56 protein-coding genes (2 of these 56 only partly in view) are annotated in these 54983 nt (G+C 68.3%); 25 read left to right on the top strand and 31 right to left on the bottom strand.

Annotation, left to right across the window (positions count from 1 at the left end; genetic code table 11):
* From pstC to AC07PR_RS09635, 6 genes are all read right to left on the bottom strand, one after another.
* A protein-coding gene (pstC, locus tag AC07PR_RS09660) for a phosphate ABC transporter permease subunit PstC (RefSeq protein ID WP_431104190.1) crosses the window boundary here: on the bottom strand, positions 1-76 show its 5' end (the start). The gene continues 944 nt to the left of window position 1, outside the view; 76 of the gene's 1020 nt are visible here — the first part of the coding sequence; the start codon lies at positions 74-76; its stop codon lies beyond the left edge, outside the window.
* A gap of 187 nt (positions 77-263) precedes the next feature.
* Positions 264-1298, bottom strand: a complete 1035-nt coding sequence (pstS, locus tag AC07PR_RS09655) for a phosphate ABC transporter substrate-binding protein PstS (protein WP_377154053.1) — start codon at positions 1296-1298, stop codon at positions 264-266.
* 380 nt (positions 1299-1678) lie between these two features.
* A complete protein-coding gene (gene glmM / locus AC07PR_RS09650) occupies positions 1679-3016 on the bottom strand; it encodes a phosphoglucosamine mutase (RefSeq protein WP_483106918.1) in 1338 nt (445 codons plus the stop codon).
* A 135-nt stretch (positions 3017-3151) separates the two neighbouring features.
* Complete coding sequence (gene folP / locus AC07PR_RS09645; protein ID WP_377161870.1) at positions 3152-4000, bottom strand: dihydropteroate synthase; 849 nt, start codon at positions 3998-4000, stop codon at positions 3152-3154.
* Between the two features lie 204 nt (positions 4001-4204).
* Positions 4205-6109 (bottom strand): ATP-dependent zinc metalloprotease FtsH, encoded by a 1905-nt coding sequence (gene ftsH, locus AC07PR_RS09640; protein WP_377154051.1) that lies wholly within the window; start codon positions 6107-6109, stop codon positions 4205-4207.
* A gap of 286 nt (positions 6110-6395) precedes the next feature.
* Positions 6396-7070, bottom strand: coding sequence for an RlmE family RNA methyltransferase (locus AC07PR_RS09635; RefSeq protein WP_377161868.1), 675 nt, complete (start codon positions 7068-7070; stop codon positions 6396-6398).
* 18 nt (positions 7071-7088) lie between these two features.
* Here AC07PR_RS09635 and yhbY point away from each other — a divergent pair, with 18 nt between their 5' ends.
* Positions 7089-7568 carry a ribosome assembly RNA-binding protein YhbY gene (yhbY, locus tag AC07PR_RS09630; protein ID WP_377154049.1) on the top strand — a complete coding sequence of 160 codons (480 nt, stop codon included), beginning with the start codon at positions 7089-7091 and terminating at the stop codon, positions 7566-7568.
* 84 nt (positions 7569-7652) lie between these two features.
* Here yhbY and AC07PR_RS09625 read toward each other — a convergent pair whose 3' ends face one another.
* The 5 genes from AC07PR_RS09625 to AC07PR_RS09605 form a co-directional block, all read right to left on the bottom strand.
* The gene (locus AC07PR_RS09625) at positions 7653-8090 is read right to left on the bottom strand and encodes a DUF4149 domain-containing protein (protein ID WP_495135133.1); all 438 of its coding nucleotides are present in this window, start codon (positions 8088-8090) and stop codon (positions 7653-7655) included.
* An 11-nt stretch (positions 8091-8101) separates the two neighbouring features.
* Positions 8102-8581: a transcription elongation factor GreA gene (gene greA / locus AC07PR_RS09620; RefSeq protein WP_088406621.1), complete on the bottom strand. Its 480-nt coding sequence runs from the start codon at positions 8579-8581 to the stop codon at positions 8102-8104.
* Between the two features lie 84 nt (positions 8582-8665).
* The gene (carB, locus tag AC07PR_RS09615; protein WP_495135132.1) at positions 8666-11932 is read right to left on the bottom strand and encodes a carbamoyl-phosphate synthase large subunit; all 3267 of its coding nucleotides are present in this window, start codon (positions 11930-11932) and stop codon (positions 8666-8668) included.
* Positions 11933-11950: 18 nt separating this feature from the next.
* Positions 11951-13111 carry a glutamine-hydrolyzing carbamoyl-phosphate synthase small subunit gene (gene carA / locus AC07PR_RS09610; protein WP_431104197.1) on the bottom strand — a complete coding sequence of 387 codons (1161 nt, stop codon included), beginning with the start codon at positions 13109-13111 and terminating at the stop codon, positions 11951-11953.
* Positions 13112-13522: 411 nt separating this feature from the next.
* Complete coding sequence (locus AC07PR_RS09605) at positions 13523-13924, bottom strand: GlcG/HbpS family heme-binding protein (RefSeq protein WP_377154045.1); 402 nt, start codon at positions 13922-13924, stop codon at positions 13523-13525.
* Positions 13925-14029: 105 nt separating this feature from the next.
* On the opposite strand from AC07PR_RS09605, the gene AC07PR_RS09600 reads away from it, so the two are divergent.
* Complete coding sequence (locus AC07PR_RS09600) at positions 14030-14725, top strand: Bax inhibitor-1/YccA family protein (RefSeq protein ID WP_495135307.1); 696 nt, start codon at positions 14030-14032, stop codon at positions 14723-14725.
* A gap of 89 nt (positions 14726-14814) precedes the next feature.
* On the opposite strand, the gene AC07PR_RS09595 is transcribed toward AC07PR_RS09600, so the two are convergent.
* Both AC07PR_RS09595 and AC07PR_RS09590 read right to left on the bottom strand, forming a co-directional pair.
* A complete protein-coding gene (locus AC07PR_RS09595) occupies positions 14815-15228 on the bottom strand; it encodes a hypothetical protein (RefSeq protein WP_377154043.1) in 414 nt (137 codons plus the stop codon).
* Positions 15225-15347, bottom strand: coding sequence for a hypothetical protein (locus AC07PR_RS09590; RefSeq protein WP_377154041.1), 123 nt, complete (start codon positions 15345-15347; stop codon positions 15225-15227). The genes AC07PR_RS09595 and AC07PR_RS09590 overlap by 4 nt, the downstream gene beginning before the upstream one ends.
* A 335-nt stretch (positions 15348-15682) precedes the next feature.
* Here AC07PR_RS09590 and AC07PR_RS09585 point away from each other — a divergent pair, with 335 nt between their 5' ends.
* The gene (locus tag AC07PR_RS09585) at positions 15683-15904 is read left to right on the top strand and encodes a hypothetical protein (protein WP_377154039.1); all 222 of its coding nucleotides are present in this window, start codon (positions 15683-15685) and stop codon (positions 15902-15904) included.
* Between the two features lie 135 nt (positions 15905-16039).
* Here AC07PR_RS09585 and AC07PR_RS09580 read toward each other — a convergent pair whose 3' ends face one another.
* Positions 16040-17329: an MFS transporter gene (locus tag AC07PR_RS09580; RefSeq protein ID WP_483106923.1), complete on the bottom strand. Its 1290-nt coding sequence runs from the start codon at positions 17327-17329 to the stop codon at positions 16040-16042.
* A gap of 148 nt (positions 17330-17477) precedes the next feature.
* Here AC07PR_RS09580 and AC07PR_RS09575 point away from each other — a divergent pair, with 148 nt between their 5' ends.
* A complete protein-coding gene (locus AC07PR_RS09575; protein ID WP_377154037.1) occupies positions 17478-17957 on the top strand; it encodes a carboxymuconolactone decarboxylase family protein in 480 nt (159 codons plus the stop codon).
* Positions 17958-18138: 181 nt separating this feature from the next.
* On the opposite strand, the gene AC07PR_RS09570 is transcribed toward AC07PR_RS09575, so the two are convergent.
* From AC07PR_RS09570 to mltG, 11 genes are all read right to left on the bottom strand, one after another.
* Entirely contained in the window at positions 18139-18687 is a 549-nt protein-coding gene (locus AC07PR_RS09570; protein WP_431104203.1) for a hypothetical protein, read from the bottom strand.
* Between the two features lie 61 nt (positions 18688-18748).
* Positions 18749-18910 (bottom strand): DUF1328 domain-containing protein, encoded by a 162-nt coding sequence (locus tag AC07PR_RS09565; protein ID WP_067270282.1) that lies wholly within the window; start codon positions 18908-18910, stop codon positions 18749-18751.
* 304 nt (positions 18911-19214) lie between these two features.
* On the bottom strand, positions 19215-19925 hold the full coding sequence (locus tag AC07PR_RS09560; RefSeq protein WP_495135131.1) for a hypothetical protein: 711 nt from the start codon (positions 19923-19925) through the stop codon (positions 19215-19217).
* A gap of 27 nt (positions 19926-19952) precedes the next feature.
* Positions 19953-20615 carry an OmpA family protein gene (locus AC07PR_RS09555; protein ID WP_495135130.1) on the bottom strand — a complete coding sequence of 221 codons (663 nt, stop codon included), beginning with the start codon at positions 20613-20615 and terminating at the stop codon, positions 19953-19955.
* 163 nt (positions 20616-20778) lie between these two features.
* A complete protein-coding gene (locus tag AC07PR_RS09550) occupies positions 20779-21045 on the bottom strand; it encodes a hypothetical protein (protein ID WP_377154027.1) in 267 nt (88 codons plus the stop codon).
* A gap of 175 nt (positions 21046-21220) precedes the next feature.
* A complete protein-coding gene (locus AC07PR_RS09545) occupies positions 21221-21952 on the bottom strand; it encodes an ankyrin repeat domain-containing protein (protein ID WP_495135129.1) in 732 nt (243 codons plus the stop codon).
* 34 nt (positions 21953-21986) lie between these two features.
* Positions 21987-22772 carry a TatD family hydrolase gene (locus AC07PR_RS09540; protein WP_377154023.1) on the bottom strand — a complete coding sequence of 262 codons (786 nt, stop codon included), beginning with the start codon at positions 22770-22772 and terminating at the stop codon, positions 21987-21989.
* A gap of 88 nt (positions 22773-22860) precedes the next feature.
* The gene (locus AC07PR_RS09535) at positions 22861-23250 is read right to left on the bottom strand and encodes a PilZ domain-containing protein (RefSeq protein ID WP_088407064.1); all 390 of its coding nucleotides are present in this window, start codon (positions 23248-23250) and stop codon (positions 22861-22863) included.
* 76 nt (positions 23251-23326) lie between these two features.
* A complete protein-coding gene (gene holB / locus AC07PR_RS09530; protein ID WP_431104211.1) occupies positions 23327-24391 on the bottom strand; it encodes a DNA polymerase III subunit delta' in 1065 nt (354 codons plus the stop codon).
* Complete coding sequence (gene tmk, locus AC07PR_RS09525) at positions 24385-24996, bottom strand: dTMP kinase (RefSeq protein WP_377154019.1); 612 nt, start codon at positions 24994-24996, stop codon at positions 24385-24387. Before tmk ends, holB begins: the two co-directional genes overlap by 7 nt.
* A 61-nt stretch (positions 24997-25057) precedes the next feature.
* Positions 25058-26053, bottom strand: a complete 996-nt coding sequence (gene mltG, locus AC07PR_RS09520) for an endolytic transglycosylase MltG (RefSeq protein ID WP_495135306.1) — start codon at positions 26051-26053, stop codon at positions 25058-25060.
* 109 nt (positions 26054-26162) lie between these two features.
* Between mltG and ygfZ the strand changes: the two genes are divergently transcribed.
* The 4 genes from ygfZ (at position 26163) to AC07PR_RS09500 (ending at position 30558) form a co-directional block, all read left to right on the top strand.
* A complete protein-coding gene (ygfZ, locus tag AC07PR_RS09515; RefSeq protein WP_377154017.1) occupies positions 26163-27152 on the top strand; it encodes a CAF17-like 4Fe-4S cluster assembly/insertion protein YgfZ in 990 nt (329 codons plus the stop codon).
* Positions 27149-27490 (top strand): DUF4936 family protein, encoded by a 342-nt coding sequence (locus AC07PR_RS09510; protein WP_377154015.1) that lies wholly within the window; start codon positions 27149-27151, stop codon positions 27488-27490. Before ygfZ ends, AC07PR_RS09510 begins: the two co-directional genes overlap by 4 nt.
* Complete coding sequence (locus AC07PR_RS09505) at positions 27490-29226, top strand: cation:proton antiporter domain-containing protein (RefSeq protein ID WP_495135128.1); 1737 nt, start codon at positions 27490-27492, stop codon at positions 29224-29226. The genes AC07PR_RS09510 and AC07PR_RS09505 overlap by 1 nt, the downstream gene beginning before the upstream one ends.
* A gap of 63 nt (positions 29227-29289) precedes the next feature.
* Entirely contained in the window at positions 29290-30558 is a 1269-nt protein-coding gene (locus tag AC07PR_RS09500) for an alpha/beta hydrolase family protein (protein ID WP_495135127.1), read from the top strand.
* Here the strand turns inward: AC07PR_RS09500 and AC07PR_RS09495 are convergent.
* Positions 30526-33264 (bottom strand): hypothetical protein, encoded by a 2739-nt coding sequence (locus AC07PR_RS09495; RefSeq protein WP_495135126.1) that lies wholly within the window; start codon positions 33262-33264, stop codon positions 30526-30528. The two genes, AC07PR_RS09500 and AC07PR_RS09495, sit on opposite strands and share 33 nt — an antisense overlap.
* A 188-nt stretch (positions 33265-33452) precedes the next feature.
* Here AC07PR_RS09495 and AC07PR_RS09490 point away from each other — a divergent pair, with 188 nt between their 5' ends.
* The 5 genes from AC07PR_RS09490 to AC07PR_RS09470 all read left to right on the top strand — a co-directional run bounded on the left by AC07PR_RS09490 (position 33453) and on the right by AC07PR_RS09470 (position 36363).
* On the top strand, positions 33453-33983 hold the full coding sequence (locus AC07PR_RS09490) for a GbsR/MarR family transcriptional regulator (RefSeq protein WP_431104217.1): 531 nt from the start codon (positions 33453-33455) through the stop codon (positions 33981-33983).
* 73 nt (positions 33984-34056) lie between these two features.
* Positions 34057-34593, top strand: coding sequence for a thiol-disulfide oxidoreductase DCC family protein (locus tag AC07PR_RS09485; protein ID WP_495135125.1), 537 nt, complete (start codon positions 34057-34059; stop codon positions 34591-34593).
* A complete protein-coding gene (locus AC07PR_RS09480; RefSeq protein ID WP_495135124.1) occupies positions 34590-35471 on the top strand; it encodes an NAD-dependent epimerase/dehydratase family protein in 882 nt (293 codons plus the stop codon). The genes AC07PR_RS09485 and AC07PR_RS09480 overlap by 4 nt, the downstream gene beginning before the upstream one ends.
* Positions 35453-35842, top strand: a complete 390-nt coding sequence (locus AC07PR_RS09475) for a DoxX-like family protein (protein WP_483106932.1) — start codon at positions 35453-35455, stop codon at positions 35840-35842. The genes AC07PR_RS09480 and AC07PR_RS09475 overlap by 19 nt, the downstream gene beginning before the upstream one ends.
* A 44-nt stretch (positions 35843-35886) precedes the next feature.
* Positions 35887-36363, top strand: a complete 477-nt coding sequence (locus tag AC07PR_RS09470; protein WP_495135123.1) for a DUF2269 family protein — start codon at positions 35887-35889, stop codon at positions 36361-36363.
* A 44-nt stretch (positions 36364-36407) separates the two neighbouring features.
* On the opposite strand, the gene AC07PR_RS09465 is transcribed toward AC07PR_RS09470, so the two are convergent.
* Positions 36408-37103 carry a hypothetical protein gene (locus AC07PR_RS09465; protein WP_495135122.1) on the bottom strand — a complete coding sequence of 232 codons (696 nt, stop codon included), beginning with the start codon at positions 37101-37103 and terminating at the stop codon, positions 36408-36410.
* 82 nt (positions 37104-37185) lie between these two features.
* Here AC07PR_RS09465 and AC07PR_RS09460 point away from each other — a divergent pair, with 82 nt between their 5' ends.
* Both AC07PR_RS09460 and AC07PR_RS09455 read left to right on the top strand, forming a co-directional pair.
* A complete protein-coding gene (locus tag AC07PR_RS09460; protein ID WP_377153995.1) occupies positions 37186-37701 on the top strand; it encodes a GAF domain-containing protein in 516 nt (171 codons plus the stop codon).
* Between the two features lie 5 nt (positions 37702-37706).
* Positions 37707-39683, top strand: a complete 1977-nt coding sequence (locus tag AC07PR_RS09455) for a bifunctional 2',3'-cyclic-nucleotide 2'-phosphodiesterase/3'-nucleotidase (protein WP_495135121.1) — start codon at positions 37707-37709, stop codon at positions 39681-39683.
* A 111-nt stretch (positions 39684-39794) separates the two neighbouring features.
* Here AC07PR_RS09455 and AC07PR_RS09450 read toward each other — a convergent pair whose 3' ends face one another.
* The gene (locus AC07PR_RS09450) at positions 39795-40100 is read right to left on the bottom strand and encodes a flagellar basal body protein (RefSeq protein WP_495135120.1); all 306 of its coding nucleotides are present in this window, start codon (positions 40098-40100) and stop codon (positions 39795-39797) included.
* 297 nt (positions 40101-40397) lie between these two features.
* Between AC07PR_RS09450 and AC07PR_RS09445 the strand changes: the two genes are divergently transcribed.
* The gene (locus tag AC07PR_RS09445; protein WP_495135119.1) at positions 40398-42653 is read left to right on the top strand and encodes a TonB-dependent receptor; all 2256 of its coding nucleotides are present in this window, start codon (positions 40398-40400) and stop codon (positions 42651-42653) included.
* A gap of 158 nt (positions 42654-42811) precedes the next feature.
* Here the strand turns inward: AC07PR_RS09445 and AC07PR_RS09440 are convergent, their stop codons facing one another.
* Positions 42812-43741, bottom strand: a complete 930-nt coding sequence (locus AC07PR_RS09440; RefSeq protein WP_377153989.1) for a GGDEF domain-containing protein — start codon at positions 43739-43741, stop codon at positions 42812-42814.
* 224 nt (positions 43742-43965) lie between these two features.
* Entirely contained in the window at positions 43966-45423 is a 1458-nt protein-coding gene (gene sbcB, locus AC07PR_RS09435) for an exodeoxyribonuclease I (protein WP_495135118.1), read from the bottom strand.
* A gap of 156 nt (positions 45424-45579) precedes the next feature.
* On the opposite strand from sbcB, the gene AC07PR_RS09430 reads away from it, so the two are divergent.
* From AC07PR_RS09430 to AC07PR_RS09390, 9 genes are all read left to right on the top strand, one after another.
* The gene (locus AC07PR_RS09430; RefSeq protein WP_377153984.1) at positions 45580-46473 is read left to right on the top strand and encodes a CPBP family intramembrane glutamic endopeptidase; all 894 of its coding nucleotides are present in this window, start codon (positions 45580-45582) and stop codon (positions 46471-46473) included.
* Between the two features lie 135 nt (positions 46474-46608).
* Entirely contained in the window at positions 46609-49065 is a 2457-nt protein-coding gene (locus tag AC07PR_RS09425) for a penicillin-binding protein 1A (protein ID WP_495135117.1), read from the top strand.
* Positions 49066-49078: 13 nt separating this feature from the next.
* On the top strand, positions 49079-49870 hold the full coding sequence (locus tag AC07PR_RS09420; RefSeq protein WP_495135116.1) for a transporter: 792 nt from the start codon (positions 49079-49081) through the stop codon (positions 49868-49870).
* Positions 49871-49954: 84 nt separating this feature from the next.
* A complete protein-coding gene (locus AC07PR_RS09415) occupies positions 49955-50977 on the top strand; it encodes a ribonuclease T2 family protein (RefSeq protein ID WP_495135115.1) in 1023 nt (340 codons plus the stop codon).
* 79 nt (positions 50978-51056) lie between these two features.
* Positions 51057-51998, top strand: coding sequence for an energy transducer TonB (locus tag AC07PR_RS09410; protein WP_495135114.1), 942 nt, complete (start codon positions 51057-51059; stop codon positions 51996-51998).
* A 15-nt stretch (positions 51999-52013) separates the two neighbouring features.
* The gene (locus tag AC07PR_RS09405; protein WP_495135113.1) at positions 52014-52553 is read left to right on the top strand and encodes a metal-dependent hydrolase; all 540 of its coding nucleotides are present in this window, start codon (positions 52014-52016) and stop codon (positions 52551-52553) included.
* 228 nt (positions 52554-52781) lie between these two features.
* Positions 52782-53534 (top strand): helix-turn-helix transcriptional regulator, encoded by a 753-nt coding sequence (locus AC07PR_RS09400; protein WP_495135112.1) that lies wholly within the window; start codon positions 52782-52784, stop codon positions 53532-53534.
* 70 nt (positions 53535-53604) lie between these two features.
* Entirely contained in the window at positions 53605-54243 is a 639-nt protein-coding gene (locus AC07PR_RS09395) for a glutathione S-transferase family protein (protein ID WP_495135111.1), read from the top strand.
* 125 nt (positions 54244-54368) lie between these two features.
* Positions 54369-54815 (top strand): hypothetical protein, encoded by a 447-nt coding sequence (locus AC07PR_RS09390; RefSeq protein WP_495135110.1) that lies wholly within the window; start codon positions 54369-54371, stop codon positions 54813-54815.
* Between the two features lie 12 nt (positions 54816-54827).
* On the opposite strand, the gene AC07PR_RS09385 is transcribed toward AC07PR_RS09390, so the two are convergent.
* Positions 54828-54983 carry the final stretch of a beta-ketoacyl-ACP synthase III gene (locus tag AC07PR_RS09385; RefSeq protein ID WP_495135109.1) on the bottom strand. 966 nt of this gene lie beyond the right edge of the window, so only the last 156 of its 1122 coding nucleotides appear in the window; its start codon lies off the right edge, out of view; it ends in the stop codon at positions 54828-54830.

Genomic DNA, 54983 nt, shown 5'->3' with positions numbered 1-54983 from the left:
GCTGCGGCGGACGTCCGTCCGGCTTGGCGCGCTCCTGGCCTCGATCGAGGGAATTGGCTGGAAGTATTGCGGCCACGGGGCCTCCGCTGAAATGTTTGGAATCTGGCGCGCCGCCCGCCTCCTCCGGCCGGTCCGACGCGTCCGTCACGATGTCTCTGTCGAGATCTTCTTCTGGCGCCCTTGCACCTTCGCGCCTCAATTCGTCTTGAACGAAAGCCCGGTGTCCCGCAACAGGAGCACCGGGCCGATTCGTCAGACGACGATCACTTGAAGCTGACCGCCTTGCCGGCGGTGTCCTTCACCTGGCCGGTCCATTGCTTGCGGACCAGGTCCTTCACGGCCGCCGGCAGGGGGACGTAGTCCAGTTCGTCGGCGATCTTGTCGCCCTGGGTGTAGGCCCAGTCGAAGAACTTCAGCGACGCGGCGGCCTGGGCCGGCTTGTCCTGGGCGGCGTGCATCAGGATGAAGGTGGCGCCGGTGATGGGCCAGCTGTCCTTGCCGGCCTGCTCGGTCAGCACCTGGTAGAACGACTGCTCCCACTTGGCACCGGCCGCGGCTGCCTTGAAGGCGTCGTCGCTCGGGCTGACGAAGGCGCCGCTGGCGTTCTTCAGCAGCACGTAGGTCATCTTGTTCTGCTTGGCGTAGGCGTATTCGACGTAGCCGATCGAGTTCGGCAGGCGCGTCACGAAGGCCGACACGCCTTCGTTGCCCTTGCCGCCCGCGCCGGTGGGCCAGTTCACGGCCGTGCCTTCACCGACCTTGTCCTTCCAATCGGCGTTGACCTTGGACAGGTAGTTCGTGAACAGGAAGCTGGTGCCCGAACCGTCGGCGCGGCGGACCACGGCGATGGCGGCGTCCGGCAGCGCGACGCCCGAGTTCAGGGCGGCGATGGCCGGGTCATTCCACTTCGTGACCTTGCCCAGGTAGATGTCGCCCAGGACCTTGCCGTCCAGCTTGAGCTGGCCCGCGGCAATGCCCTTGACGTTGATCACCGGCACCACGCCGCCGATCACGGTGGGGAACTGGACCAGGCCGTCCTTGGCCAGTTGGTCGTCCTTCAGGGGGGCGTCGGACGCGCCGAAGTCGACGGTCTTGGCCTGGATCTGCTTGATGCCGGCGCCGGAACCGACCGATTGATAGTTGATGCGGACGCCGGTGGCCTTGTTGTAGGCATCAGCCCACTTCGCGTACACGGGGGCCGGGAACGAAGCACCCGCACCGGTCACCTCTTGAGCATGGGCCGCGGAGAACATCGCGGCGCACGCGGCGAACAGCAGGCCAGCACGCAGTTGATTCATGATCATTCAGTCCTATCGCTTGGGTTGGTTGGCGAACGGAGCGGATGCTATGACCTCAATGTGACACATCCGTGACGCCACCCAGGATCCGGAAAAATGTCGTTACGTACAGCGCCCAGAGGAGAAACGGCACTTCGGCGGTCGTCGATCGATCATTGTCATATTCGATTCACCCCGCTGTCATCTTCGATCTCTAGCCTTCGGGACGTGCGGGAAAACCCTCCGGACCTCATGACGGCGCCACGGCGACGGGGATGAGGCGAAAGGATCTGCCCGCCCCGCTCCTCAAGAGTCGCGCTCGACGCGACCCGACCAATGCAAATTGGGCCGCCGACGCTCCCGCGCCGGCGGCCCTTCTTTTTTGCTGGAGGTGGAGGGGCTCAGCCGCCGCGGATGGCGTCCGCCAGGCGTTCGGCGCAGCGCTGCGCCAGGTCGGCGTCGCTGGCCTCGACCATGACCCGCAGCAGCGGTTCGGTGCCCGACTTGCGGATCAAGACCCGCCCCCGGTCGCCCAACTCGGCCGTGACTTCGGCTTCGACGCGGGCCAGCGCAGGGTTGCTCTTCCAGTCCTGGTGGTCCGCCTGCAGGCGGACATTGATCAGCGTCTGCGGGAACAGCGTGACACCGTCCAGCAGGTCCGCCAGGCGGCGGCCACTGCGGCAGACCGCTTCGAGGACCAGCAGGCTGCTCACGATGCCGTCGCCGGTCGTGTGCCGATCCAGCGACAGCAGATGACCCGAGCCCTCCCCGCCCAGTTGCCAGCCGCGGGCGGCCAGTTCCTCCAGCACGTAGCGATCGCCGACCTTGGCGCGGACGAATTCGACGTCCCGCTGGCGCAAAGCCAGTTCGACCGCCATGTTCGTCATCAGCGTGCCGACCGCGCCGGGAACGCGCTCACCGCGAGCCAGCCGGTCCGCGACCATCACATAGAGCAGCTCGTCACCGTTGTAGAGCCGCCCTTCGCCGTCGACCATCTGCAGGCGGTCGGCATCGCCGTCGAGCGCGATGCCGTAATCGGCCTGGTGCTCCTTGACCGCGGCGACCAGCGCCTGCGGTGCCGTGGCGCCCACCTTGTCGTTGATGTTGTAGCCGTCGGGCTTGTTGCCGATCGTGATGATCTCGGCCCCCAGCTCATGGAACACCGACGGCGCCACCTGGTAGGCCGCGCCGTGCGCCGCGTCGATCACCAGCTTCATGCCGCGCAGGCTGAGGTCGCTGCTGAAGCTGGCCTTGCAGAACTCGATGTAGCGGCCTTGTGCGTCGTCCAGGCGGCGGGCACGCCCCAGGCTGGCGGAATCGACCCAGACCGGCGGCTCGTCCAGCACGGCCTCGACGTCCAGCTCCCAGGCGTCAGGCAGCTTCTCGCCCTTGGACGAGAAGAACTTGATGCCGTTGTCCGCGAACGGGTTGTGCGATGCCGAGATCACCACGCCCAGGTGCTGGCGCAATGCACGGGTGAGGTAGGCGACGCCGGGCGTCGGCAGCGGGCCGGTCAGCAGCACGTTGACGCCAGCGGACGCGAAGCCGGCTTCCAGCGCGGACTCGAGCATGTAGCCGGAGATGCGGGTGTCCTTGCCGATCAGCACGCTGGGCTTGGCATAACTGCGCTTGAGCACGCGACCCACCGCATGGCCCAGCCTCAACATGAAGTCAGGGGTGATGGGGGTGCGGCCCACGGTTCCGCGAATACCGTCGGTTCCGAAATACTTCCGGCTCATTGAGGCGATCTCCTGCGACTTCTCGATCTTGAATCCGCGGATTGTCGCCGATGCCGAGGTGGTCGCTGCTCGCCCACCTTGGGGCACCCGATCGGGGGAGTGCTGGAGCGCTCGACGGTCCTGCCTGGACGGAGGTCAGCCCTGCGATGCGCCGAAGGCTTGCCAGACCTTGAGCGCGTCGACGGTCGGCCCGACGTCGTGCACGCGTACCACGCGCGCGCCCAGGGCCACCGATGCCAGCGCCGCACCGACGCTGGCCGGCATGCGTTCATCGACGGCCTTGCCGGTCACGGCCCCGAGCGTCGACTTGCGCGACCAGCCGATCAGCAGAGGTCGTCCCAGCGCGAGCAATTCGCGCTGACGCCGCTGCAGTTCAAGGTTCTGATCCACGGTCTTGGCGAAGCCGTAACCCGGATCCAGCGTGATCCGCTCGGCCGCGACGCCGATATCGACCAGATGCCGCATCCGCTCGCGCAGGAAATCGGCCACCTCGAGGACAACGTCGTCGTATTCGGTCAGCTGCTGCATGCCTGCGGGCTGGCCCCGCATGTGCATCAGACAGATGCCGGCGCTGCCGTGCTCGGCCAGCAGCCTGTCGGCGCCTTCGTCGCGCAGGGCCTGCACGTCGTTGATGATGTCGACGCCCAGGTCCAGCGCACGGCGCATCACCTCGGTCTTGCAGGTGTCGACCGACACCGGGACGCCGAAGTTCAGCGCGGCCCGCAGCACTGGCTCCAGTCGTTTCCACTCCTCGTCGGCATCGAGTCGCGGCGCCCCGGGGCGCGTCGATTCGCCGCCCAGATCGAGGATGTCGACGCCCTCGCCGAGCAGCCGCTCGCAGAAATTGATCGCGCTCAGCGCGTCGGCATGTTGCCCGCCGTCCGAGAAGGAATCGGGCGTCACGTTGACGATGCCCATCACCAACGGCCGCTCTGCCAAATCGAGGTCGAAGCGCGTGGTCTGCCAGATCGAGGGAGAAGTCATGGACGGGTGAGTGTCGAGGGCGCGGCCGCGCGCTCGATTGCGCCAGGGACTGCCTCGCCAGACGGCAAGTATGACGCAAGCCCGGAAGCGCCTGTGCTTCAGCTCGGGCTAGATCGCAAAAGCAGAAGGGCCGGTCGCGAGACCGGCCCTTCGGGGATCCATCAGGAATCAGAGACCCTTGCGGGTCATCTGACGCCCTGTCGATCAGGCGGCTGCCGGAGCGCTGCCCGTGGTGACCGCCGGGGTACCACCGCTGTCCGGCTTGTTGGCCGGCGGCGTCCAGTCTTTCGGCGGACGCGGCGGACGGCCTTCCATGATGTCGTTGATCTGGTCGGCGTCGATGGTTTCCCATTCGAGCAGCGCCGTCGCCATCGCGTGCATCTTGTCCTTGTTGCCTTCAATCAGGTCGCGGGCAATCGTGTACTGCTCGTCGATGATCTTGCGGATCTCCTGATCGACCTTGCGCATCGTCTCTTCCGACATGTTGGTCGTCTTCGTGACCGAACGGCCCAGGAAGACTTCCCCTTCGTTGTCGGCGTAGACCATCGGGCCCAGCTCGTCGGTCATGCCGTAGCGGGTGACCATGTCGCGGGCGATGGCCGTGGCGCGTTCGAAGTCGTTGCTGGCGCCGGTCGTCATCTGGTTCATGAAGACTTCTTCAGCAATCCGGCCGCCGAACAGCACGGAGATCGTCGACAGCATGCGGTCCTTGTCCATGCTGTAGCGGTCGCCTTCGGGCAGCTGCATCGTCACGCCCAGCGCGCGACCACGCGGGATCACCGTCACCTTGTGCACCGGATCCGTCTTGGGCAGCAGGCGCGCCACCAGTGCATGGCCGGCTTCGTGGTACGCGGTGTTCTTGCGCTCTTCCTCGGGCATGACCATGGACTTCCGCTCGGGGCCCATCATGATCTTGTCCTTGGCCTTCTCGAAGTCCTGCATGTCGACCACGCGGCCGTTGCGGCGGGCAGCGAACAATGCAGCCTCGTTGACGAGGTTGGCCAGATCGGCACCGGAGAAGCCCGGGGTGCCACGCGCCAGGATGTCGGCGCGCACGTCCTGGCCGACCGGGACCTTGCGCATGTGCACGTTCAGGATCTGCTCGCGGCCGCGCACATCGGGCAGCGTCACGTAGACCTGACGGTCGAAACGTCCCGGACGCAGCAGTGCCGGATCCAGGATGTCCGGACGGTTGGTCGCGGCCATCACGATGACGCCGAGGTTGGTGTCGAAGCCGTCCATCTCCACCAGCATCTGGTTGAGGGTCTGCTCGCGCTCGTCGTTGCCGCCGCCCAGGCCGGCACCGCGATGGCGACCGACCGCATCGATTTCATCGACGAAGATGATGCAAGGCGCACTCTTCTTGGCCTGCTCGAACATGTCGCGCACACGGGCCGCGCCCACGCCGACGAACATCTCGACGAAGTCGGAACCGGAGATCGTGAAGAACGGGACCTTCGCCTCGCCGGCGATGGCCTTGGCCAGCAGCGTCTTGCCGGTCCCCGGAGGGCCGACCAGCAGCACGCCGCGCGGGATCCGGCCGCCGAGCTTCTGGAATTTCTGCGGGTCCTTCAGGAAGTCGACCAGCTCCTTGACCTCTTCCTTGGCCTCGTCGCATCCGGCGACGTCGGCGAAGGTCGTGGTGTTGTTGGCCTCGTCGAGCATGCGCGCCTTCGACTTGCCGAAGCTGAACGCGCCCCCCTTGCCGCCGCCCTGCATCTGGCGCATGAAGTACACCCACACGGCAATCAGCAGGAGCATCGGGCCCCAGCTGAGCAGGATGTTCATCAGCACCGAGGGCTCTTCCCGCGGCTTCGCGTCGAACTTGACGCCGTTGTTGATCAGGTCACCGATCAGGCCGCGATCCATGAACGGGGCGGTCGTGCGCAGCTTGTTGCCGTCACTGGTCGTCGCCTGGATCTCGGTGCCGGCGGGGGTCTCCTGCAGGATGACCTGCTTGACGCGCTTGGCACGGACCTCTTCGAGGAACTCCGAGTAAACGGTCTGGGTACCCTGGGTTGCGCTGCGATCGAACTGCTTGAAGACAGTGAACAGCACCAAGGCGATCACCATCCATACAGCCACCTTCGAGAACCACTGATTGTTCACCGCGACTCCTTTGTCATTCCATCACCGCACGCCCACCGATACAGCCTCGGGCAGCGGACTTTCACGGCATATGGGGCGGATTCTAGGCCAGTCAAGTCCCCAGACCTGATTGGCATTCCCATACACGACGATAGATATTGCCACGGGCAACGCCGACCAACCGCTCGAAGCGCCCCCGACTTTGACGCCTCATCGCGCTTTCAGTCGCATCCAGCCGCTTTCCGGCTCATCCTGGCGTTTGTCTCCTGCCTTTTTGGCAGGGTCCACAGACCCATTTCAAGCCGTTTCAGACCTTCTTCAATCCGATGCCGACCAGGAAATTCTCGGCCGATCTTTCCCGGGAGGCCTTGGGCTTGGCGGTCTTCACCCGCTTGAACTGCGCACGGAAGGCATGCACGAGCTGGTCATAACCGCTGCCGTGGAACACCTTGGCAACGAGCGCACCTTCGGGCTTCAGGTGTTGTTGGGAAAAGTCCAGCGCCAGTTCGATCAGATGCTCCATGCGCGCCGCGTCGGTGCTTTCGATGCCGGACAGGTTGGGCGCCATGTCCGAGACCACAAGATCCACCTTCTTTCCGTCGAGCATCGCCTCGAGCTGGGCCAAGACCTCGTCCTCGCGGAAATCGCCCTGGAGGAACTCCACGCCTTCGATCGGCTCGCACTCCAGGAGGTCCAGCGCGATGATGCGGCCGTTCAGCTCACCCACCGCGGCGCCGCCGGCGCCCGCCTCCTTGGGCGCGAAACGGCGGCGCAGGTACTGACTCCACGCGCCTGGCGATGCGCCGAGATCGACCACCACCTGCCCGGGGCGGATCAGCTGGAATTCCTCGTCGATTTCCTTGAGCTTGTAGGCCGCGCGCGAGCGGTAGCCCTCTTTCTGGGCCAATTTGACGTAGGGATCGTTGACGTGGTTGTTCAACCACGCCTTGTTCACCTTCTTGCTTTTGGTATCGACTTTCATTGCACGGATAATAAGCAGATGCCTGCTATTCAATTGACCCCTGCCCAGCGCAAGGAAAAACGCGCCGACGCTCATCACCTCGACCCCGTGGTGATGATAGGCGGCGATGGCCTGACGGCCGCCGTCACCAAGGAGGTCGACAACGCGCTGAAGGCCCACGGCCTGATCAAGGTGCGCGTCATGTCGGACGACCGCGACGGTCGCGAAGCCATCCTCGCCACGCTGGCCGAGGAACTCGACGCCGCGCCCATCCAGCACATCGGCAAGCTGCTCGTCCTGTGGCGCCCGATGCCCGAGAAGGAAAAGGCCGCCGCCAAGGAAGACGCCCGTTCGGCCCCCAAGGTCGTCAAGATCGTGAAGTTCTCGAAAAGCGGCAACAACCGTCCGCAGATCAAGAAGGTCACCGTCCTGGGCAACCAGCGCGTCACCCAGGGCGGTGAGGTCAAGCGCGCCAAGAAGCCGCGCCAGACCAGCGTCAAGAAGTCCAGCCAGGGCTGATGCCCGAGACGGCGCCAGGGCGCCAACGACAAGACGGCCCACGGGCCGTCTTTCTCTTTGTCCTCGCCGTTCGAATCTGAGTGCTCAGCGGGACGTCGCCCCGTTCACCCGCCAGGCCAGCACCAGGACCGCGAGGGTTCTCACCCCGAAGAGAACCAGCGACATCGCATGCAACTGCAGGAAGGTCCAGCTCCCCTGCCCTTGCCGCGCGGCTTCCATCAGCGGCTGCAACGCATAGAAGCCGGCGGCGGTGCATCCGATGGCCACCAGGGGCAGCCAGAAATCCGGGCTCATCGCCGACCCGCGGACCGCGCCGTCGCGGTGCAGCCGCCGCTCCATGAGGATCAGCAATACGCCAGCGGCGAGCGCCACTCGGGCATCCATCTCGAACAGCCGTGCGACGTACTTGCCGGCCACGGCCCGCTCAAGGGTCGCGAACGCGTTCGGGGCCGCGAGCAGGGCGACCGTCAGCAGTTCGCCGGCCCACAGCGCGGCGAGCAGCGCGCGGATCCGCAGCAGCATGGCTCAGCGCTTCAGATGTAGCGGACGTCGACGATCTCGTAGCGCTTGATGCCGCCGGGCGCCACCACTTCCGCGACGTCGCCGGCTTCCTTGCCGATCAGCGCGCGCGCGATCGGGGAGCTGATCGAGATCAGGCCCTGCTTCAGGTCGGCTTCGTCGTCGCCGACGATCTGGTAGGTGACCTCGTTGCCGGACTCTTCCTCTTCAAGGTCGACCGTGGTGCCGAACACCACCTTGCCGCCGGCATTCACCGACGACGGATCGATCACCTGCGCCGACGACAGCTTGCCTTCGATCTCCAGGATGCGGCCTTCGATGAAGCCCTGCTTGTCCTTGGCGGCTTCGTACTCGGCGTTTTCCGACAGGTCGCCCTGCGCACGGGCTTCCGAGATGGCGTTGATCACGGCATGCCGCTCGACCGTCTTCAGCCGATGCAGTTCTTCCTTGAGCTTCTCAGCGCCGCGCTTGGTCAGTGGGATCGTCGTGGCCATGTCTCTAGAACCTTGAGTAACAAAACAAACCGCCGCTGCCGCTCAGGATCGCTGAGCAGCGGCGGCGGAATGGGATGAGGCAGTTTAATGCAGTTCGGCGTGCAGTTCCTGCAGCGATTGCACCAGCAGGCCGTCCTTGTGCTTCATGCCTTCGACGGCGGCCTCGCAGCCGGCCATCGTCGTGTAGTAGGTCACCCGGTTGGCCAGCGCCGCCTGACGGATGTGGCGGCTGTCGGCGATCGCCGTGCGCGTCTCGTCGACGGTCGTGAACACCAGCTGGATGTCCCCGCCCTTGATCATGTCGACGATGTGCGGGCGGCCGTCCTTGACCTTGTTGACCACGCGCACCGGAACGCCCGCCGCCTCGATCGCGGCCGCCGTGCCCTTGGTGGCCACCACGCCGAAGCCCAGCGCCGCCAGATCACGCGCCAATGCGACGGCACGATCCTTGTCGTTGTTCTTGACGGTGATCAGGACGTTGCCCTGGCGCGGCAGGCGCGAGCCCGCGCCCAGCTGGCTCTTCAGCATCGCTTCGCCGAAGGTCCGGCCGGCGCCCATGACTTCGCCGGTCGACCGCATTTCCGGGCTGAGGATCGGGTCCACGCCGGGGAACTTGTTGAACGGGAAGACGGCTTCCTTGACGCTGAAGTACGGCGGCTGGATCTCGACCGGCGGCTTGCCGCCGGCGGCCTTCTGATCCTTGAGTTTGACACCGGCCATGCAGCGCGCGGCGATCTTGGCCAGCGGCTGGCTGGTCGCCTTGGACACGAACGGCACCGTGCGGGACGCGCGCGGGTTCACTTCGAGCACGTAGACCGTGTTCTCGGACAAGCCCTTGGTCACGTCGCCCTGGATCGCGAACTGCACGTTCATCAGGCCGACGACCTTCAACGCCTTGGCCATCTCCGCGGTCTGGCGGCGCAGTTCGTCCTGCAGCTCCTTGGACAGCGTGTACGGCGGCAGCGAGCAGGCCGAGTCGCCCGAGTGGATGCCCGCCGCCTCGATGTGCTCCATGATGCCGCCCATCATCGTGTCGGTGCCGTCGCAGATGCAGTCGACGTCGACCTCGACCGCGTCCTCCAGGAAGCGGTCCAGCAGCACCGGCGACTTCTCGCTGACGCGCACGGCCTCGCGCATGTAGCGCTCGAGGTCCTTGTCGCCGTGGACGATCTCCATCGCGCGGCCGCCCAGCACGTAGCTCGGGCGCACGACCAGCGGATAGCCGATCTCGTTGGCCAGCGCGACGGCCTGGTCTTCATTGCGCGCCGTGCGGTTGGGCGGCTGCTTCAGGCCCAGCTCATGCAGCAGCTTCTGGAAGCGCTCGCGGTCCTCGGCCATGTCGATCGAGTCCGGCGAGGTGCCGATGATCGGCACGCCGTTGGCCTCGAGGTCCAGCGCCAGCTTCAGCGGCGTCTGGCCGCCGTACTGCACGATCACGCCGACCGGCTTCTCCTTGGCCACGATCTCCAGCACGTCCTCGAGCGTCACCGGCTCGAAGTACAGGCGGTCCGAGGTGTCGTAGTCGGTCGAGACCGTCTCGGGATTGCAGTTGACCATGATGGTCTCGTAGCCGTCCTCGCGCATCGCGAGGGCCGCATGGACGCAGCAGTAGTCGAACTCGATGCCCTGGCCGATGCGGTTCGGACCGCCGCCCAGCACCATGATCTTCTTCTTGTCGGTCGGGTTGGCCTCGCACTCCTCGTCGTACGTGGAGTACATGTAGGCCGTCTGCGTCGCAAACTCCGCGGCGCAGGTGTCGACGCGCTTGTAGACCGGGCGCACGTTCAGCGCGTGACGCGTCTTGCGCACCTCGTGCTGGTTGGTGCCCAGCAGCTTGGCCAGACGCTTGTCCGAGAAGCCCTTCTTCTTCAGCAGGCGCAGCTCGTCGACGCTCAGCGAAGCCAGCGTGCGGCCGGCCAGCGACAGCTCGATCTTGATCAGCTGCTCGATCTGGGCGAGGAACCACGGATCGATCTTCGTTTCCTCGAAGACTTCGTCCAGCGTCATGCCGATGCGGAAGGCATCGCCCAGGAACAGGATGCGCGACGGACCGGGCTCGCCGATCTCCTGCACGATCTCCTCGCGGTCGGCGCTGATCTCGGACAGGCCGTCGATGCCGGTCTCCAGTCCGCGCAGCGCCTTCTGGAAGGACTCCTGGAAGTTGCGGCCCATGGCCATCACTTCGCCCACCGACTTCATCTGCGTCGTCAGGCGCGAGTCGGCCATCGGGAACTTCTCGAAGGCGAAACGCGGGATCTTGGTGACGACGTAGTCGATGCTCGGCTCGAACGAGGCCGGCGTGATGCCACCGGTGATGTCGTTCTTCAGCTCGTCGAGCGTGTAGCCGACGGCCAGCTTCGCGGCGATCTTGGCGATCGGGAAGCCCGTGGCCTTCGAGGCCAGCGCCGACGAACGCGACACGCGCGGGTTCATCTCGATCACGACCATGCGGCCGTCGACCGGGTTGATCGAGAACTGCACGTTGGAGCCGCCGGTGTCGACGCCGATCTCGCGCAGGATCGCGATCGAGGCGTTGCGCAGCAGCTGGTATTCCTTGTCGGTCAGCGTCTGCGCCGGGGCCACCGTGATCGAGTCGCCGGTGTGGATGCCCATCGGATCCAGGTTCTCGATCGAGCACACGATGATGCAGTTGTCCGCCTTGTCGCGGACCACTTCCATCTCGTACTCCTTCCAGCCGATCAGCGACTCCTCGATGAGCAGCTCGTTCGTCGGCGAGAGGTCGAGGCCGCGCTTGCAGATCTCCTCGAACTCCTCCGGGTTGTAGGCGATGCCGCCACCGGTGCCGCCCAGCGTGAAGCTGGGACGGATCACCATCGGGAAGCCGTCGCCGCCGATCTCGGCATGGATGCGCTTCTGCACCGACCAGGCCTCTTCCAGCGAATGCGCGATGCCCGAGCGGGCCGACCCCAGCCCGATCTTGGTCATCGCGTCCTTGAACTTCAGACGGTCCTCGGCCTTCTCGATCGCGTGCTCGTTGGCGCCGATCATCTCGACCTTGTACTTGCCCAGCACGCCGTGCTTGTGCAGGTCCAGCGCGCAGTTCAGCGCGGTCTGGCCGCCCATCGTCGGCAGGATCGCGTCGGGGCGCTCCTTGGCGATGATCTTCTCGACCACCTGCCAGGTGATCGGCTCGATGTAGGTGACGTCCGCGGTGTCCGGGTCCGTCATGATCGTCGCCGGGTTGCTGTTCACCAGGATGACCTTGTAGCCCTCCTCGCGCAGCGCCTTGCAGGCCTGGGCGCCCGAGTAGTCGAACTCGCAGGCCTGACCGATGATGATCGGACCGGCGCCGATGATGAGGATGCTTTTGATATCAGAACGCTTGGGCATGAGTCGTCTCCCTCTTCATCAGGCCTTGGACATCAGACCGATGAAGCGGTCGAACAGATACGAAATGTCGTGCGGGCCGGGGCTCGCTTCCGGATGACCCTGGAAGCAGAACGCGGGCTTGTCGGTGCGGGCCAGGCCCTGCAGCGTGCCGTCGAACAGGCTGACGTGCGTCGCGCGCAGGTTGGACGGCAGCGTGTCGGGATCGACCGCGAAGCCGTGGTTCTGGCTGGTGATGCTGACGCGGCCGTTGTCGAGGTCCTTCACCGGATGGTTCGCGCCGTGGTGGCCGAACTTCATCTTGAAGGTCTTCGCGCCCGAGGCCAGCGCCATGATCTGGTGGCCCAGGCAGATGCCGAAGGTCGGGATGCCGGCCTCGATCAGCTGCGCGGTGGCCTTGATCGCGTAGTCGCAAGGCTCCGGATCGCCGGGGCCGTTGGACAGGAACACGCCGTCCGGCTCGAGGTCGAAGACCTCCGAGGCCGGCGTCTGCGCCGGCACCACGGTGATGCGGCAGCCGCGCGAGGCCAGCATGCGCAGGATGTTGCTCTTGACGCCGAAATCGTAGGCGACGACGTGGAACTTCGGGGCGGTCTGCTCGCCGTAGCCCTTGCCGAGCGTCCACTCGGTCTCGGTCCAGGTTTCGCGTTCAGTGCGGCTGACGACCTTCGCCAGGTCCAGGCCCGCCATGCTCGGCGCGCCCTTGGCCAGCGAGACGGCTTCGTCGATGTGCGCCTGCGTGATCTGCTCGCCGGCGCCCAGCGCCAGGATGCAACCGTTCTGGGCGCCCTTCTCGCGCAGCACGCGCGTCAGGCGGCGCGTGTCCAGGTCGGCGATGGCGACGGTGCCCTCGTCCTTCAGGTACTGGCGCAGCGTGCGGCCCTTGCGGAAGTTCGAGTCGAGGACCGGCGCCTCCTTGATGATCAGGCCAGCGGCAAAGATCTTCGACGCCTCGACGTCCTCGTCATTGACGCCATAGTTGCCGATGTGCGGATACGTCAGCGTGACGATCTGGCGGCAATAGCTGGGGTCGGTGAGGATTTCTTGGTAGCCGGTGAGCGCGGTGTTGAACACCACCTCACCAACGGTCCGGCCGGCGGCACCGAGCGCGGAACCCTTGAAGACCGTGCCGTCTGCCAGGGCAAGAATCGCGGGGGGAGCGGAAAGCAGATCGGGCAGCACGGGAAACTCCGTTGTTGTGCGCGCGCCCGGCTCTGCTTCAGGGCCCTGGCATCGCCGCCGGCACGCGCCATGGACGGCTGGCGCGCGGGTGCGACCGGGTCTCCTGTGAGGGAGTCGATCCGTGTGGGATCCGATGCGATCGGGGGTGAAGTGTGCGGGACGCGGTAGGTTGCGGGTAAACCTGACGAGTATAACCCGTCGGGGTATTCACGGAGAAGATTTGCGCAAACGGGTCATCGCGTGGTCATGGTTTGAGAGTCCTCGACTGCCACCTTTGAGCGATTGGCCGCGAGGCCATGGGGCCTTGGCGGCAAGCGCCAAAACCCCAAGGCCTCCCGCCCCTGAACCATCCAGCACTTCCACGGTCTGGGACCGAGGACTACCCCGGATGGGGGCTGAGCACTTTGTGACTCAACCCAGGGCGGCGATGCCGGCCTTGGCGACCTGCGCGTCCTCGTTGGACTTCACGCCGCTGACGCCGACCGCGCCGACGCAGAAGCCGTCGACGATCACCGGCACGCCGCCCTCGAGCATCCCTTCCAGCGGCACGCTGAGGAAGGCGTTGCGACCGTTGTTGACGATGTCCTCATAGACCTTGGATTCGCGGCGTCCGAGCGCGGCCGTCTTGGCCTTTGCGGGGGCGATCACGGCCGACGTGGCGGCAGCGTTGTCCAGGCGTTGCAGCCACAGCAGATGACCACCGTCGTCGACGATCGCGATGGTCACGGGCCAGTTGTTCTTGACGGCTTCAGCTTCCGCGGCGGCGGCGATGCGCTTGACGTCGTCCAGGGTCAGGAAGGGCTTCTGTTTCATCTGCGGCCTCGTCGGGGTCATTGAAGGAAAGACGATCACTTTAACGAAGCCTTAAGACCCATGCCTACAATCGACAGCAACTCTCACTTCATGGGGCGCACGCACATGAACGACCGCATCATCGACCTCAACCCCGGCGGCTTCGGCTCGTCGCTGTCCGCCGACCGCCAGCGCGTCCTGCGCAACACCTACGCGCTGCTGGCGCTCTCGCTGATCCCGACCGTGCTCGGCGCCTGGATCGGCGTGAGCACCGGATTGCTCGCCGCCATGGGCAACGGCGCGAGCATGATCCTGTTCTTCGTCGGCGCGTTCGGCCTGATGTTCCTGGTCGAGAAGACCAAGAACTCCGCCGCCGGCGTCGCCTCGCTGCTGGCCTTCACGTTCTTCATGGGCCTGATGCTGTCGCGCCTGCTGGCCGCGATCCTGGGCTTCAAGAACGGCGGCACGCTGATCATGACGGCCTTCGGCGGCACCGCGGGGATCTTCTTCGCGATGGCGTCGCTGGCGACCGTGGTCAAGCGCGACCTCTCGGGCCTGCAGAAGTTCCTGTTCGTCGGCGCCGTGATCGCGATGATCGCCGGCATCGCCAACGTCTTCCTGCAATCCACCGGCGTGCACCTGGCGCTGCTGGTCGCCGTGCTGGGCATCTTCTCGGCCTTCATGCTGGTCGACGTCAAGCGCGTCATCGACGGCGGCGAGACCAACTACATCAGCGCGACGCTCAACATCTACCTGGACCTGTACAACGTGTTCACCGCGCTGCTGCAGTTGCTGGGCGTCGTCGGCGGCGATCGCGACTGATCGTCTCGCCGCACGCAAAAACGCCTCGGAATCTCCGAGGCGTTTTTCATTGCGCAGCGCCGCCCGCTCGTGCGTGACGCCGTCCCGACTCAGTGCCCGGGCTTGCCCTGCGCCTTGTCCAGTTCCGGCTGCGAGTTCGATGCGTTCGGCGCATCGCTTGCGTCGCCGGCCCCCGCAGCGACGTCGTCCGGTCGGTGCGTCACGACCGGCTTGATCGCGCCGGTGCCGATGAAGCGCGCGTACTCGCTGCGGGGCATGAGGGCACTCAGGCGCGAGTCGCCCTCCTCCCAGCCCAGCGTCACGTCGTGCTCGTTGATTTCGACCTGCACGGCGCCGGGACGGATGGCCATCATCGGACCGTCACCGGTCCGGTAGGTCACTTCGCCGCAGATGAAGGCGGACTGACTCAGCGGCTGGTCTTCACTGGCCAGACGTTCGACGGAAGGATCGACCGTGGAAGCGTCGGCGGGATGCTCGGGCGGCAGGGGTGGTCGGGCGCTCATGGCAGGTCCTCCTGGAAGTCGTCCCGCGGCAGTTCGTCGAGCCATTGCCACATACGCACCGCCAACGCGGTAGCCGTACACGTGGCCAATGTCATCAGCATGAGCATGTTGTCGTCCATGGTGACCTCGAACCGGAGCGGGATCAGGTTGCGATGAAGGCATCGTCGTCGTCACCGGAGCGCCAGCGAAGCGGCGGCCACCGCGACGCGCTGTAGGCGCTGTCCCACAGCCATCGCAGTGCCGTGCAGGACTGCAAAACTGTGTGAAGTTCCGGGCGAACTTCGACCGCACCGTCAACGTCATCCGACGCACTTCCGTTGTGCCCACATGCTGTAGGACGACGTCGGACACGGACCACCTCCGCGCACCGACACCACGCACCGTGCTGCGCTTATGGGAAGCGAACGCCCCAGCGCCGATAGTGAAAGCAAAGGCACTCAGCAGGAGAACCCAAATGAACCTCCAGATCGCCGCCGACGCCGCTGCGTCGCAATTCGAGATCCGGTTTGAATCCATCTTCGACGCTGGCCGCGGGATGTCTTTCCCGTGCGATCCGCAAGGTCACGTCGATCTGGACAGCCTGCCCGCCCGCGCTCGCAACAACTACCTGTTCGCCCGCGCCATGGTTGGCAAGGATTACCTTCCGCCGGCCGTGCGCGGTCGCAACAGCCACTGACAACCTGACGGCATCCGGCCCCAGGCCTGCGTTCAAGGCGGGCCTGGCGTTTGCCACCCCCTCCACTGCATCCTCCCTGTTGCCGCGTCGCACCCTCCGGGTCGGCGCGGCTTTTCTTTGTAGGCGTGATGACAGTCAGCGCGTGACGGCCGGGGTCGCTTCCTCGAAGCGGTCGACCGTGCGCAGCGGCTTGAACAGCGCCGCCCAGGCCGCCACGACGCCCAGCGTGCAGACGGCCCCCGTCACCGCCGCGGGCACCGCGCCCAGCGCGGCCGCGGCGCTCCCGGCGCGGAACTCCCCCAACTCGTTCGACGAGCCGATGAAGAGCATGTTCACCGCGTTGACGCGGCCCCGCATTTCGTCGGGGGTGGAGAACTGCACCAGCGCGCCGCGGATGTAGACGCTGACCATGTCCGCCGCGCCGGCAATCGCCAGCGCCCCGAAGGACAGCCAGAAGGTGGTCGACAACGAGAACACCAGGTTGGCCAGGCCGAACACCGCCACCGCCGCGAACATCACTTTCCCGACATGCCGGTTGAACGGCCGCAGGCTGAGATAAAGACCGGCGGTGACTTCGCCCACGGCCATGGCGCTGCGCAGCGCGCCCAGTCCTTCCGGGCCGGCATGCAGGACTTCGTGGGCGTAGATCGGCAGCAGCGCGACGACGCCGCCCAGCAACACCGCGAACAGGTCCAGCGAGATCGTGCCGAGGATGATGGGCCGCGAGCGGATGAAGTGGATCCCGGCGCCGAAGCGCTGCCAGATGTTGCCGCCCGCGGGCGAAGGCGGCGCGGCAAAGCGCACCGGCACGGCACCGACCAGCAGCGCGGTGCCCAGCGCGAAACAGGCCAGACAGACGAGATAGGTCAGCCCGGAGCCACCGAATCCGTACAGGATCCCGCCCAGGAACGGACCGCCGATGCTGGCCACGCGCAGCAGCATGCTGTTGGCGGCGATCGCCTGCGCCAGCTGTTCGCGCGGGACGATCTGCGGCAACAGGCTCTGCAACGCGGGACCGGAGAAGGCCCGCGCGCAGCCGAACAGCACCAGCACGGCATAGATCCCGGTCACGCCCGCGTGGCCGTGGCCGGACAGCCACCACAGCGCCAGGCTGCAACTCGCGCTCACGGCCCAGCTGATCGCCAGGATCGGCTTGCGGCTGAAACGGTCGATCAGGTCACCGGCCGGCAGCAGGAGCAGCAGCATCGGGATGAACTGCGCCAGGCCGACATAGGCCAGCGCCAACGGCTCGCGGGTCAGGTCGTACACCTGCCAGGCGACGACCACCGCCTGGATCTGCCCGGCGAATACCGCCGCCAGGCGGCAGATCAGGAACGCCGTGAAGCCGGGATGACGGAAGACGCTGGTCTTGGGGACCGGCGCGGCGCCGGAGGAGGGGGAAGACGGGGAGGCTGGAGCGGTCACGGCACGAGGTGTTCAAGGCCTTCTTGGGCGGGCGCCGGCCAGTTTAGCGAGGCGACACCGGCGCTTGGGCGCAAAGCGATGTCACAAGTGCGACGGCTGCGCCGTCTTGTGGATACCTACCCTTCACTTCCTCAACACGGAGCCTTCCATGAGCCAACGTCTGAACTACATGCAGCAGTCGCCCGCCGCCTTCAAGAAGCTGGTGGAGCTGTCCATGGCCCTGAAGGAGGGCGGACTCGAGCACGCCCTGCAATATCTGGTCGAGATCCGCGCCTCGCAGCTCAACGGCTGCGCCTTCTGCCTGGACATGCACGTCAAGCAGGCGGTCATCGGCGGGGAGCGCCCGCTGCGCCTGCACCACGTCGCGATCTGGCGCGAGTCGCCGCTGTTCTCCAGCCGCGAACGCGCCGCGCTGCTCTGGACCGAGACGCTCACGCGCATCCCCGAGTCCGGCGTGTCCGACGCGGTCTATGCCGAAGTCCGCGAGCAGTTCAACGAGAAGGAGCTGTCCGACCTCACCTGGCTGGTGTCCTCGATCAACGCCTGGAACCGCCTCAACGTCGCGTTCCAGAGCATTCCCGGCTCGCAGGACAAGGCCTTCGGACTGGACAAGGCCGGGCTCGCCTGACCTTGCCCCGCCCCGGGCTGACCCCAAGAAAAATGGCGCCCTTCGGGGCGCCGTTGCAGTGGTGTCGACAGGGGGATCCGGGCAATGTTCGAGTTCTAGGCCCGGATCCGCCGGTGCAACGTCAGGCGCGAACGACCTCGGGTCGACGGCGCCCCCCGCCGGGGTGGAATTGCTCCGCCGATCAACGCTGGGCGTAACGCGCCTTGGCCGAATTCACGCACACGTCCTTGGCATCGCCGGACAGCGTGTTGCACTTCTCGGCGGCCAGCTTGTAGTCCGCCTTCACGCGGGTTTCCTCCGCGTCATCGACGGCCGCAGCCACCTTCTTGTTCATCTTGAGTTCGGCCTTGGCCTTCTCGTACGAGGTCTTGGCTTCGCGCTGGCACACGTCCTTGGCCTCGCCCGAGCGGTCGTCGCAGCGCTCCTTGGCCACGTCGTAGCGGGCCTCATAACGCGCCTCGATCAGCTTGGCCTCGTCCTTGGCGTTGCCGCTGTAGTTGTACTCGAGCTGGGCCAGCGCCACGTCCTCGCGGCCCTTGGCCTCCTTCACGCAGATGTCCTTGGCGTTGCCCGACAGCTGATCACAGCCGTCCTTGTCGACCTTGTAGGTCTTCTTGATGTCGTCCTTGGCGCCGTCGTAGACCGACTTCGAGAAGTTGGCGGCTTGCGCCATGCCGGCGCACAGGCTCAGGGCGGCGGCGATCAGTGCGGTGGTTGCGTGCTTGTTCATGGTCATCCTTTGCTTGTTGTTGGGAGAGGCAGTGAATCGGCGGCGGTCGGATCCGGCACCGTCACTTTCGAAGCAGGCTCATCACGAAGGTCACGACGGCCATGATCACGAAGACGAAGAAAAGGATCTTCGCAATGCTCGCGGCGCCGGCGGCGATGCCGCCGAAGCCGAACAGCGCGGCGATCAAGGCAATGACGAAAAAGACGACGGCGTAGTGCAGCATCTCGGTTCTCCTGCGCGGCACCGTGCCGCGATGGAATGAACTTTAGGGACTGGCCCGTCCGCCAGAGGCAGTCCCGCACCGCGACCCTGCGTCGGAGCCGCAACCGATGCGCTGTAGGAGAGGACCTACCGACCCGCCAAGGTCCCACGCAGCGGGACTGAAGACCGGATGTCGACGACTGGCACCACGCGGCATCAACGTGACGCCGACGAGGCCTCAATGAAGCAGCAGCGAGGCAGCAACGAAAAAGCCGGCTCGCGCCGGCTTTCGTGGAGGGTGGACGAGGCGCGCGAAGGCGGCCGTCTCACCAGATCTTCTGGAAGGTCACGCCGACGCGCCCGCCCCGCGGACGGAAGGTCAGCGACGACTGCCCGCTCAGTTCCATCTTGAAGCCCTTGCGAAGGTCCGCATACGGCTTGCGGCTGTTGAACGCCAGGCCGACGCGCACCTGACGCTGATCGCGGTTGTTGAGTCCCGGCACGTTCAGATCATCGATCTGGGCGCGCTGTGCGTCGATCAGTGGCGTCTGCACGAAGGCGTGGGATCGTGGCCCGGTCGGCATCGCCAGTCCGACGAGCACGCCGGCGTCGCCGGCCGCGCCGGGGCGCAGGTTCTGGTAGGGCGTCGCATACAACCCGCCGCCGAACGCGGCGCCTCGCTGCTCCACACCGACGCCCAGCCGGAGCCCGCTGCCGGACAAGGGCCTGGCCCACAACATCGTCTGCGTCGCCTGCGGCGCACGGCCATACCAGCCGGCGGCGCCCGGGGACTGGTTGGCGGTCGCCAACGGCTCGGCGGCAGTCTGCGTCACCGTGTAGCGGGAGCCGGACGAGGTGTCGCGCAAGGCTTGCTGGCGCGTCCGTTCCGACAGGCTGCGACCCGACAGCTCGACATGATCATCGAGCGAACTCGGCGTCGCGGTGACGGCGGGTGCCGCCTGGACGACGGAGGCCAGCGACAGGGTCACCGGCATCAGCGCCGCGCGAAGGACATTTCGGGGGCAGAAGGCGTTCATGACTCAACTCCCGTTCTTGCAGACAACTTAGGACGCGGGTTGCGACAGGAAAATCTCGATCCGACGATTGGCGGCCCGCCCGGCCTCAGTGGCGTTGCTGGCCACCGGCTGTCGTCCGCCACGGCCCTCCACCAGCAACCGGCCGCGCCGGACGCCGTGATGGACCAGGTACTCACGCACGGCCTCGGCGCGGTCCAGCGACAGCGGCCCGTTGACCGCATCACCCGCCGAGCTGTCGGTGTGGCCGACGATGGTCACGCGGACGCTGTCGTCCAGGTTGCGGCTGACCTCGTCGAGCACCGGGCGCAGCGCCGGCTTGAGTTCGGAACGGCCGATGTCGAAGGAGACATCGGCGGGCACGCTCAGCTTGAGCTGGTTGTCCGGCGTACGGGCAACACTGATGCCCGCACCGGCGCCTGCCTGGGCCAGCGCCTGGCGACGCTCTTCCATCCGGGACGACCAGAGGTTGCCGCCAAGGACGGCGGGCGCCGTACCCGGGGTGGCGCCGGTCGTGGCGCCGGGGATGTTGCCGTCCGTGCGGCCGTCCATCGAGGCGCAGCCGCCCAGGCCCAGCAGCATGCCGACCGCCAGGACCGGCAAGCCGGCCACCGCCGTCAGCCGCCAGCGGCTCTCGACGGAAACGCGCGAAGCGTTGGCGACGTGGATGGCGAGGACTCGGGGGCGGCGCATGACAGTCTCCAGGAGGGCTGTGGGGCTGGGTCACACGATAAATGGACCTTGCTGAGTGTCATGCTAGGGAGATCGCGGGGCGTCGGGTGTAGTCGGCTGTCGGAAGCGGAAGTCAGACAGGGCTGACAACGCGTCGGCAGACGATTCCTTGCCCCGGCAGGGATCAGGCGCTCAGCGCGATGCCGTCGGACGGCTCATCGTCCAGCGGCAGCAGGTCCGCTTCGGAGAGCTCGGCGGCGTCGACTTCCTCGTCGAAGGCGGCCTGGTCGGCGGCGCCGCGATGCGCGATCAGCGGCTTGTCCAGCGGGCGGTAGACGCGGCTGCGCAGACGGGACAGACGCTCGGAGGCGGCCACTTCGTGGGCGACGCGCTCGGGATCCAGCAGCATCGCGAACGGGTTGGCGGCGAAGTCTTGGGTCGTGGTCTGCATGTCGGTCTCCAGGGGGATTCAGTTGATTCCGAGGGCCAGCTTGCGAGGGCCTGAGGGCGGCGCCGACACCGTGTCGGCATGGAATGAACTGTAGGGACCGACCCGCGCCGCCAACAGTGGGCGGCGGGCCAAACCGCGTGTCAGACGGATTCCTAGGGGTATGCCAGCAGCCGCCTCACGGCGACGTGCGCGGGCGTGACGGATGCCGCGCCCGGGCCAGCTTGTCGAGCCTGTCGGCCATCTCGTCCTGGCCGGCGCGGCGGGCGAAGTCGGCGGCCGTCATCTTGTGGTCGTTGCTCAGCGTGACGTCGGCGCCGGCGGCGATCAGCACCTCGGCGCCGCTGAGGCCGCCGTAACCGGCCGCCATCATCAGCGGGGTCGTCCCGTTGTCCGACCGGGCGTCGATGTCGGCGCCCTGCTCCACCAGCCAGCGCACGAGATGCTCGTTCGGTCCGGCAGCCGCGTAATGCAGCGCCGACCAGCCGGGCTCGTTGACCAGCGCGCCGCGTTTCACGAGTTCCTTGGCCCACGCCAGCTGGCCCTTGAGCGCCGCCAGCATCAGCGGCGTCTCGCCAGCCTGGTTGATCGCGCTGACGTCGGTGCCGGGGCTCTTCAGCAGGGCTTCGAAGGCCTTGCCGGACTCCTCGCGGATCGCCACGTGCAGGGCCGTGTTGCCCTGCTTGTCGCGGACGTTGGGATCGACCCCTTCCAGCAGCAGCTTCATCACCGTGCTGGCGTGGTCGTTGCGGGCGGCGACATGCAATTCGGGGGACGTCGAGCTGTCCGACGATGACGACGACGCCTGCGACGGCGATCCGAAGCGCCCCTGCGCCAGGACCGTCGCCCCCGGCGCCGCGGCCAGCATCAGGCCTACCAGGGCAGCGCCCACGGCGGACGACACGCCCATGTTCGACGTCTTCCGGAGCGAACCGGCCGCCATCTCAGGCGGCCTCCGGCAGCTGGAACAGCCGCCGCGTGTTCGCCGTGCACTGCGCCGCCAAGGTCTCCACCGGCACGCCGCGGACCTCGGCGATCAGCTTGGCCACGTGCGGCACATAGGCCGGCTGGTTCAGCTTGCCGCGGTACGGCACGGGCGCCAGATAGGGGCTGTCGGTCTCGATCAGGATCCGGTCGGCGGGGACGATCTTCGCGACCTCCCGCAGGTCCGCCGCGTTCTTGAAGGTCACGATCCCGGAGAACGAGATGTGGAAGCCCAGGTCCAGCGCCGCCTTCGCCACGTCCATGGTCTCGGTGAAGCAGTGCACGACGCCGCCGGGCTGGCCGGCGTCCTCCTCGCGCATCAGTCGCAGCGTGTCCTCGGCGGCCGAGCGGGTGTGGATCACCAACGGCTTGCCGGTGCGCTTCGCGGCGCGGATATGGTGGCGGAAGCGCTCGCGCTGCCACTCCATCTCCTCGACGGTCCGGCCGTTGAGGCGGTAGTAGTCCAGTCCGGTTTCGCCGATGGCGACGACCTTCGGATGCGCGGCGCCGTCGACCAGTTCGTCGACGCTGGGCTCATGGACCTCGTCGCTGTCCGGATGGACGCCGACGGTCGCGAACAGCTGCCGGTGCGCGTCCGCGATGGCACGGACCTCGGGGAACTCCTCCATCGTCGTGCAGATGCAGACGGCCTGCGTCACCTGGGCCGCGTCCATCGCGGCGAGCAGGTCGGGGAGTTGGGACTTGAGCTCGGGAAAGCTCAGATGGCAATGGGAATCGATGTACATGGGAACAACTCCGCCGGGCTCGTGGCCGGGCGCTGAAGCGGCGCCGACGCCGCGGCGGGACGGCCACGGTGCCGCCGGTCTGCGGGGATCAGATCGTCTGCGTCGGCTTGGCCGAGGAGATCGCCGTGCCCAGCAGTTCCTCGATCTTGAGCTTGATCACGCGGGTCTTCTCGTCGCCGGGGAAGCGCACGCCGACGCCCTGCGTGCGGCCGCCCGACGCGTTGGCCGGCGTCAGCCAGGCGACCTTGCCGGCGACCGGATAGCGGTTGGGATCCTCGGGCAGTGTCATCAGCAGGTAGATGTCCTCGCCCAGCTTGTAGTCGCGCGTGGTCGGCACGAAGACGCCGCCTTCCGAGAAGATCGGGATGTAGGCCGCGTAGAGGGCGCCCTTCTCCTTGAACACCAGCTGGATCACGCTGGGTCGGGCACCGCCGGCGGGAGCCGGGACGGGGGCGGACGCGGGCGGCGTGGTGCTCATGGGTTTCAGGCTGAGTTCGCTCATGGCGCCAAGTCTACTCGCGGCGCCCCGGGGTCAGACTTGGTTACCGCCTTGATCAGCGTGCCGGCCGCATCGCCTGTTGCCCCTGGGCCACCAGCGACTCCATCAGCAGCCCGGCGTTGAGCGGGTGGTCCGCGTGCCGCGCCGCCTGCTGCAGCGTCCGGGCCCACTGGTCCAGCGCGGCGCGCACTGCCGGCAGCTTGGGCAGCGCATCGCGCGGGAAGTAGGCCGGCCCGGCGCCGTGGGCGATGCGCATCAGGTCGTGCACCAGGCGCTGCATGGCGGCGATCGCGCGCGGCACCGGCCAGTCGGTCAGCGCCACGGCCTCGCCCTTGGCGATGCGGCGCGGCAGCTCCAGCCAAGTCCTGGCGGCGATGCCCTCCTCGCTCCACTGCAGCGCCTCCTGCGGACGGCCACCGGTGGCGTCCAGCAGCACGCCGGGCTGGTCGACGCCCTGCCCGGTCAGCCAGGCCAGCGCCGCTTCGCGGCCGGGCAGCGCCATCTGCAGCGGCTGGCAGCGGCTGCGGATCGTCGGCAGCAACTGCTGCGGCGCGGCGCTCGCCAGGACGAAACGCAGCAGCCCCGCCGGCTCCTCCAGCGTCTTCAGCAGCGCATTGGCGGCGATGGTGTTCAGCGCCTCCGCGGGATAGACGACGACCACCTTGGCCTTGCCCCGTGCCGCGCTGACCTGCGCGAAGGACAGCATCTGGCGGACGGCCTCGATCTTGATCTCGCGGCTGGGCTTGGTCTTGCTGGCCTTGGCCGAGGAGGCGCCGTCCCCCTCGGCGTCCATCGCGCCGAAGCCCAGGGGCTCGCGCAAGGCCTCGGGCAGCAGCACCTGGAAGTCGGGATGCGAGCGCGAGCGCAGCAGGTGGCAGCTCGGGCAGCGGCCGCAGCCGGGCTGGTCGGTCGAGGTGCGCGCCTCGCAGAGCCAGGCCTGCGCCAGCAGCAGCGCCAGGTCGAACTGGCCGACACCGGCCGGCCCCTGCAGCAGCAGCGCATGGCTGCGGCCTTGTGTGAGCGCCTGATGCAGGGGCTCGGCCAGCCAGGGCAGCGGCAACTGGCCGCCTTCGGCCAAGGCCGCGGCGCCGTCGGCCGTGACGGAGGAATCGGTCACCATCCCCGTCGCTCCAGTTCCGCGCGGATCTGGTCCGCGACGCCCGCAATGGTGTCGCCCGCATCGATGCGCACGATGCGGCCCCGCGCCGCCTCGGCGCGACGCTGGTAACCGGCACGCACGCGGGCGAAGAAGTCGAGATCCAGCTGCTCCAGCCGGTCCGCGTCGCGGGCCTGCGCCCGGCGCTGCGCCGCCACGGCGGGGTCCACGTCGAACCAGAAGGTCAGGTCCGGCTGGCGCCCCTGCTGCACCCACTGCTCCAGCGTCGCCAGCACCTGGACGTCCATGCCGCGGCCGCCGCCCTGGTACGCGAAGCTCGCGTCGGTGAAGCGGTCGCACAGCACCGTCTGGCCCAGCGCCAGCGCCGGCGCGATGACGCGCTGCACATGGTCGCGCCGCGCGGCGAAGACCAGCAAGGCCTCGGTCAGCCCGTCCATGTCCTGGTGCAGGAACAGGCCCCGCAACGACTCGGCCAGCGGCGTGCCGCCGGGCTCGCGGGTCTGGACCAGTTCGGCGCCGCGTTGGCGCAGGTGCTGCGCGACGGACTCGATGTGGGTGGACTTGCCCGCCCCGTCGATGCCTTCGAAGGTGATGAAACGACCGCTCACGCGTGGTGCTCTCTCGGAACCCGGATGGGAAAAAAAGCGGAAAAAGCGAAGCGCGGTCGCTTCAGCGGCCGCGCTGGTACTTGTTGACCGCGCGATTATGCGCGGCCAGGTCCTCGCTGAACTGGCTGGTGCCGTCCCCGCGCGACACGAAGTACAGCGCCTTGGACGGCGTCGGATGCAGCGTGGCCTGCAGCGCGGCCAGGCCCGGCATCGCGATCGGCGTCGGCGGCAGGCCGCCGCGGGTGTAGGTGTTGAACGGCGTGTCGGTCTGCAGGTGGCTCTTGCGCAGGTTGCCGTCGAAGTCCGCCCCCAGGCCGTAGATCACCGTCGGATCGGTCTGCAGCGGCATGCCGGCCTTGAGCCGGTTGACGAACACCGCCGCGACCAGGCCGCGATCCGCGGCGGCGCCGGTTTCCTTCTCGACGATGGAGGCCAGGATCAGCGCCTCGTCCGCGCTCTTGAGCGGCAGGCCGTCGCCGCGGCCGGCCCAGGCGCTCTCCAGCCGTTTCTGCATCAACGCATGGGCGCGCTTGAGCACCGTCAGGTCGCTGACGCCCAGGCTGTAGGCGTAGGTGTCCGGGAAGAAGCGCCCCTCGGGCGCCTGCCCGGGCGCGCCGATCGCCGCCATGATCTGCTCGTCCGTCATCGTCGCGGTGGTCTGCTTCAAGGCCGGCGCGGCCGCGATCGCGGCGCGCAGCTGGCGGAAGTTCCAGCCTTCGATCAGGCGCAGCTGTTCCAGCACCTGGTCACCGCGCACCATCTTGTCGAGCAGCTCGCGCGGCGTGATGCCGGCATGGATCTCGTAGCTGCCGGCGCGGATCTTCCTCGCCTGGCCCGAATACCGGAACCACGCGTACAGGAAGCGCGGATCGGTCTGCACGCCGGCCCCGACCCAGGCCTGCGCGACCTGCTGCGGCGGCGTGCCCGGTTCGATGGAGAGTTCGATGCCCGGCTTCTCCAGCGCCAGCGGCGCCTGCAGCCACCACCAGAGCGCGCCCGCGCCGCCGCCGACCAGCACCACGCCCGCCACCAGGACGGACAGCAGCCAGCGCCCGATCCGGCCCGACTGCTTCTTCGTTTTTCTCGCGGTGCCGCGAGATCTGTTTTTCGCGCGTGACAAGACCCGACGCCCTTCGTGAAATGCGGGGGCTGATGATAATCGGCCCATGATCGAAGACCTCCACCACGCTCCGCCGCCCGTGCCGTCCTCGGCGCTGGGCGCCGTCCGGCTTGCCGACTGGGGCGTGATCCGCGCCCAGGGCGAGGAAGCCGCCAAGTTCCTGCACACGCAGCTGACGCAAGACCTGGCCCTTCAGACCGGCGCGCAGGCGCGGCTGGCGGGCTTCTGCTCGGCCAAGGGCCGCCTGCTGGCGACGATGCTGGCGGTCAAGCCCGACGACCAGACCGTGCTGCTGGCGCTGCCCGCCGAGGTGCTGCCGGCGACGGTGAAGCGGCTGTCGATGTTCGTGCTGCGCGCCAAGTGCAAGCTGAGCGACGACAGCGCGGCCTGGGCCGTGTGGGGCTTGTCCGGCGCGCAGGCGCGCGACTGGCTGGCGGGGGCCGCAGCGGGCGCCGCCCCGGCGACGGTCTGGTCCGTGGGCCGCGTCGCCCTGGCCGACGGCCGCGAGGCGCTGGCCACGCGCCTGCCCGACGACGGCCTGACGCCGCGCTTCCTGCTGTTGCAGCCCGCCGACGCGCCGGCGCCGGCGCTGCCTGTCATCGATCCCGAGGAATGGCAAGGCCTGGACGTGACCGCCGGGCTGGCCTGGATCCGCCAGGGGACGGTGGAACAGTTCGTGCCCCAGATGCTCAACCTGGAACTGCTGGGCGGCGTGAACTTCCAGAAGGGCTGCTATCCGGGCCAGGAAGTCGTGGCGCGCAGCCAGTACCGCGGCACGATCAAGCGACGGACCCACCTGTTCGCGCTGGAAGGCAGCGATGCCGACGCCACGCCCGGCCAGGAGATCTTCCACAGCGCCGATCCGGAGCAGCCCGCCGGCATGGTCGCCGGCTTCGGCCGCCAGGAAGGCCGCCCGCTGCTGCTGGCGGAAGTGAAGCTCGCCGCGCTCGAGTCCGGCAGCTTGCATCTGGGCAGCGCGCAAGGCGCTGTCCTTACCCCGCGTCCCCTGCCTTACGTCATCGGAGAACCTGAATGAATGCATCGCCGCCGACGCGCGCCGCCGCGCCTCCCCGCCCTCCTGTTCCGCGCTCGACCGCGCCGGTCGAGCTCTACGTCTACTACCGCGTCCATGCGGACCAGCTGACGGCCGCGCTGGCCGCCTTCGAACAGGCGCGTGAGGCGCAGCCGGTGCGGCTGCTCCAGCGCCATGACAACGATCCGGTCTTCCAGACCTGGATGGAGATCTACGGCCCCGAGCTGCCCGACGCGGCGGACGCGGAACGCCGGATCGCCGCCGCCCTGGGCGCGTTCGCGCAGGGCCCCCGTCACCGCGAGGCCTTCGCCGCCGTCGCCGGTCCGGGAGCGGCGCACTGATGGAACACAACGTCTCCCTGATCTCGACGCTGGCGGCGGGCTTCGGCCTGGCGCTGATCCTGGGTTTCATCGCGGAGCGGCTGAAGCTGCCGGCGCTCGTGGGCTACCTGCTGGCGGGCATCGCGATCGGCCCGGCCACGCCGGGCTTTGTCGCCGATGTCGGCATCGCCGCGCAGCTGTCCGAGATCGGCGTGATGCTGCTGATGTTCGGCGTCGGGCTGCACTTCTCGCTGAAGGACCTGATGGCGGTCAAGCGCATCGCGCTGCCGGGCGCGGTCGTGCAGATGGCCGCCGCCACGGCGCTGGGCATGGGCCTGGCGATGTGGTGGGGCTGGCCGGCGGGTCAGGCGCTGGTCTTCGGCCTGACGCTGTCCTGCGCCAGCACGGTGGTGCTGCTGAAGGCGCTGGAGTCGCGCGGCTCGCTCGAATCCATGAACGGCCGCATCGCGGTCGGCTGGCTGGTGGTCGAGGATCTGGCCACGGTGCTGATCCTGGTGCTGCTGCCGCCGCTGTCCACGGTGCTGGGCGGCAACGCCGCGCCCGGCGCCTCCGCCGACGCGCCGCTGTGGCGCACGATCGCCGAGACGCTGGCCCAGATGGCCGCGTTCGTCGTACTGATGCTGGTCGTCGGGCGGCGCGTGCTGCCGTGGATGCTGTGGCAGGTGGCGCGGACCGGCTCGCGCGAGCTGTTCACGTTGATGGTCATCGCCGTGGCGATCGGCATCGCCTACGGCGCGTCGGAGTTGTTCCACGTGTCCTTTGCGCTGGGCGCGTTCTTCGCCGGCACGGTGATGCGCGAGTCCGAATACAGCCACCGCGCCGCGCAGGAATCGCTGCCGCTGCGGGACTCGTTCTCGGTGCTGTTCTTCGTGTCGGTGGGGATGCTGTTCGACCCGATGACGCTGATCGACCAGCCGCTGCACCTGCTGGGCGTCGTCGCGATCGTGATGCTGGGCAAGGCGATCGCGGCGGCGGCGCTGGTCATCGTGTTCCGCTATCCGCTGAACACGGCGATGACGGTATCGGCCAGCCTGGCGCAGATCGGCGAGTTCAGCTTCATCCTCGCCGGCCTGGGCGTGCAGCTGGGGCTGTTGCCGAAGGCCGGGATGAACCTGGTGCTGGCGGCGGCGCTGATCTCGATCGCGCTGAACCCGGTGATGTTCGCGATGATCCAGCCGCTGCAGCGCTGGGTGCTGGCGCGCTCGTCCTTCGCGCGCGAGCTCGAGGCGCGCGACGACCCCTACGCCGAGCTGCCGCAGACGACCGAGCGTCAATACCTGGAGGGTCAGGTCGTGCTGGTCGGCTACGGTCGCGTGGGGCGGCGCATCGCCGACGCGCTGACGGAGCGCGGCATCCCCTTCGTCGTCGCGGACCAGGGCCGCGAGACCGTCGAGGCGCTGCGCAAGCGCGGCATGGCGGCGGTCAGCGGCGACGCGAGCGAACCGATGGTGCTGGTCCAGGCCCACATCGCCAACGCGGCGATGCTGGTGGTGGCGGTGCCCGATTCGATGAAGGCGCGGCAGATGGCCGACACGGCGCGACAGCTGAACCCGGGCATCGAGATCGTGCTGCGCACCCACGGCGAGGAGGAATCCGAACTGCTGCGCCGCGAGCAGCTCGGCACCGTGTTCTACGGCGAGGAGGAACTCGCCAAGGGCATGAGCCGGCACGTGCTGCAGCGCTTCAACGCGGACATCCCGGAGGGCTTGTCGCCGGTGGCGGCGCCGGCGCATTGAGCGCCCGGGCGCCCGGCCGCCCAGCAATCGCCGCTTTACATCGCCCGCTTAGCGTCGCCGCCCATGATCGAACCGACCCGTCCTCGCCCGCGCGCCCGCGCCCGCTCCCTGACCCTCGCGGGTGTTGCCCTGCTCGGCGCGGCGCTGCTGCTCGCCGGTTGCGGCGGCGGGCCGCCGAAGGCGCGCATCGAGGAACAGCAGCAGCAACGCGAGTTCGCTTCCCGCGGCTACGCGCCGCAGGGCGAGCCGGTGACGATGCAACCGATCCTGTGGCGGATCCGCGGCGACGACGTGCGCGTGAGCCTGACGATGCCGGCCAGCATGGGCGCGACGGCGGGGACCACGCCCCGCCCGGTCGTCGTGTACCTGCCCGGCCTGGGCGAGTCCGACACCGCCGGCATCCGCTGGCGCCGCGCCTGGGCGGCGGCCGGTTATGCGGTGCTCTCGCTGCAGGCGCTGGACGACGACGCGACGGCCTGGTCATCGGAGCTGGCGCGCTCGGCGGAGTTCACCGAACTGGGTCGGCGTCACTACGCCGATGCGCAGATGCGCAAGCGGCTGGCGCGGCTGGACGAGCTGCTTGCCGAGGCGCAGCGGCTGGGCCGGCAGGGCCAAGGCCAGGGCGATCCGCCGTGGCGCTCGCTGGACTGGTCGAAAACGGTCGTTGCAGGGTATGAACTCGGCGCGCAGACCGCGATGGCGGTGGCGGGCGAGCGGCAATCCGACGGCTCGGTGCTGGCGCTGAAGACGGTGCAGCCGGTGGCCGCGATCGTGATCAGCCCGCAGGTGTTCGCTTCACCGGACGCGGCGCGGTATCGCGACATCTCGATCCCGGTGCTCGGCCTGACGGGGCCGGACGACAGCGATGTGCTCGGCCTGGTGCGGGACGTGCAGTGGCGCCAGGCGCCGTTCGCCGCGATGCCGGCGGGACGAGGCTGGCTCCTCAGCGCGAACGAGGTCCGCCACGCGGCGCTCGGCGGCAACGAGCCTCGGCCCGAGGACACCGAGCGCGAACAGAAACGGATCCGCGCCGCCGAAGAGCAGGCGCAGTCGCAGCCCCAGGGCCGCCGAGGCGGTGGCGGCCGCGGCGGACGCGGCCAGGAAGGACCGACGCGCATGGCGCCGGTCCCGGCCGTGCCTGACTACCGGCAGTTGCACGAGCAGCAGCTCGGCATGACGGCCGCGCAACAGGTCAGCGTGGCTTTCCTGGACCAGCAACTCAAACAGTCGGAAGCGGCTCGCGCGTGGCTGGCCGGACCTGTCGACACCTGGCTGGGCGCCCTCGGCAGCCTCAGACGTTCACAGGACGGTGCTCGAGGGCATCGGCATTGAAAGCGGAACGTCAGGTGCCAGGAAAAAGCTGTCCTGGCTGACATTGCCGTCCTGGTCTCTCTGGCGGACCTCCGCGGGCCCGACGACGACTTTGCCCTCGACAAGCATTTTCCAACGACCGACGCCGTCGACGCGGTAATCGAGAACGCCGCCCTCTTCGAGGTTGGCAGGGATCAGGATGTCGTCGTCCCCACTGAGCTTGAACTGTGGCGCCTCCGGCGGCGCGGTCTTGTGAGCGACAAGAAGCTGCTGGTGGGCGGACAGATCGGAGGCCTGGCTCGGATTTCCCGCGCGGTCGACCTGGCGCACTTCGACCGGCCCCAGGATGCTTTCGCCAAAGCGGGCGGTCGTCCATTCGCCGCCCCCCGTCCCTCGGTACTGGAAGTGGCTGTCGTGTTCGCGATTGGTGGCCAGCATCGTTTCGTGGCCCCATTCGGTGGGCCGGCTGAGAAACTCCGGCGCAGGCGGAGGCGTGGTGTCCAGCCAGACGGACACCAAGCGAGCTTCCTGGCTGATGTTGTCCGCGCTGTCATACAGTTTGACCCGGATGGTCTGTCCCCCTTCCCGGAACGCCCCTTCCGGAATGAGCTCGCCGCTGCCTTCGACGCCATCGTCTCCCGAGATATCCCTGTGGGTATGGGGATCGGACTGCCAGACACGAAAACGGGCGCCAGGCTCGATACCGCTGATTCGAACGAGCGGCTGATTGGTCAACACATAGTTCTCCCGCCACCCCTCCGGCGTTGCGTCGAACACCAGCCCGCGATCGTGGACGACGGTCAGAGAATTCGGCTCGTCGTTGCCTCTGTCCACTTTGAACGTCAAGCTCGCCTCCGACCGGGGACGGCCATCCGGATCCAGGGTTCGCACGTCCACCTGCTTCGCACCATCCCCCGGGAAATCCGCGTCGCTGATGAGGTCCCTCTCCCCGAGAGGACGCCATTCCCCGGCATCGATCCGGTATTGCGCCAGCTGCCCATGTTCTGAATCGACCCCTTCGACCCGTACGGTGGCATTGCGGGTGATGAGATCGGACTTCTGCTCCTCGGTGACGCCGGTGTCGTTCAACAGGCGGAGTCGAAGGGGGGCAAGGCTCTCGGCATGGGTCTCCTCCCGATCCGGGAGCGACGCCGGATCAGACCTCGCTGCACCGATCGTCAGGATCTGATTGACCCCAAGCCGAGCGGACTCCAGGCTCGAATTCCCCGCGAGGTCGACTTGCCGGACCTCCATCGGTCCTGTCAGCACGCCCTCCCGCACGCGCTGCCAGTCCGAATGCTCGTCCCGACGATGCTCCAGATGCGCATGTCGCTCGAGCTTGTCGAGCTGGAACTGTTCGACGCCCAGGGCCTCGCCAATGGACGACCACTGCGGGGCCGGTGGCGGCGTCGTGTCCAACCAAAGGCCTTGCAACTTGAGGGCCGCGCCGTTGTAGGCTCCCGAGTTGCCTGCCCGATCGGTGACGCCCACGACGAAAAGTTGCGGGCCTTCCTTGAAAAAGCGCCCCGTGAGCATGCTGTCCTGGCCCTCGGCTGATTCCCCGGCAACCTGATGCGTACCCTTTGCTGTGTACTGATGGGCTGCCCACATGGCCCCGTCCTCCAATCCGAGCAGCTTTACCTGCGCGTCTTTCGTGAGCCAAAAGCTGCCATCGGGTTCCGGATCACCGGCCTCGTTCACCCTTCCCATTGGATGCATGACTTGATGGGTAAGCGGCACTGGCCCCGTCGTGTCCAGCTCGAAGTGGAGGCTATCCGCTGACAAGGGACCTCCGTGCGAATCGAAAGACCGGACGTCGACCCGCTTCACGCCATCGCCCTGAAACTGCGCTTCGTGAATGACGTGCTCATCCCCAAGCAGCATCCAGGGCCCCTCATCAATGCGGTACTCGACCTTGTCGTGGTCCTCGGTCACGCCGTCAACCCTCACTGTGGCATCGGAGGTGACGAAGTCCTTCCTTTGCGAATCGGTCAAGCCCGTGTCGTTCTGCAGGCTCAGTCGGAGAAGGCCCGCGACCTCGATCGGCGCCGGGCTGTCGTCGCGCTCATCGAATTCGTCGCTCTCGTGGCTCTCCTCCCCCTCGTCTCTGCCCGCCTCATCCACATCCACATCCACCTGCTCGTGCTCGTGCTCGTGCTCGTGCTCGCGCTCACGCTCACGCTCGGCTGCTGGCACGGGTGCGTGAACTTGCTCGGGCTTGCGATCGGACTCGGATTCGGCGTCGGACGCAGCTGCGGACTCGGATGGTGGAAGCGCTGTCGGAGGCGTGAGCTCAAGCTCTGGCGCGATCGTCGGAACCGGTGACGCGTCGACGTCTGCCCTGGCATCCACCGCCGCCTCGGGCACTCGCTCGTGAACGGGCACAAGCCGAGCGTTCAACGGCATCGACTCATCGGCGATCATCGGTTTCGGAATGGTCAGCATCGTCGGCACTCGCGACGGCGGCGGCTGGAACACCGCCGTCCTCGCGCCGCCTGTCCCCGACATCGCCCCCAATGCCGCGAAGGCAGTCATGACGCCTGCCGCCGCCACGACGACCGAGTCCTGCCCCTCCTCATCGACAGCGACCGGCACGTCCTGCCTGTCCACGTCGCCCGCCTGGTCCCGTGGCGGCGTCTCGTGCTCATGCTCGTGCGCTTGTCCATCCTCCTGCTCTTGCGCCTGCTCGCCATCCTTGCGTCGCTGCTTCACTGCCTTTGCCGTCATCCGGTATCTCCACGAATCAAACCCGGCAGTATCGAAACGGTGCTGTCTGGTGGCACTCGTCGAGGATTGCCTGAATCCGCCGCCGGCCGGTTCCGTCTTGGCGCGCGGCGCCAGATTTCAGTCATTCAAGTTCTCGAACACGCTATTTCTGTCTTGACAGAAATTTCTGTCAAGCTACAGTCCAGCGCATGGAACTCACCGACACCGCCCGCCGCTTCGTCCTGCACTGGGGCGAGATGGGCAGCGCCTGGGGCGTCAACCGCACCGTGGCGCAGATCCACGCCCTGCTCTACTTCCACGGCCGGCCGCTCAACGCGGAGGAACTGGCCGAGACGCTGTCGGTCGCCCGCTCCAACGTCAGCACCAGCCTCAAGGAACTGCAGAGCTGGAACCTGATCCGCGTGACCCACGTGCTCGGGGACCGCCGCGACTATTTCGAGACGACCGCGGACGTCTGGGAACTGCTCCGCACCATCGTCCGCGAGCGCAAGCACCGCGAGTTCGATCCCACCGTGCGCATGCTGGCCGAGCTCGTCGCCGACGAAGGTTTCCAGAACGAATCGCCCGACGCCCAGGACCGCGTGCGCGAGTGCTTGCGCCTGATGCAGACGCTGGGCGCCTGGTCAGAGGAAATGATGCGGCTCTCGCCGTCGACACTGGAGAAGGTGCTCAAGCTCGGCGCGAGCGTGCAGCGCTTCGTGCGCGGGGACGGGTCCTGACCCGCCCCTTTTTTTGAACACGAATTTCTGTCTCTACTGAAATATCAAACAAGACCACAAACCGGAGAACACCATGCGAGTTTTCCCCGCGGCCCCCACCACCGGCCCCGATCCGTCGATCTATCCGCTGACCCTCTACTTCGACGGCGCCTGCCCCATCTGCAGCGGCGAGATGCACAACCTGATGCTGCGCAACACCGCCGGCCTGCTGCGCTTCGTGGACATCTCCGAGCCAGGCTTCTCGGCGTTTCCACCGGGCACGGACATGCCCGCGCTGATGGACCTGATGCACGGTCTGCGCGCCGATGGCCAGCTCGCGATCGGTGCCGAGGCGATTCGGCTCGCCTACCGCGGCGCGCAGCTCGGATGGATCGCGCGGATCATGGACCTGCCCGTGCTGCGGACCGTGTGCGACCGCGCCTATCCGGTCGTCGCCCGCAACCGCTACCGGATTCCCCGGCCGATCGTGCGCATGGTCTTCGAGACCGGCCTGCGCCGCGCGGCGGAACGCCGAGCCGGACGCGCCGCGTGCCGCGACGACGCCTGCGAGTACCACCCCCACCCGCATCCGCATCATGTGCGGCGCGACGACACCGGAGACGCGTCATGAACCCGACATCCATCCGATCGGTCCTGGTCTGCGGCGCCAGCGGCTTCGTCGGTCGCCGCATCGTGCGCACGCTGCGCGAGGCGGGCCTGGCCGTCACCGAGGGGAACTCCCGCACGCAGGACTTCCAGCAAGACCTGACCCCCGACCTCTGGGTGCCGCGCGTCACCGGCTTCGATGCCGTCGTCAACGCGGTCGGCCTGCTGCGCGACACGCCGCGCCGCCAGCTCGAACCGGTCCATCACCGGGCGCCCGCGGCGCTGTTCGAGGCTTGTGCCCGCGCGGGCGTGACGCGCGTGATCCAGATCTCCGCGAACGGCGTGGCGCACAGCCCCACGCGTTACGCGACAACCAAGCGCGCCGCGGATGAGATGCTGCTGCGCCTGCGCGCCGAGGGCCGGCTCGACGCCATCGTGCTGCGCCCGAGCATCGTCTACGGCCGCGGCGGCGCGAGCGCCTCGCTGTTCATGAACCTGGCCCGACTGCCGGTGCTGGTGCTGCCGCGCGCGGCCGTCCAGGCCCAGGTCCAACCCGTCGCCGTGCCCGACGTCGCGCAGGCGGTGCTGCGGCTGCTGCAGGACGGCGGGCCGGAGATCGTGACCGCCGTCGGCCCGCGGGCGCTGAGTCTGGCGGCCTTCATCGGCGAACTCCGGCGCCAGCGCGGACAGCAGCCGGCGCGCGTGATCCCGCTGCCTGACGCCCCCAGCCGCTGGAGCGCCCGGCTGGGCGACCACGTCAGCAGCCAGCCGTGGAGCAGCGAGAGCCTGGCCCTGCTGGAGCAGGACAACATCGGCGACGCCGTCGCGTTCGAGCGCGTGCTCGGCCGGCCGGCGGTCCCCGTCGAACGATTCGTGGAGGCCGCATGGGCATCGGACTTGTGAACTTCCGGCATCGCCGCACGCGCGTCGTTGCGCGGGCGGGGCTGATCGCGCTGTGGCTCGCCACCGGCGCGGCCAGCCTGATCGAGCTCGACGGCCGCAGCCGCGACCTGATGGTCGCCGCGCAGACGCCCGAGGCCTGGATCGCGCCGGTCATCGTGGCGGGCGCGCTGGTGGACCTGCTGATCGGCGCGGCGATGTGGCGCTGGCATCGCCGTTGGGTGTACCGCCTGGCGGGCGGGATGATGCTGCTGATGACGGCGGTGGCCACGGTGATCCTGCCCACGTTGTGGCTGGACCCGCTGGGCTGCCTGACCAAGAACCTGCCGGTGGCGATCCTGCTGCTGATCCTCGACGAGGACGCGCCGGCCTGACGGTACCGGACATCTCGAAGAACAAGAATCCTGGAGGAAAGAAGATGAACACCTACCTCGTGATCAAGTGGCTGCACATCGTGTCGAGCGTGCTGCTGGCGGGCACCGGCTTCGGCTCGGCCTTCTACCTGTTCTTCGCGAACCGCAGCGGCTCGCTGGCGGCGCAGGCCGTGGTGGCGCGGCTGGTCAAGCGCGCGGACCTCTGGTTCACGACGCCGGCGGTGATCGTGCAGCCGCTCACCGGCGTGTGGCTGGCGATGACCGCCGGCTGGTCGCTGGACACGCCGTGGCTGGCGCTGTCCATCGCGCTGTACCTGCTCGCGGGCGCCTGCTGGCTGCCGGTGGTGTGGCTGCAGATCCGGCTGTCGCGGATGGCCGACGCGGCGCTCGCCAGCGGCCAGCCGCTGCCGGCCCTGTACTGGCGCTATGCCCGCTGGTGGGAAGGCCTGGGCTACCCGGCCTTCATCGCGGTGCTCGTCGTCTTCTACCTGATGGTGAACAAGCCGGCGCTGTGGGGCTGAGCGGCCCGGCGCGCCCGGTCAGCCGGGCGCTTGCGGGATGAGACCTACTCGACGATCAAGGTGTAGCTGACCGCCTGCGACATGCGCGGCAACGCGCCGCCGAAGTTCAGCGTGTGCCGGCCGCGCGCGAGCGGCTTCAGCATCACGTAGTAGCCGTTCGACGCCGACGGGAAGAGCCGCGCGCCGCTGGGATGTCGCGCCCAGGCGTTGAAGCACTCCGGGCTGGCCTGCCGATGGCGCCGCAGGTTGTCGTAGCGCACGCCGTCGAGTTCCAGCACCAGCATCTCGGCGCCCTCGGTGATGCGCTCGGCGTCGCGCGTGACCTGCGCGCAGCTCGGCATGCCGGTGCGCGTCGGCGTGAAGACGTAGTTGATCAGCGGGAAGAACAGGTACTTGTCGGCCGGTACCCGGCAGGTGCGCACGGTGCGCGCCGTGCCGTAGGTGCCGGCGAGGAAGAACACGTCCCCCGACTGGCGATTGCCGCACTGGACGCCGGTGCGATCGGCGACGGGACTGAGGTCGCCCTCGAAGGACAAGGCCCATTCCCACCAGCGGCGCGACCACTCGCCCTGCGTCACCCAGCCGACCTGCTCATCGGGACCGAGCAGCGGCGAGGCCGGCGCCGCCGCGGATGCGGGGATCGCCGCGGCCTTCACCTCGTCGGCCTGCGCGTGACCGCCGACCGCCATCATCCAACCCGTCGCGACGGCCAGCAGCGCCGTCTTCCCTCGTGCGTTCATCGTTCCGATCTCCCTTGAAACGGGGCGCATTCTCGCCGTGACGGACGACCGCCCGGCATGACCTCCGCCACAATCCCGCCCCATGAGCTTCGAACCCACCGCGCTGCTGGACATGTCCAGCCCCGAGGCCAAGCGCGCCTCGTATGACACGCTGGTCGCCCAGACCCAGGCCCTGCTGCATGGCGAGCGCGACTGGCTCGCCAACCTGGCGCAGTTCTCCGCGCTGGTCTTCAACGCCGTCCCGACGTTGAACTGGGCCGGCTTCTACCTCGTCAACGCGACGAACGACCAGGAGCTCGTGCTCGGCCCGTTCCAGGGCAAGGTCGCCTGCGTGCGCATCGCCTTCAGCCGCGGCGTCTGCGGCGCCTGCGCGCGGACGCGCGAGGTCCAGCTCGTCGAGGACGTGCACGCCTTCCCCGGCCACATCGCCTGCGACGCGGCCTCGCGTTCGGAACTGGTGCTGCCCATCGTCGCCGGCGGGAAACTGCGCGGGGTCTTCGACCTCGACAGCCCCGAGCCCGCCCGCTTCGACGCGATCGACGCCGACGGCTTCCAGCGCGCGATCGCCGTGCTGGTCGACGGCACCGACTGGGCCTGACCCCGATGCGCACGCGCTCGACGCGCCCCCTGGTCCTGGCGCTGGGGCTGGCGGCCCTGTCCGTCCTGTCGATGCCGCTGTCCGCCGCGGAGCTCAAGCTCCGCGTGCTGGAGACCAGCGACATCCACATGAACCTGTTGAACTACGACTACTACCAGGACCGCCCGGCCCAGGAGTTCGGCCTGGCCAAGACGATCACGCTGATCCACCGCGCCCGCGCCGAGGCGCCCAACAGCCTGCTGTTCGACAACGGCGACCTGCTGCAGGGCAATCCGCTGGGCGACGTCGTCGCGCGTGTGAAGCCGCTGAAGGCCGGGGACATCCATCCCGCCTACAAGATCCTGAACCTGCTGGACGTCGACGCCGGCAACCTCGGCAACCACGAGTTCAACTACGGCCTGCCCTTCCTGCGCCAGGCCATCGCCGGCGCCAGCTTCCCCTACCTGAACGCCAACGTGATGGAGGCCGACGGCCGTCGTCATGCGTTCACGCCCAGTGTGATGCTCGAGCGCACGATGCGCGACGAGGCCGGCCAGGACCACGCGCTGAAGATCGGCGTCGTCGGCGTCACGCCGCCGCAGATCCTGGAGTGGGACCGCCAGAACCTCGCGGGCAAGGTACGGGTGCGCGACATGGTCGACGCCGCGGCCGAGCAGGTGACGGACCTGCGCCGACGTGGCGCGGACCTGATCGTCGTCATCGCCCACACCGGCATCGACAAGACCGAGCTGCCCAAGCTGTCCGAGAACATGGCCGCCCAGCTCGCCCGCGTGAAGGGCGTGGACGCGCTGTTGCTGGGTCATGCGCATACCGAGTTCCCCGGCCCCGGCTTCGCCGGCTACCCGGGCGTGGACCTCGCGAAGGGTCAGCTCTACGGCACGCCCGCCGTGATGCCGGGCCGCTGGGGCGATCACCTCGGCATCGTCGACCTGACGCTGAAGCAGACGGACAGCAAGGACGCCAAGGACGGCAAGGACGGCAAGAGCGGCAAGCGGTGGCAGGTCGTGGACAGCCAGTCCAGCCTGCGCCCGATCTTCGACCGCGCCACGCGCAAGCCGCTCGTCGACGCCGACCCGATGCCCGCGGTCGTGATCGCTGGCGAGCATCAGGCGACGCTCGACTACGTCCGCAGCCAGGTCGCGATGGCGGACCAGCCGATCCAGAGCTACTTCTCGCAGGTGCTCGACGGCACCGCCGTGCGGCTGGTCGCGCAGGCGCAGCTGGCTTACGCGCTGAAGGCGGTCCAGGGCACGGCGCTGGAAAAGCTGCCGATGCTGAGCGCCGCCGCGCCCTTCAAGTCCGGTGGCCGCCAGGGCTGGACGCAGTACACGGACATCCCCGCCGGGCCGGTCGCGATCAAGCATGTGGCCGACCTCTACGTCTACCCGAACACGATCAAGGTCGTGAAGCTCAGCGGCGCCCAGGTGCGCGACTGGCTGGAGATGTCCGCCGGCCAGTTCCGCCGCATCGATCCGCAGGGGCCGGCACGGCAGGACCTTGTGGACACGAGCTACCCGAGCTTCAACTTCGACATGATGCTGGGCCAGGACGGCGCCTTGCGCTACGAGCTCGACCTGACGCAGCCGGCGCGTTTCGACAAGGACGGCAAGCGGCTCGGCGACGGACAGCGCGTCGTGAACCTGACCTGGCGCGGCCAGCCGCTGGATGAACGCGCGGACTTCCTCGTCGTCACGAACAACTACCGCGCCTACGGCGGCGGCCACTTCCCGGCGCTGGCGGCGGACAAGGTCGTCGTCGACGCGCCGGACGAGACGCGCGAGGCCTTGGCCCACTTCCTCGCGGCGCAGCCGTCGTTGAGCACGGCGGTCGCGTCATCGTCCTGGCGCATCCGGCCCGTCCCGGGCGTGGCGATGCAGTTCGTGTCCGGCAACGGGGCCGCGGCGCATCTCAAGGAGACGCCTCAGGTGACCCGGGTCAAGGACAACGGCGACGGTTCGTCGCTGTTCGAGCTGAAGCCATGAGCTGAGGCCCTGGCCGGGCGAAGGCAGCCGCCTCCGCCGCGCTCCGGAAACGACAACGGCCGCTCGAAGCGGCCGTTTGTCATTGAGGCGGGGACGTCCCTGCCGAAACGCTCAGACGTGGATGTCGAGCAGCGCGCCCTCGGCCCGGATCTGCGTCTGCAGCACCCGCAGGTTGCCGACGAAGGCGTAGGTCGCCGACTTCTGCTCGACGATGTCGGCCGGGAGGTCGGCGCCGGGTTCCGGCAGCTTCTCGACCTTGGTCGTGACGCCGTTGCCGTCCTCGGCCGTCTGGGCCTCGATCCGCTCGCGGCGGTAGCCCGGCGTGGCGGCGTTGGCGACGTTGTTCGCGGACGCGCGCAGGCGCTCGTTGGCGGCGGACATGCCGGACAAGGCGGTCGACAGGCTGACGTTGGACATGGCGTTCTTCCCAGGATCCCGGTCTCAAGCGACCAGGCATCCCGCCGTCATCGGCACTTTCCAGCCGATCTTTAGAAAAGAAATGGGTTTCCGGCTCATTTTTCTGGATCGGATCCGTCCGGGTTTCCCCTGAAAACGACGCCGAATGCGCCATCGGAGGGCAATTCGATCGCCAGACGCCCGTCCCACCTACCCCGGATGGGGTGTTTGCAGCGCCGTACCTGCCGGCCGCATCGGACAGAGGCTTGGCCTCCAGATAATGCGAAACATTCTTATCTGCGAACTCTTCTCATCGCCATGCCGTCTGCCGCTTTCCGACCCGCCCTTGCGCCGCTGGCGCTCGCCCTGACCGCCGCGTTGCAGGGTGGCGCGTTCGCCCAGTCGACGCCGCAAGCCCCTGAAACCGCGGCGTCTTCCGCAGCTTCAACAGCTGCCACAACGCAGTTGCAGAAGGTCGTCGTCGAAGCGAGCGCGGACGCCTCGCGAGGCGGCCTGATCAAGTCCTATGCCGGCGGCCAGGTGGCGCGCGGCGGCCGGGTCGGCCTGCTCGGCAACCAGGACCTCATGAACACGCCGTTCAGCACGACGGCCTACACCAACGAACTGATCCAGAACACGCAGGCGCACAGCGTGGGCGACGTGCTGCTCAACGACCCCGGCGTGCGCGTCGCGCGGGGCTTCGGCAACTTCCAGGAGAGCTACTTCATCCGCGGCTTCATCCTGAACTCCGACAGCGTCGCCTACAACGGGCTGTACGGCCTGCTGCCGCGCCAGTACATCTCGGCCGAGCTCTTCGAGCGCGTCGAGGTGCTGCGCGGCGCCTCGGCCTTCCTCAACGGCGCGACGCCCAACAGCGACGCCATCGGCGGTTCGATCAACCTGCTGCCCAAGCGCGCGCCCAGCCTGCCCCTGACGCAGATGACGGTCGGCACGGCCAGCGGCGGGCAGACCATCCTGGCCGTCGACGTGGCTCGGCGCTTCGGCCCGGACAACGCCACCGGCGTGCGCGTCAACCTGGCCTCGCGCGCCGGCGACACCAGCGTGGACAAAGAAAGCGTCAACCTGGGCATGGCCTCCATCGGTCTGGACTGGCGCGCCCGCGACGTGCGCCTGTCCGCCGACGTCGGCTACCAGGACCACAAGCTCAAGCGCACCCGCACCAACGTCACGCTGGGCACGACCGCCACCGCGGTGCCCAAGGCGCCCGACAGCGATTCCAACTGGGCGCAGCCGTGGACCTACTCCAACGAGCGCGACCTGTTCGGCACGCTGCGCGGCGAGGTCGACCTGGACCGCTGGCTCGGCGAGGGATGGACCGCGTGGTTCGCCGCCGGCGCGCGCAGCAGCGACGAAGCCAATTCGCTGGCCAACCTGACCCTGACCAACAGCACGACCGGTGCGGGCACCACCTCCCGCTTCGACAACACGCGCGAGGACCGCGTCCGCACCGGCGAGGTCGGCGTGCGGGGCCTGCTGACCACGGGGCCGGTGAAGCATGAGCTGGTGGCCTCGGTGAGTGCCTTCCGGCTGGACAAGCGCGCCGCCTTCGGCGTGTCCACGACGAGCACGCAAGTGCGGCTGATCCCGACGAATCTGTACGACGGTGGCACGGCGCCGCTGCCGACGCTGCTCTCCGTCAGCAACCAGCTGGACGACCCGGCGACGACCGGCATGACGCGCCTGCGCAGCGCGGCGCTCGCGGACACGCTGGTGATGCTCGACGACACCCTGCGCCTGACGCTGGGCCTGCGCCACCAGTCCATGGACATCCGCAGCTATGCGTACAACACCGGCGTGCCGGCGGCGCCGTACGACCTCAGCCGCACCAGCCCGATGGCGGGCGTCGTGTTCAAGCTCGGCAAGTCGCTGTCGGCCTACGCCAACTACATCGAGGGGCTGACGCAGGGCGACACGGCCGGCGTGTCGGCCGGCCCATCGCTGCAGGGCACGATGCTGCCGCCCTATCAATCGAAGCAGAAGGAAGTCGGCCTGAAGTTCGATGGCGGCCGCATCGGCGGCGGCGTCGCCTTCTTCTCGACGGCCAAGCCGCGGTCCGTGGTAGTCACGAACGTGAGCTTCACCGCCGAGGGTGAAGACCGTCACCAGGGCATCGAGTTGACCGCCTTCGGCGAACCGCTGCCCGGCCTGAAGCTGCTGGGCGGGTTGACCTGGCTGGATGCCGAGCAGAAGCGCACCGGCGTCGCGACGACCGACGGCAAGCGCGTGATCGGCGTACCGCGCGCGATGCTGAACCTGGGCACCGAGTGGAACGTGCCCGGCGCGCAGGGCTTGTCGCTGGATGCGCGGGTGGTCGCCACCAGCAGCATGTACGCCAATGCGACCAACACCTTGAGCGTGCCGGGCTGGGGTCGCGTGGACGTCGGCGCGCGGTATGCGATGGACGTCCGCGGCCACCTGGTCACGCTGCGGGCCCGCGTCGACAACGTGGCGGACCGCAACTACTGGGCGTCCTCGGGCGGCTTCCCGGGCAGCGGCTACCTGGTGCTGGGCACGCCGCGCACGGTCAGCGTGAACGCCTCGTTCGAGTACTGAGCCAGGACGCCCCCACGCAGGCCACGAGCCCTCTCACGAGGGCAGAGACGCCACTGGGCCCGGAACAGGGTGTGAGGGTCCTGGAGGGAGCCCTCATGCCCTGTGATGGGCCGCGCCTGGCGTTGCGAAGTCCGTGGGCCTCCAGCGACGAGCGAGCCTCAAGCCCCCGCCAGTTCCTCGTAGCTCCCGCTCGAGATGAACACCCGGACCGAATCCCCGCCGGCCGCCTTGGCTTCGGCGCAGGCCAACTGCCCGGCGCCGAGCACCGCATCCACGGTATCGAGCGACGGCTGCAGCTGCACCACGCCCAGGCTGGCCTTCACACGCGCCCGGTGCAGGCCCCAGCGCAGGCGATAGCCGGCGATGGACGAGCGGATCTTCTCCGCGACGATCTGGGCGTAATGCTGGTCGCAGTCCGGCAGCAGCACGACGAAGTGGTCGTTCTCCAGCCGCGCGACGGTGTCGGAGGCCCGCACCTTCGTGATCAGCATCTGCCCCAGTCCGTACAGGAAATGGTCGGCGACTTCCGCCCCCATGCCTTGCAGGATCTCGCTGAACTTGTCGATGTCGACGAACAGCACCGACACCGGCTCATGCCGGCGGCTGCCGACGTGTTCGGCCAGGCGGCGTTCCATCTCGCGGCGGTTGGAGAGTTCGGTGACCTCGTCGTGCTTGGCGGACCAGGTCGGCTGCAACCGCTGCTGGCGGGCGGCGGTGACGTCGTCGAGGATCCACATCGCCTCGCCCGCCGGCTGTTCCCAGTGCACGGGCGTCGCCTGCAGCCGGCCCCAGAAGCGCGAGCCGTCGCGGCGGACGAATTCCACTTCCTCGTCCAGCGGGCGTCCCGCGCCGAAGGCGGTGCCGATGCGGGCCTGCAGCGCCTGGTGCGCCGAATCCGACACGACCGACGCGCGCTGGTCGGTGCCTGTCAGGTCGGTCTCGTCGCCGTGGCCGAACAGGTGGTTGAAGTGCTCGCTGACCACCTCGAAGCGGCCGGCGGCCACGAAGGCCACGGCCAGCGGCGCCCGCACCATCATCGCCCGCATGCGGGCGGCGATCGGGTCGGCGGCGTCGTGTTGGGATTGCATGTCGTCTCCTGGCGTTTGACGAAGGTGTACCCGTTTTACCCGGTCCTGGAAACCCCGGAAGGCCCCCGTTCCAGTGCCGCCGCGGTGCCGCCGCAGTGCCGCCGCAGTGTGCCGCCGCCCTGAGGCGACCCCGGTTTGGGATGCACCGTCAGGTGCAAACCACAGCCATCGCCCTGCTATGGCGAGGATTTGCAACGACACGGGGCGCCCAAAGCGGGGTTGCCTCAGGGCGGCGGCGGGGCGATCTGTTCGGCCCAGTCGTACAGGGCGGAGAGGATTTCGCCCGCGCGCTCGTCCTCCGACTCTTCGGCTGCCTGGGCCAGCGTGTCGATGCGTTCAAAGAAGGCTTCCAGCGTCTGTGCCCCACCTTCGCCCAGGTGCAGCCGGGTGGCCCGGTGGTGTTCCCATCGGGCCTGCTCGTCCGCGGTCAGGCTGTCCGGGAAGTTGCGCGCGCGGTAGCGGAACAGGATCTCTTCCAGCCGGGCGTCCTCGAAGGCGACCTTGCCCTGCGCAACACGGTCGGCCAGCGCCTCGGACGACAGCCCGCGCAGGCGTTCCAGCGAGCGGCGGTCGTCGTTCGAGACGAAGCCGCCATACAGGTCCTCGTCGACGTCGACAGCGCCCTCACCGGCCGGGCGCTGGAACACCTGCGGCCACAGCCGCGCGAGCTCCCCGCCACGCGTCGCCAGCGTCTGCGCATGCGCCTGCCCCTGCGCGAGGTCCAGGCCCCAACGCGCGGCCATCTCGGGCGACAGGATCTTCATCGACGAGATCACGATCGGCGACTTGTTGACGTGGATCGTCTTGATCGGCAGCCGCGTCACGCCCTCGGGCAACAGCTCCTGCTTCGTGTACATCCGCAGGCGGATCGCCTCGGCGTCCAGCGCCAGCAGCTCGGCCGGATCGCTGCCCAGGTCCCAGACGATCAGCTCGTTCTTGTTGGTCGGATGCGGCGCCAGCGGCCAGACCAGCGCGATGCAGCCGCGCTCCGTGCCGTACATGCCCGACACGTGGAGGAAGGGCCGGTTCGTGCCGATCTCGGCCCAGACGGCGTCCTTGCGGCGCAGCTTCAGGCAGAAGTCCCACAGCCGGGGCTGCTTCTGCTTGATCAGGCGGGCCAGCGCGATCGTGGCGCGCACGTCGGACAGCGCATCGTGCGCCGCCTCGTGGGCCAGGCCGTTGGCGGCGGTCAGGTGCTCCAGCTTGAAGGACGGGCGGCCGTCCTCGTGCTTCGGCCACTCGATGCCTTCCGGGCGCAGCGCGTAGGCGCAGCGCACGACGTCCAGCAGGTCCCAGCGGCCGCAGTCGTTCTGCCATTCACGACCGTAGGGATCGATCAGGTTGCGCCAGAACAGGAAGCGCGTGACCTCGTCGTCGAAGCGGATCGTGTTGTAGCCCAGCCCGACGGTCCCCGGGCGCGACAGCTCGGCGTGGATGTCGGCGGCGAAGCGGTGTTCGGCCAGGCCCTGCTCGGCGCAGGTCTGCGGGAGGATGCCGGTCAGCAGGCAGGACTCCGGATCGGGCAGCGAGTCCGTCGGCGGCTGGCAGTAGACCATCAGCGGATCGCCGATCTCGTTCAGGTCCGCATCGGTGCGGATACCGGCGAACTGCGCCGGCCGGTCGCGGCGCGGCACGCGTCCGAAGGTCTCGTAGTCGTGCCAGTAGAAAGTCATCTCATGCATGGGGCGGGACGATACCTCAGCGGGGCGGCGATGCCGGGCATCGGGGCGGGCATCCGGGCGGGCGACGGGAGGCGCCACAGGGCGCGCAACGGGCGTGCGTACCGCGCCTGGAAAGGACGCCGCTCCGCTTCGCGGATACTGCGGCGCGATTGCCCCATGACAACCCGGACCCCGATGCCGCTCAGCCACCTGCTCCTGTGCCTGTCGATTGCCGCCACGCTGCTGCCGGTGCGCGCGCCCTGGCCCTGGCTGTCCCTGCTGATCATGGCGGTCACCGCCGGGCTGGTGAACGGGCAGCTCACGGTCGCCGCGATGGTGCCGGTGGCCGCCCTGGCGTCGCTCGCCTGGATGGCGATCGAGGCCCGCCACCGCCCACGCCGCGAGGCCACGCTGATGCTGCTGATGCTGGTGATCGGCCTCGCGCTGGCGCTGCACCTGCTGCCCGGGTTCCTGAATCCGACCTACCTCGCGACCACCTCCGACGCCCGGCCGCCGTCGCTCAAGTACCTGAACTTCGACAAGGGCGTCGCCGGCATGCTGATGCTGGCGGTGCTGGCCTCGCAGCAGCGCAGGCGGTCGGAAGGCGTCGCGCTGGCGCCTTCGCCCGGCCTGCCCGGCCTGCCGGGCTGGGCGCTCGGGGCGGTCGTCGCCGCAACGCTCGCCCTGCCCTGGCTGCTGGCGGTGGTCGGCGGCCTCGGCCGGCCGACGCTGCGCTGGCCGGACAACGCCGGCCTGTACCTGGCCGCCAACCTGTTCCTGACCTGCGTGGCCGAGGAGGCCGCCTTCCGCGGCGTCATCCAGGGCCTGCTGGCGCGCCGCCTCGGCACCGACCTGCGCACGATGAACGGCTGGCTGCCGGTGCTGCTGGCCGCCCTGCTGTTCGGCCTGGCCCATGCGGCGGGCGGCACCGCCTACGTGGCGCTGGCGATGCTGGCCGGACTGGGCTACGGCCTGGCCTACACGCTGAGCGGCCGCATCGAGCTCGCCATCCTGCTGCACTTCGCGCTCAACGCGCTGGTCTTCCTGACCTTGAACCTCGGGCACGGTTGATGCCCTGCCCGCCGATTCCCATCAATGTGAGTCGGCCGTGTGTCTTCTGTGTACGGATTGTTGCCGTGCGCAGCGATGCCGGGACAACCCCGGATGTCTGACGATAATCCGCCGACCTGAACTCGTGCGCCCCGCATGCAGCAGATCGCTCAATTCGCCCGCACCGTCGCCCGCTCCCTGGCCGGTTTCTTCCTGGCGCTCTGGCGCCGTACCGCGCCGATCCGGGACTCGCTGCGTGAACTGCCCACGTGGAAGCGCATCGCCGTCTGGTCCGGTGCCGGCGTGCTCGCCCTGGCGCTGCTGGTCGCCGGCGCGGCCGCGGTGGTCTGGCCGGGCCTGCCCGACCTGGACCGTCTGACCGACTACAACCCCAAGCAGCCCTTGCGCGTCTACACCGAGGACGGCCAGCTGCTGGCCGAGTTCGGCGCGGAACGGCGCAGCTACCTGCCGCTGGACAAGATCCCCAAGCAGATGCAGCAGGCGCTGCTCGCGGTGGAGGACGCCAACTTCTACGACCACCAGGGCGTGTCCTTCACCGGCATCTTCCGGGCGGCGATCGCCAACCTGTTCTCGTCGCGCAGCCAGGGCGCGTCGACGATCACGCAGCAGCTCGCGCGCGACCTGTACCTGACGAAGAAGAAGCTCTACACCCGCAAGTTCGTCGAGATCCTGCTGGCCTTCAAGATCGAGAGCCAGCTGTCCAAGGACAAGATCCTGGAGGTCTACATGAACCAGATCTATCTGGGTCAGCGGGCCTACGGCTTCGAGGCGGCGGCGCAGGCCTACTTCGGCAAGTCGCTCAAGGACCTGTCGACCGCGGAGACGGCGATGCTGGCGGGCCTGCCGCAGAACCCGTACTACGCGAACCCGATCATGAACCTGCCCCGCGCGCAGCGCCGCCAGGCGGTGGTGCTGCAGCGGATGGTGGACGTCGGGATGATCACGCCGGAGCAGGCGCAGCACGCGCGCGACGAGCCGGTCAAGCTGCGCACCGCGCAGGACCAGCGCCTGCCCTACGGCCAGTACGCGGCGGAGATGGTCCGCCAGGTGGTGCACGCGCAATACGGCGACGAGGCCTACAGCCGCGGCCTGCGCGTGACGACGACGCTGCGCATGGACGACCAGGTCGCCGCGTACAAGGCGCTGCGCCGCACGCTGATGGACTACGAGCGCCGCAAGGCCTGGCGCGGTCCGGAGGGCGACGTCGACCTGCCCGACGGCATGGACGCGCAGGACCAGGACGCCGCGATCGCGCAGGCGCTCAACGAGCACCAGGACAACGACGACCTGCGCGCCGCGGTCGTCACGCAGGTCGCGAACAACAAGCTCCAGGCGAGCCTCTCCGACGGCGACGACATCGAGATCAAGGGCGAAGGCCTGCGCTCGGTGCAGTCGGCCCTCTCCGCCAAGGCCAAGCCCGACCTGCGCATCCAGCGAGGCTCCATCATCCGCGTGCTGCGCGGCGCGCCGACCAAGGAGTTCCCCAAGGGCGCGTGGGCGGTGACGCAGTCGCCGGAGGCCGAGGGCGCGCTGGTGTCGGTCGAGCCCGACAGCGGCAAGATCCTGGCGCTGGTGGGCGGCTTCGACTTCAACCGCAACCAGTTCAACCACGCGACGCAGGCATGGCGGCAGCCGGGCTCGAGCTTCAAGCCCTTCATCTACTCCGGCGCGATGGAAGTCGGCGCGAGCCCCGCGACGCTGGTGGACGACGCGCCGATCTCGGTCGGCGACTGGAATCCGCGCAACTCCGACGGCAACTTCGACGGCCCGATGACGCTGCGCCAGGCGCTGGCCAAGTCCAAGAACATGGTCACGATCCGGGTGCTGGAGCAGCTCACGCCGGCGCGCGGGCGCGCCTGGGCCGCCAAGTTCGGCGTCGACCTCGAGAAGCAGCCGGAGAACCTGACCCTGGCGCTGGGTTCGGGCTCGGTGACGCCGCTGCAGATGGCGAGCGCCTATTCGGTCTTCGCCAACGGCGGCTACCTGCTCAAGCCGCTGCTGGTGACGAAGATCGTGGATTCGCAGAACCAGGTGCTGTTCCAGGCGGAGCCGGAGAAACTCACCGACGACCGCCGCGCCATCAGCGAGCGCAACGCGTTCATCACCGGCTCGCTGCTGCGCGAGGTGGCGATCCGCGGCACGGCATACAAGGCGAGCGCCTCGCTCAAGCGCTACGACCTCTACGGCAAGACCGGCACGACGAACGACGCGGTGGATGCGTGGTTCGCGGGCTTCCAGCGGCGCGTGGCGACGGTGGTCTGGATCGGCTACGACCAGCCGCGCAGCCTGGGCGCGGGCGAGTCCGGCGGCGGCATCGCGCTGCCGGCGTGGATCGACTACATGCAGGTCGCGCTGAAGGACATCAAGCCCTCCGAGATCGAGCCGCCGAAGGACGGCGGCCTGGTGCAGGAGGAAGGCCCGTTCGGTCCCGACTGGGTCTTCAGCGAGTATGCGGGCGACGCGGGCCTGAAGACGATCGGGCCGATGCCGCCGCCGCTGCCGGCGTCGGACGCGGCCTCGGGGCCTGCGACGGGCGCCTCGGGCGTGCCGCCGTCCTGGTGGATGGGCGGCGATCGCAGCGGCGGACAGTGAGAGGATCCCTTCCATGACGAAAACGCTGGTGATCGTTGCGGCGCTGCTGACGGCGGCGTCCGGTGCCGCCCGGGCGGCGGATGAGGCCATCGAGCCGGATCAGCCCGGCATCGTCGAATCGAGCAGCACCGTCGGCAAGGGCCGCGCGCTGCTGGAGACCGGCCTGGGCTACCAACGCGACAAGAGCGACGGCGTGCGCAGCCGGCTGTGGTCGACGCCGACGCTGCTGCGTTTCGGTTTCGCCGAAGATTGGGAATTCCGCGTCGAGACCGACGGCTACCAGCGCCTGCGTGTCTCCGACGGCAGCGGCACCGCCAAGGTGAGCGGCTGGGCCGACACGGCGCTCGGCGTGAAGTGGCACGTGCAGGACGGCGACGCCGAGCGCAGCAAGCCGGGGCTCGCGTGGCTGTTCAACGTGGACATGGACAGCGGCTCGTCCGCGTTCCGGGGTCAGGGCTTGCGCCCGTCGCTGCGGCTGACGTCGGAATGGGACCTGCCGCATGACTGGTCGGCCGGCCTCATCGGCGGGCTGTACCGCGACAGCCGCGACGACGGCAAGCACTTCGTCGGCGGCATCCTCGGCGCGTCGCTGGGCTGGCCGATCGCGGAGGCGTGGAAGGGCTACGTCGAAGTCGCGGGCGACCAGCTCGCGTCCAACCGCAACGGCGGGCGGAGCATCTCGGCGGGCACCGGCGTGACCTGGCTGGTCGACCGCCGCCTGCAGCTCGACGCGTCGATCAACCGCGGTCTGACGAAGCAGACGGCGGATTGGGTGCTGGGCGTCGGGGTCTCCATCGGGTTCTGAGTCGTCCGGTCGCGACGGGCTCGTTCCCGTCGACGCCGAGATGACGTACAAAGCCGGCTGTCCTGACAGCATCGCCTGACTCCCATGCGCCTCGTTCTCCGAATCGCCGCCCTGTCGCTGGTGATCAGCGCCCTGCCCTCGGCGTGGGCCGATCCCGCGAGCGGCACCTTCACCGCCTCGCGCGCCTGCGACGCCTTCCAGTCCTTCAGGAAGAGCACCAACCCCGACGGCGCGAAGCTGTCGCCGGGCACGGGCTACACGATCCTGGAGTCGCACAACGCGGGCTGGACGCGGGTGCAGGTGCCCGGCGCGCGGCCGCCGGAGCGCTGGGTGCAGAACGACTGCGGCGCGGCCGCGGGCGGTGCCGCCCCGTCGACATCGACCGCGACATCGCCCGGTGCCCGCGCGCCGTCGGGCGACACCGCCGCGGCGAACACCGGTCAGGGCATGTGCAAGACGCCGGATCAATACGACAGCTTCGTGCTGGCGATGTCGTGGCAGCCCGGCTTCTGCGAATGGACGGCGGGCGGCCGGCGCGGCAAGCCCGAGTGCGAGGCGATGGAAGACGGCAAGCTCAAGGTGACCAACCTGACGCTGCACGGCCTGTGGCCCAACCGGCAGCAATGCGGGATCAGCTACGGCGACTGCGGCAATGCGCCGATGAACCTCTCGAAGGAGACGGTGTCGTACATCGGACCGTGGATGCCGAACTTCCTCTACGAGAAGGGCTTCGGCGAGCACGAGTGGCGCAAGCACGGCACCTGCCAGACGACGCTGAATCCGGACGCGTATTTCCGCCGGGCGGTGGACCTGGTGAAGCAGTTCAACGATTCGGGCGTGGGCAAGTACATCCGGCAAAACATCGGCGGAGCGATCTCGCGCAACACCTTCTACGAGAAGCTGAAGGCGGAGACCGGCAGCGACGCCTACCGCGACAGCGTGAAGCTGATGTGCTCGGGGCAGTACCTCACCGAGATCCAGGTGAAGCTGCCGAGGGACTACAAGGCCGGCGGAACACTGAAGGAGCTGCTGGGCGATCAGCCGAGCGGCAGCGGCGGCGGGACCTGCCGCCGGGATGAGATCCGGATCGAGGCGAGCGGCCGCTGAACGCGGCGAAGCCCTACTGCAACGCGATGAACGCTGCTTGTATGCTCCACGTCCAATAAAACGATCCAGGGAGTGAGGCATGGCCGCGGCCATCGAACCGTCGTCCGCGACGGCCATCGGGCGTTGGGAAAGCGTCCGTCGACAGCTGGGCGAGCGCCTGTCCAAGAACCTGCTGGAAGAAGTCTCCCGGGAGGACCTGATCGCAACCCGGCGCCTTCGCGTGCGGGTGTCCGGTCGCCTCGCCCTGGCCCATCTTCGGGCGCAAGCTCGAAGCGATCTACGGACGAGCAGATCTTTCCCATTCTGGCTGGCGGCCTGGGCGACGACCGTCGCGATGACCTCGGCGCACGCGGGCGGACCGGACGTTCATAAGCCCCTCCACTGCGACCGGGTCTTGCGCCCGCATGCGCCGGTCGACGCCAGCGGTCAGCGCGTGTCCGGCGAGATCACGGTCGATGCGCGCTTCGTCCGCGGCCGCGTGGACACCGTCGACTTCCGTGACGGCCGGGCCGATCTGCTGCTGGCCGCGCAGACCAAGCTTCGGGAGATGCGCTGCGAGAAGCTCGCGGAGCCGCGGACGCTGCGGATGACGCTCGCCTTCTCGGGAGTCGTTCAAGACCTGTCCCCGCCCTTGAGGGACGAGCGCAACGCCGTGCATGCCCACAACGCCTTCATCCGCGAGCACTTCCCCACGCGTGTCGATGCGCTGATCAGCCTGCCGGCGATGGATTTCCAGGCCTACGGGGATATCGGCATCCTCGACGACGCGCCGGTCGAACTGGACTCGGAAGCAGCGCTCTACGCCGGCACCTTCAAGGTCAAGCTGATGTTCCTGCTCAACACTGACGGCACGGCCTCCGACTTCCTGGTCATCTCGGACGCGCCGAGCGCGTTCCACAAGCTGTGCATCGCGGCCATGAAGCGATCCAGGTTCGTGCCGGCCACCTACGCCGGACTGCCGATTCCCGCGATCGTGGAGCGGGAGTTCGTCTTCAACATGCTGGATGACCTGGACATCTGAGGTCCGCCCCCCACCATGCCCACCATCCTCACCCACGCCGTCATCCCCGTCGCCGCGCGACTGGGCCTGGGCAAGCCGCTCGTCTCCAACCGCCTGTTGATGGCCGGCATCGCCGCCTCGGTGATCCCGGACCTCGACGTCATCGCCTTCCGCATCGGCATCCCGTACGCGGATGCGTTCGGGCATCGAGGGGCTTCGCATTCTCTGGTCTTCGCGCTGCTGATGGGACTGATCGCATTCCTGTCGGCGCGGGCACTGCGGGCGCCGCGCTGGTGGGCTTTCGTCTTCGTCGCTCTGTCCGGCCTGTCCCACGGCCTGCTGGACATGCTCACCGACGGCGGCCACGGTGTCGCGCTGTGGTGGCCGTTCTCAGAGGAACGCGTCTTCTTCTCCGCGCAGGTCATCGAGGTGTCGCCGCTGAGCTTGAAGCGCGTGCTCAGCGGGCGGGGCTGGGAGGTGCTGCAGTCGGAGCTGGTGTGGGTGTGGTTGCCAGCGTTGGCTACGGCCATCGGGATCGCGGTCGGAGTGGCCGCATGGCGCCGTCGGCGCGTTTGACCCGCCTTGATCGGGTCTGATCGGATCGGCACCAAACCTGATCGCCGCCGCATCGGCGGCGTGAGGCTCTCCCGCTAGGATCGATTCATCCCTTCACGAGGAATCGATTTGAAGCCGAGCACGATCCACGCCCCCGACGGGTCCGCGCTGGCCCGCGAGCTGCACATCCGCCCCGGCGTCGGTGTCGCGGCTCACGTGCTGCAAGGGCGCGGCCTGCAGATCCTGCGGATGCGCGTCGATCTGCCCGCACTGATCCTCGTCGATCGCGGCATCAAGACCGTCAAGCCGGCACGCGGGGCCAGCGTGCGTGCGCAGCCCCGGCAGGCCATCCTGCTGAGCGGCAACCAGACCGTCGACTTCACCAACCTCGTCGCCGAGGGAACGCAGTACGAAGCGCGTTGGCTGCTCTTCGACGCCCAATTGCTGGACGACGCGTACTACGCGGCTCGCGTCGCTCAGCACGAGCGAAGGGGCACACCGCCCTCCCCGGTGCGCTTGCTGTCGAAGGTGCGGCCCGGCCTGTCCGACGCCTTCGAGCGCGCCACGCAAGCACTGGCACCTGACCCTGCGTTGCCCGATGCCATCGCCCGTCAGCGCGTGCTGGAGGTGATGCACTGGTTGTTGGAGGACGGAGTTGTGCTGCGATCCGCGCCCGTCGATGCCAGTGTCTCCATCAGCGTGCGCGCGTTGATCGCCGGCCGGTTGGATCACGGCTGGACAGCCTCCCGCGTCGCCGACGCGCTGGCGATGTCCGAAGCGACGCTGCGGCGCCGACTGGCCGCTGAAGGCGCATCGATGACAGCCTTGATCGTCGACGCCCGCATGGCCTCCGCGCTGACTTTGCTCCAGGCGACCACACAGCCCGTGTCTGAGATCGCCCGTTCCGTGGGCTACGAGTCGCCCTCCCGCTTCGCCGTGCGCTTCCGCGAGCGATTCGGCTTCGCGCCCACTGCCGTCCGCGGGCACGAGCGCGCGGATTGACGCGGCGCTCGGTCGACGACCTCGACGACCCGAGCGCCTTCAACGACTTCGACAACTTCGACTGAACGACATGATCACTCTCCACCACCTCGGCCATTCCCAGTCGGAACGCATCCTGTGGCTCTGCGAAGAGCTCGGCATTCCCTACGAGCTCAAGCGCTACACGCGCGATGCGGTGACGCGCTTGTCGCCACCCGAGCTCAAGGCGCTGCATCCGCTCGGCGCCGCGCCGCTGATCGAGGACGGCGACCTGCTGCTGGCCGAATCGGCGGCGATCGTCGAGTATCTGATCGCGAGGCACGGCGATGGCCGTTTGAAGCCCGGCCCCGATCACCCGGACTTCGAGCCGTTCCTGTACTGGTTCCACTTCGCCAACGGCAATCTGCAGCCGGTGCTGCTGCGACGAATGACGCTGGGGCGCGCGTTGCCGGCGAATCATCCGGTCCTGGAGGCAACGCAGGAGCGGCTCGACAAGGCGCTGGCGCTTGTTGAAGAACGGCTCGGCCAAGCGCCCTACTTCGCCGGCGCCGAGTTCACGGCGGCCGACATCATGAGCGTCTTCTCGCTCACGACGATGCGGCTGTTCATGCCCGTCGATCTGGCGCCGTATCCGAACATCCGGGCCTACCTGCAGCGCATCGGCGAACGGCCGGCCTATCGACGGGCGATGGCGAAGGGCGATCCAGATCTGACGCCGCTGCTGACCTGAGCACGCCGCCCGGCAACGGTCTACCTCGAATGGGACCTTCAGCCTTGGCAGGTTCCCGCCGATGTCATGGCAGGACCTCCGCCTTTGCGACGAGGGACGAGGCTTTCGCCTCTTCAACCGCGACCATGAACATCTCCCTCACCTCGACCCTGAGCGCCTTCAAGCCGTCTGCAGACAGCGGGCCGGCAAGACCTGGCACCGCGCCCAAGGGCGCCGCCGCCGCGTTGCTCGAAACCGGCCTCCAGGCGCAACTGATCAACAAGGACACGACGATCCCGCAAGCGGTCAAGGATGAGAAGCTGAAGGCGCTGTCGCCCAAGGCGCAGCAGGCGCTCGCCCTGGCGCAGGCCGAAACGGAGGCGGCCAGCAAGAGCGACCTGGTCGATTCGACGGCAGGTGCGGCGGACCCGGCGACGGGGACCGAAGTCGACGGGGCCTTGGCGGAGGGATCCGCGGACGCAGCCACGTCCGACGGCACCGCTGCGCCCGTGACCTACGACGGTGCGGTCGGCAAGGCGCCGCAGGAGGCGCCGGACCAGGCCAAGGGTGTCCTGGTGGACGTTGAGGCCTGACCCCTCGGAAGCTCAGCGCTTCTTGACGATCACGCTCCCCACCGAGTACCCCGCCCCGAACGAGCAGATCACCCCCAGGTCGCCCTGCTTGAGGTTGGCGCGATGCTCGTGGAAGGCGATCACCGAGCCGGCCGACGCCGTGTTCGCATACGTGTCCAGGATCAGCGG

The sequence above is a fragment of the Roseateles sp. GW821-FHT09H11 genome (assembly GCF_059415845.1).
Note: the sequence above shows the minus strand (reverse complement) of the source record. Positions and strands in the feature narration are given on the sequence as shown.

Excerpts from the sequence above, each read along its gene's own strand:
- holB (WP_431104211.1), bottom strand. The coding sequence starts at position 24,391 with ATGGTGACCGATTCCTCCGTCACGGCCGACGGCGCCGCGGCCTTGGCC.
- AC07PR_RS09410 (WP_495135114.1), top strand. The coding sequence starts at position 51,057 with ATGGCCGCGGCCATCGAACCGTCGTCCGCGACGGCCATCGGGCGTTGG.
- AC07PR_RS09405 (WP_495135113.1), top strand. The coding sequence starts at position 52,014 with ATGCCCACCATCCTCACCCACGCCGTCATCCCCGTCGCCGCGCGACTG.
- greA (WP_088406621.1), bottom strand. The coding sequence starts at position 8,581 with ATGGCCACGACGATCCCACTGACCAAGCGCGGCGCTGAGAAGCTCAAG.
- AC07PR_RS09485 (WP_495135125.1), top strand. The coding sequence starts at position 34,057 with ATGCGAGTTTTCCCCGCGGCCCCCACCACCGGCCCCGATCCGTCGATC.
- AC07PR_RS09465 (WP_495135122.1), bottom strand. The coding sequence starts at position 37,103 with ATGAACGCACGAGGGAAGACGGCGCTGCTGGCCGTCGCGACGGGTTGG.
- yhbY (WP_377154049.1), top strand. The coding sequence starts at position 7,089 with ATGCCTGCTATTCAATTGACCCCTGCCCAGCGCAAGGAAAAACGCGCC.
- pstS (WP_377154053.1), bottom strand. The coding sequence starts at position 1,298 with ATGAATCAACTGCGTGCTGGCCTGCTGTTCGCCGCGTGCGCCGCGATG.
- AC07PR_RS09495 (WP_495135126.1), bottom strand. The coding sequence starts at position 33,264 with ATGACGGCAAAGGCAGTGAAGCAGCGACGCAAGGATGGCGAGCAGGCG.
- AC07PR_RS09535 (WP_088407064.1), bottom strand. The coding sequence starts at position 23,250 with ATGAGCACCACGCCGCCCGCGTCCGCCCCCGTCCCGGCTCCCGCCGGC.
- folP (WP_377161870.1), bottom strand. The coding sequence starts at position 4,000 with ATGACTTCTCCCTCGATCTGGCAGACCACGCGCTTCGACCTCGATTTG.
- AC07PR_RS09575 (WP_377154037.1), top strand. The coding sequence starts at position 17,478 with ATGAGCCAACGTCTGAACTACATGCAGCAGTCGCCCGCCGCCTTCAAG.
- AC07PR_RS09395 (WP_495135111.1), top strand. The coding sequence starts at position 53,605 with ATGATCACTCTCCACCACCTCGGCCATTCCCAGTCGGAACGCATCCTG.
- AC07PR_RS09450 (WP_495135120.1), bottom strand. The coding sequence starts at position 40,100 with ATGTCCAACGTCAGCCTGTCGACCGCCTTGTCCGGCATGTCCGCCGCC.
- AC07PR_RS09480 (WP_495135124.1), top strand. The coding sequence starts at position 34,590 with ATGAACCCGACATCCATCCGATCGGTCCTGGTCTGCGGCGCCAGCGGC.
- AC07PR_RS09440 (WP_377153989.1), bottom strand. The coding sequence starts at position 43,741 with ATGCAATCCCAACACGACGCCGCCGACCCGATCGCCGCCCGCATGCGG.
- AC07PR_RS09560 (WP_495135131.1), bottom strand. The coding sequence starts at position 19,925 with ATGAACGCCTTCTGCCCCCGAAATGTCCTTCGCGCGGCGCTGATGCCG.
- AC07PR_RS09595 (WP_377154043.1), bottom strand. The coding sequence starts at position 15,228 with ATGAGCGCCCGACCACCCCTGCCGCCCGAGCATCCCGCCGACGCTTCC.
- AC07PR_RS09455 (WP_495135121.1), top strand. The coding sequence starts at position 37,707 with ATGCGCACGCGCTCGACGCGCCCCCTGGTCCTGGCGCTGGGGCTGGCG.
- AC07PR_RS09445 (WP_495135119.1), top strand. The coding sequence starts at position 40,398 with ATGCCGTCTGCCGCTTTCCGACCCGCCCTTGCGCCGCTGGCGCTCGCC.
- AC07PR_RS09475 (WP_483106932.1), top strand. The coding sequence starts at position 35,453 with ATGGGCATCGGACTTGTGAACTTCCGGCATCGCCGCACGCGCGTCGTT.
- AC07PR_RS09420 (WP_495135116.1), top strand. The coding sequence starts at position 49,079 with ATGACGAAAACGCTGGTGATCGTTGCGGCGCTGCTGACGGCGGCGTCC.
- AC07PR_RS09635 (WP_377161868.1), bottom strand. The coding sequence starts at position 7,070 with ATGAAAGTCGATACCAAAAGCAAGAAGGTGAACAAGGCGTGGTTGAAC.
- AC07PR_RS09600 (WP_495135307.1), top strand. The coding sequence starts at position 14,030 with ATGAACGACCGCATCATCGACCTCAACCCCGGCGGCTTCGGCTCGTCG.
- carB (WP_495135132.1), bottom strand. The coding sequence starts at position 11,932 with ATGCCCAAGCGTTCTGATATCAAAAGCATCCTCATCATCGGCGCCGGT.
- AC07PR_RS09460 (WP_377153995.1), top strand. The coding sequence starts at position 37,186 with ATGAGCTTCGAACCCACCGCGCTGCTGGACATGTCCAGCCCCGAGGCC.
- glmM (WP_483106918.1), bottom strand. The coding sequence starts at position 3,016 with ATGAGCCGGAAGTATTTCGGAACCGACGGTATTCGCGGAACCGTGGGC.
- AC07PR_RS09565 (WP_067270282.1), bottom strand. The coding sequence starts at position 18,910 with ATGCTGCACTACGCCGTCGTCTTTTTCGTCATTGCCTTGATCGCCGCG.
- AC07PR_RS09490 (WP_431104217.1), top strand. The coding sequence starts at position 33,453 with ATGGAACTCACCGACACCGCCCGCCGCTTCGTCCTGCACTGGGGCGAG.
- AC07PR_RS09400 (WP_495135112.1), top strand. The coding sequence starts at position 52,782 with ATGCGCGTCGATCTGCCCGCACTGATCCTCGTCGATCGCGGCATCAAG.
- AC07PR_RS09590 (WP_377154041.1), bottom strand. The coding sequence starts at position 15,347 with ATGGACGACAACATGCTCATGCTGATGACATTGGCCACGTGTACGGCT.
- AC07PR_RS09500 (WP_495135127.1), top strand. The coding sequence starts at position 29,290 with ATGATCGAACCGACCCGTCCTCGCCCGCGCGCCCGCGCCCGCTCCCTG.
- AC07PR_RS09505 (WP_495135128.1), top strand. The coding sequence starts at position 27,490 with ATGGAACACAACGTCTCCCTGATCTCGACGCTGGCGGCGGGCTTCGGC.
- AC07PR_RS09545 (WP_495135129.1), bottom strand. The coding sequence starts at position 21,952 with ATGGGCGTGTCGTCCGCCGTGGGCGCTGCCCTGGTAGGCCTGATGCTG.
- AC07PR_RS09570 (WP_431104203.1), bottom strand. The coding sequence starts at position 18,687 with ATGAACAAGCACGCAACCACCGCACTGATCGCCGCCGCCCTGAGCCTG.
- AC07PR_RS09425 (WP_495135117.1), top strand. The coding sequence starts at position 46,609 with ATGCAGCAGATCGCTCAATTCGCCCGCACCGTCGCCCGCTCCCTGGCC.
- ygfZ (WP_377154017.1), top strand. The coding sequence starts at position 26,163 with ATGATCGAAGACCTCCACCACGCTCCGCCGCCCGTGCCGTCCTCGGCG.
- AC07PR_RS09430 (WP_377153984.1), top strand. The coding sequence starts at position 45,580 with ATGACAACCCGGACCCCGATGCCGCTCAGCCACCTGCTCCTGTGCCTG.
- AC07PR_RS09625 (WP_495135133.1), bottom strand. The coding sequence starts at position 8,090 with ATGCTGCTGCGGATCCGCGCGCTGCTCGCCGCGCTGTGGGCCGGCGAA.
- AC07PR_RS09470 (WP_495135123.1), top strand. The coding sequence starts at position 35,887 with ATGAACACCTACCTCGTGATCAAGTGGCTGCACATCGTGTCGAGCGTG.
- AC07PR_RS09550 (WP_377154027.1), bottom strand. The coding sequence starts at position 21,045 with ATGCAGACCACGACCCAAGACTTCGCCGCCAACCCGTTCGCGATGCTG.
- AC07PR_RS09415 (WP_495135115.1), top strand. The coding sequence starts at position 49,955 with ATGCGCCTCGTTCTCCGAATCGCCGCCCTGTCGCTGGTGATCAGCGCC.
- AC07PR_RS09510 (WP_377154015.1), top strand. The coding sequence starts at position 27,149 with ATGAATGCATCGCCGCCGACGCGCGCCGCCGCGCCTCCCCGCCCTCCT.
- AC07PR_RS09390 (WP_495135110.1), top strand. The coding sequence starts at position 54,369 with ATGAACATCTCCCTCACCTCGACCCTGAGCGCCTTCAAGCCGTCTGCA.
- AC07PR_RS09540 (WP_377154023.1), bottom strand. The coding sequence starts at position 22,772 with ATGTACATCGATTCCCATTGCCATCTGAGCTTTCCCGAGCTCAAGTCC.
- AC07PR_RS09555 (WP_495135130.1), bottom strand. The coding sequence starts at position 20,615 with ATGCGCCGCCCCCGAGTCCTCGCCATCCACGTCGCCAACGCTTCGCGC.
- AC07PR_RS09585 (WP_377154039.1), top strand. The coding sequence starts at position 15,683 with ATGAACCTCCAGATCGCCGCCGACGCCGCTGCGTCGCAATTCGAGATC.
- sbcB (WP_495135118.1), bottom strand. The coding sequence starts at position 45,423 with ATGCATGAGATGACTTTCTACTGGCACGACTACGAGACCTTCGGACGC.
- AC07PR_RS09605 (WP_377154045.1), bottom strand. The coding sequence starts at position 13,924 with ATGAAACAGAAGCCCTTCCTGACCCTGGACGACGTCAAGCGCATCGCC.